Here is a 56,450-nt window from a genome sequence, read left to right on the forward strand (position 1 = left end):
GCATGGCCTGGATCATCGTCGATATCGGCGAGCGTGACTGGTCGAAGCTCGCCTACCAGTTCGGCCACGAGCTCGGCCATGTACTCTGCAACAGCTGGCAGGCGGACGCCAAGCCGGCGGCGCCCTGCCAGTGGCTCGAGGAAGCAATGGTGGAGGCCCACTCGCTGCGCGGGCTCGGGCGTCTGGCGAAAAGCTGGAAGGAGGCCCCGCCCTTCGCCGGCGACAACGCCTTCGGCGATGCCATTGCCAAGTATCGCGAAAACATCATCCGAAGCTATACCGCGCTTGCCGACAGCCAGGGGCTCACCAGCGACGCCGGGGCGTGGTTCGCCGACCATCGCAGCGAGATCGAAATACCCGGCCTCAATCCATTCGCTCAGGCGATGTCCGTGACCATTCTCGCCGAATACGACCGCGCGCCGGATTGCGTCGAGGCACTGGGTGCACTCAACCGCTGGCCCGGCCGCACCGGTCTACCGATCGCCGAGTATCTCGGGCGTTGGGAGGCAAGCTGTGCCGAATTGGGCGCTTCGTCCAGCTTGCCGATCCGCCTGCGTGATCTGCTGCACGTTCCGCAATGGGCCAAGTAGAGACCCAGGAGGTCTTGTCTCGCCGATTGCGTCATCCAGCTGCGCCGCTGCGACGGCGCACTCCTAGCAAGCCTCGACCAGCGCCAGGCATGCCTGCCAGGGATGGTCCATGAACCATCGGCATCCACGCCGGATGAAGATTGCCAAGCTTTGGTAGAGTGATTATACCAGTTGATAACATGACGATTGGTTGATCCATCGTTGGACATCGGGAGTAGTGATACATGACGACGATTGCACTGTTCGGTGCCGGCGGGAAAATGGGTTACCGCCTGTCGACCAATTTTCGCGGCTCGCCTTTCACGATACGCCATGTCGAGGTCAGCGAGGCCGGCCGCGAGCGGCTGAAGTCGGGGCTGGGTTTCGATGCCGTCAGTGCCGATGACGCGCTCAAAGGCGCCGATGTGGTGATCCTGGCCGTTCCCGATACACATATCGGCAAGGTCGCGGCGAGCATCGAGAGCAAGCTCGTGCCAGGCACGATGGTGGTGGTGCTCGACGCCGCGGCACCTTTCGCCGGCCATCTGCCCAAGCGGCCGGACCTGACCTATTTCGTCACCCATCCCTGTCATCCGCCAATCTTCAACGACGAAACCGACATGGCGGCCAAGAAGGACTATTTCGGCGGCGTCAAAGCCAAGCAGCACATGGTTAGTGCGCTGATGCAGGGCCCGGAAGAGGACTATGCCAAGGGTGAGGCGATCGCCAAGATCATCTGGGCGCCGGTGATGCGCTCGCACCGCGTCACTGTCGATCAGATGGCGCTGCTCGAACCGGGTCTTTCGGAGACCGTCTGCGCCTCGCTGCTCGTCGTCATGAAGGAAGCCGTCGATGAAGTCGTTGCGCGCGGCGTCGACAAACAGGCGGCTCTCGATTTCCTGCTCGGCCATATGAACGTGCTTGGCGCTGTCATCTTCGGCGAAACCAAGGGCGTCTTCTCCGACGCCTGCAACAAGGCAATAGAGTTTGGAAAGCCGGTGCTGATGCGCGACGACTGGAAGCGGGTCTTCGAGCCGGAGGAGATTGCCGCCAGCATTCAGCGCATCACCTGAAGCGAAGTTCAGGCGGAACGGCCGGAAGGGCCGAGACCCTTAGATGAAAACCGCGCTTGCGAGAGTTTGGGCCGTCGACGCCCTCATGAAAACGCGCTCATCAGGTACATATCATCTGAATTTGTGATTGACTCATCATACCAGTTGGCTTAGCTATTTCTTAAGCTCAGGCCAAGGCTTCGCAGGGAATTCGTGGCCTGGACGAGCGGAGGACTGCCGGGGGGCACGACGGCCCGGGTGATGCCGGCAAATTGTTTTTCAAACGGGAGGACTTCATGAAACTGACACGCAGAATGACACTGGCGGCTTTTGCCGRCATGCTGGCGCTTGGCACGGCCGCGCCAGCCTATGCTGCCGATCTGATTGCCATCATCACGCCCTCGCACGACAACCCGTTCTTCAAGGCGGAAGCTGTCGGCGCGGAGGCCAAGGCCAAGGAACTCGGCTATGAAGCGCTGGTGCTCGTCCATGATGACGACGCCAACAAGCAGTCCGAGCTGATCGACACGGCGATCGGCCGCGGTGCCAAGGCGATCATCCTCGACAATGCCGGCGCCGACGCCACCGTTGCCGCCGTGCAGAAGGCCAAGGACGCGGGCGTGCCTTCGTTCCTGATAGATCGCGAGATCAATGCCACCGGCGTTGCCGTCGCGCAGATCGTTTCCAACAATTACCAGGGCGCCCAGCTCGGCGCGCAGGAATTCGTCAAGCTGATGGGAGAGAAGGGCAATTTCGTCGAACTCGTCGGCAAGGAATCCGACACCAATGCCGGCATTCGCTCCAAGGGTTATCACGACGTCATCGACGACTATCCAGATCTGAAGATGGTTGCCCAGCAGTCGGCCAACTGGAGCCAGACCGAAGCCTACGCCAAGATGGAATCGATCCTGCAGGCCAATCCGGACATCAAGGGCGTCATCTCCGGCAACGACACGATGGCGATGGGCGCCTATGCCGCGCTGGTCGCGGCAAACCGCAAGGACGTCATTGTCGTCGGCTTCGACGGGTCGAACGACGTGCGCGATTCGATCACCGCGGGCGGCATCAAGGCCACAGTCCTGCAGCCGGCCTTTGCGCAGGCGCAGATGGCGGTCGAGCAGGCCAACGACTTCATCAAGAACAAGAAGTCGCCGGCCAAGGAAAAGCAGCTGATGGACTGCCTCCTGGTCAATGGCGACAACGCCCCCAAGCTGGAAACCTTCGCGCTGACCAACTGAGCCGGCGTGACATGAATAGCGAGGGGCGAATCTCGGTTCGTCCCTCGCCGCCATTTTCTGCGGATGCCGACCATCATGCCGAGGCCGCCATGCTGAACAACAAACCGCCATGCTGAACAAGCCGACCTGGTCGATCCTTGCCGTGACGCTCGGCATCAGCCTTGCCAGCTGCAAGGTTCTGCCGACCCCCTCGGGTGATAGCGGCGGCGCTGCCGCCTTCAATCCCGACAAGATGGTCGAGGCGTTGTGGGCGGCGAAGGTGGTGCCCTATCTCAAGCAGAAAGCCGGACCGTTTCCCGAGGTTCATGCCCTGGCGAAAGCCGACCCGGCGGCTGCCGGCGCCAAATACGGCAATCCGAACAAGCAGGCGAATTCGCCGTGGACCTTCGCGGTTCGTGTTGACGGCAAGATCGTTGCCGCAAACACGGGCTCGCGCGCGGCGACGATGGACATCGATGTCGACGGCGACGGCAAGGCGGATGCACGCGTGCAGATCGGTCCCGCCATGCGCGGTACGGCGCTGCGCGACAGCCTCGACTTCGTCCAGTTCAACGACTTCACCAACCAGATCGACTTCGCCCAGTTCGGCAAGGCGTTCAACGCGTATGCCGACAAGACCGTGCTTTCGAAGCTGCCGCGTGAAGCGCTGGAAGGCCGCACCGCCAAGGTTCTCGGCGCCTATACGCTCGAAGGCAGCCAAGACCTGCCGCTGGTGACGCCGGCGGAGGCAGAAATCGGGCCGCGGCCATGAGCGATCACGATGTCATTCTGAAGCTGGAAGACGTCTCCAAGGTCTATTCCGGCACGGTTGCGGTCAAGCGAGCGAATTTCGAGGTGCGCAAAGGCGCGGTCAATGTGCTGGTCGGCGAAAACGGCGCAGGCAAATCGACGCTGATGAAGATCATCGCCGGTGTAGAACGACCTACTGCCGGCCGGATCCTCCTGGAAGGGGAAGAAGTTTCCTTCTCGTCGTCCGCCGACGCCGTGAACCGCGGCATCGGCATGGTGTTCCAGGAGTTGAACCTGTTCGGCAATTTGACCGTCGCCGAAAACATTTTCGCCACCCGCGAGATCACCAACCGGTTCCGCAAGATCGACCGCAAGCAACAGGAGCGCCGCGCCGCGCAATTTCTCGAACGCCTGCAGGCCGGGATCCGGCCCGACATGCTGGTCGAGGACCTGCGCATCGGCCAGCAGCAGTTGGTCGAGATCGCCAAGGCGGTTTCGCTCGATGCGCGCATCCTGATCATGGACGAACCGACTTCCGCACTGAGTTCCGCGGAAGTCGAGATCCTGTTCAAGGTGATTGCCGACCTCAAGGCGCGCGGTGTGGCCATCGTCTACATCTCGCACCGGCTCGAGGAGCTGATCCGCATCGGCGACTACATCACCGTGCTGCGCGACGGGCACATCACCGGCCAGGAGGAAATGAGAAACGTCGAGACCCGGTGGATCGTACGGCAGATGATTGGGTCCGACGCCAAGGATTTCGCCAAGGCCGATGGCCATGTTCCAGGCGAAGAAATATTCCGCACCCATGACATCTGCCTGCCGCGTGCGACCGGCGGTCTTGCTGTCGACCACGTCTCGCTGTCGCTGCGCGCCGGCGAGATCCTCGGCATCTACGGCCTGATGGGCGCGGGACGCAGCGAGCTGTTCGACTGCATCATGGGCCGCCATGGCCAGGCCACAGGAACGATCTTCATTTCCGGCAAACAGGTCAAGGAACGCGACACGACGCGGCGCATCCGGCGCGGGCTGGCGCTGATCCCCGAAGACCGCCAGCGCGAAGGGCTGGTGTCGATCCTCTCCGTTGCCAGCAATCTGACGCTGGCCAGCCTGTCGCGGTTTGTCCGCCTGTTTCATATCCGCGGCGGCCCCGAAAGGCAGGCGGTGGTGCAGATGGTGCGGGAACTGGCGATCAAGGTTGCCGATCCGGCACAGGAGGTCTCGTCGCTGTCCGGCGGCAACCAGCAGAAGGTGGTGATCGGCAAGGCACTGCTCACCGGCCCGAAGGTGCTGCTGATGGACGAGCCCAGCCGTGGCATCGATGTCGGCGCCAAGGCCGACGTCTTCCGCACCATGCGCAAACTGTCGCGCGACGGATTGGGCATCCTGTTCGCCACCTCGGACCTCGACGAGGTGATGGCGCTGTCCGACCGGATCGCGGTGATGAGCAATGGAAAACTGACCGGCATGTTCGATCGCGCCGAGGCGACGGAGGCCGCCCTTGTCGCCGCCTCGGCGCTTGGCCACGGCCCGGTCCCGCACACGGAGTACACCGCCCATGACTGACATCCCGGCCAAGGCGGCTATTCCCTCCGCATCGAGCGGCTCGCTGCTGCTGACACTGATGAAGGCGAGGACCTTCATCGCACTGATCGCCGTGCTGGTCTTCTTCTCGATCGCGGCACCGAATTTCCTGTCGACCGCCAACCTGATCCTGATGTCGAAGCACGTGGCGCTGAATGCGTTCCTGGCCATGGGCATGACCTTCGTGATCATCACAGGCGGCATCGACCTGTCGGTTGGCTCGATCGTCGGCCTGTGCGGCATGGTGGCCGGCTATCTCGTGCTCAACGGCATCGACCTGCAGATCGGCTACACCATCTATTTCAACGTCGTCGAGATCGCGCTGATCACGCTGGCGGTCGGCATCCTGATCGGCGCCGTCAACGGATTGCTGATCACGAGACTGAACGTCGCGCCGTTCATCGCCACGCTCGGCGTGCTCTATGTCGCGCGCGGCCTGGCGCTGCTGTCGTCGGACGGCCGCACCTTCCCCAACCTTGTCGGCAAGCCGGAACTGGGCACCACCGGGTTCGGCTTCCTCGGCGCCGGCCGGCTGCTCGGCCTGCCGGTGGCGATCTGGATCCTGATCGTCGTTGCGCTGGCGGCGGCCTATCTCGCCAAATACACGCCGCTCGGCCGCCATATCTTCGCGGTTGGCGGCAACGAACGGGCGTCGCGAATTTCGGGCGTCCGTGTCAACACGGTGAAGATGTTCGTCTATATGTTCTCCGGTTTCTGCGCGGCAATCGTCGGCCTGATCATCTCGTCCGAGCTGATGGCCTCGCATCCGGCGACGGGCGAAAGTTTCGAGCTCAATGCCATCGCGGCGGCGGTGCTCGGCGGCACCTCGATGTCTGGCGGTCGCGGCACGATCGGCGGCACCATAGTCGGTGCCTTCGTCATCGGCATTCTTTCGGACGGGTTGGTGATGATGGGGGTGAGTTCTTTCTGGCAAATGGTGATCAAGGGCCTGGTCATCATCGTCGCCGTCGTCGTCGACCAGGCGCAGCGCCGGCTGCAGAGTCGCGTGACATTGATGCAGATGGCAAAGGCAGGCTGAGCATGGTGGAATTGCGCGGAGCGCTGATCGGCTGCGGTTTCTTCGCCGTCAACCAGATGCATGCCTGGCGCGACATCGCTGGCGCCACGATCGTCGCCGTTTGCGACCGCGATCCCGACCGGCTGCGGATCGTCGGCGACCAGTTCGGCATTACCAGGCGCTACATCGACGCGATGGCCCTGTTTGACGGCGAGAACCTGGATTTCGTCGATATCGCCACCACGGCGCCAAGCCATCGTGCGCTGGTCGAGATGGCGGCGCAACACCGCGTGCCGGCGATCTGTCAAAAACCGTTCGCGCCAACGCTTGCCGATGCCAAGGCGATGGTGAAGGCATGCACCGATGCCGGCCTGCCGCTGATGGTGCATGAGAATTTTCGCTGGCAGTCACCAATCCAGGCGGTGCGCGCCGTACTCGACAGCAACGAGATCGGCACGCCGTTCTTCGGGCGGATCTCGTTCCGCTCCGCCTATGACGTGTTTTCCGGCCAGCCCTATCTGGCAACGGGAAAGCGCTTCATCATCGAGGATCTCGGCATCCACATCCTCGACATAGCCCGCTTCCTACTGGGCGACGTCTCGACGATCACGACGCGAACGGCGCGCATCAACCCTGCTATCGCCGGCGAGGACGTGGCGACCATGCTGATGGACCATGCCAATGGCGCCACTTCGGTGGTCGACTGCAGCTACGCGACTAAGCTTGCCGTAGAACCGTTTCCCGAAACGCTGATCGAGATCGACGGAAGCGACGGCACGATCCGACTGGCACAGGGGTATCGGCTCACCGTCACCGGCAAAAGCGGCACGGCGGTCAGCGACGTCTCGCCGCCGCTGCTGCCCTGGGCATCGCGTCCCTGGCACAACATCCAGGAAAGCGTCGTTGCCATCCAGCAGCACTGGGTCGACTGCCTGGCGAAGGGAACGGAGCCCGCGACCTCGGGCGCCGACAACCTTAAGACCTTCGCACTGGTCGAGGCCGCCTACGCCGGTGCTGCAAGCCGCGAGCCGGTGCAACTCGACACTTTGCTCAGATGACCGCCGACACCTTTCACCTCTACGGCACGGATGCGACCGAGGTCGAGCCGGTCAGGCTGAGCGCCGGTGCGCTCAGCGCCGACTTCGTCAACGGCAATCTGCGCACCGTCCGCCATGGCGGTACCGAAGTGCTGCGGGCCATCGCCTACATCGTCAGGGATCGCGACTGGGGCACTTACGAGCCCGAACTGACCGACCTTGTCATTGACCAGGGCAATGACACTTTCTCGATCCGCTATTCGGCAAGCTGCACCGGGCCGGACGCAAGCCGGCTCGGCTTCCGCGCCACCATCAAGGGCTCCTCCGATGGCCAACTGGTCTTCGACGTCAGCGCCCTTCCCGAAAGCGATTTCGAAACCAATCGCTGCGGCTTCTGCGTCCTGCATCCGATCGCCGGCCTCGCCGGCAGCCCGGTGACGGTCAAGCACACCGACGGCAGCACGGTCGCGACCAAGCTTCCGCTGCTGATCGACCCGTGGCAGCCCTTCAGGGATTTGCGTGCGATCACGCATGACGTGCGGCCAGGCCTCAGTGCCGAATGCCGGATGGAAGGCGACGTGTTCGAAATGGAGGACCAGCGCAACTGGTCGGATGCCTCCTACAAGACCTATGTGCGGCCACTCGCTTTGCCGTGGCCCTATGTGCTGCCGGCCGGCCAGCCCCTGCGCCAGACAATCAGCCTGCTGATCACTGGTGAGGGCAGAGCACCGGCTGCCTCCGTGGCCAACGAACCGGTCCGCGTTAAGCTCGGCGAGGCCGGACCGAGGAAGCTGCCCGATGTCGGCGTGATTATCTATCCCGAGGATGTCGAGACGGCACCGGCGACCCTCTTGACGCTGTCGACACTCGGCCCGCAACAGCTGCTGTTTCACTACGATCCAACGCGCGGCCATGGGCTCGACGCCTTGCGATCCTTTGCCCGGGTCGCGGCAGCCTACCCGGCCCGGACGACGCTCGAATGCGTTGTTGCCGGCGTGGGCGATCTCGAGGCTGAATTTTCAGCTGTCGCCAGCTTGGTGCACGAGGCAGGGCTAGAACTTTCGGCCATCGCCGTCTCGCCTTCGGTCGACCGGCAGTCGACGCCGCCGGGGAGCGCATGGCCGGAGTGTCCGCCGCTGGAAACCGTCTATGCCGCCGCCCGCCGCGCCTTCCCCGACATCCGTCTCGGCGGCGGCATGTTCAGCTATTTCACCGAACTCAACCGCAAACGCGTGCCGGCGGACCTGCTCGACTTCATCACTCATTGCACCTGCCCGATCGTGCATGCGGCCGACGATCTCAGCGTCATGCAATCGCTGGAGGCGCTGCCCTTCATCACCCAATCGGTTCGGGCGATCTTCGGAGAAACACCCTACCGGATCGGCCCGTCGACGATTGCCATGCGCCAGAACCCCTATGGCGGCGCGACCAAGTCCAATCCCCGGGGACAGCGCATTGCCATGGCCGACCGCGATCCGCGCCATGCCGGCCTGTTCGGGGCCGCATGGACGATCGGCTATGCGGCACGCGTCGCACCGGCGGGGCTGGAGATGCTGACGCTCTCCGGCTTGACAGGGCCGTTCGGCGTGCTGGCGGGACCGGGCGAGCCAGCCGCGGAAGGATCACCCCGGCCGATCTTCAGGGCCATCAAGGGGCTTTGCGAACTGGCCGGCCTCGCACATGTTGCGGCAACGACGAGCGATGAGACCAAGGTGCTGGCGCTGGCCGGGCGCTCCGCTTCCGGTCAGACCATCGTGTGGCTGGCGAACCTGACAGCGAACGACGTGCCGGTCGACATTTCAGCGCTGGGCAGAGGCCACCCGGTCATGACGCCCTACGCGATCACCCGGTTCGGCTGAACCTGCGGATTCACTTTTCGGAGTTCATCACATAGAGCGCACGCGAGCGCTCGAGGTGCTTGATCATCGCCTTCTCGGCGCCGTCGGCATCCTTCTTCTCGATGCGGCCGATGATCTCTTCATGCTCGGTCAGCGTGAACTTTTCCTTGCCGGTCCAGATCAGCATTTCGGTGTGATATTCCTTCAGCCAGCCCAGCATCGCCTCGCTGACGGCGACGTAGATCGGGTTGCCCGAAATCGCCGCGATCTGGGTATGAAACTTCATGTCGGCGGATATGAAGGCTTCGGAATCACCGCGAAAGCTGCGCTGCTCGGCGACGGTTGCGCGCAACCGCTGCACATCCTCGGCGGTGGCTTTCTCGGCTGCTTCCCTGACCATGCCTCGCTCGAAGAAGATGCGGGCGTTCTTGAGGTGCTCCAACGTGTCTTTCGACGACGACAGGATGATCTTGGCTGCGCCGTCGACCTGCCTGATGATCGACTTGGCGGTCAGCTGCAGCACCTTGGCGCGCTCACCATGCGAGATCGCCACCAACCCCATATTGCTCAGCGCCTGCATCGCCTCGCGGATCGCCGGACGGCCAACCTCGAAGCGTTCCATCAGTTCGCGCTCCGAAGGCATGTCATCGCCCGGCATCAGTTCGCCGCTGGTGATCAGGCGCTTCAGCCGCAAGAAGACCTCGTCGGAAAGCTTGCGCCGGACAATCGGTTCGGAACGGTTCATCGTCACGAATCACTCCCTTGATCCGGCCTATCTAACACTGCCGCCACAATTCCCGGAAATTGCGGTCGGGTCGACCAGACCAAACTTCCACTCGGATATCTCTTGCAATACTTATGTACTCATTATACCAGATTTCGAGCATCGGTGAACCTTTTTCGAACGCCCGGGCTTGAGACGGCGGACCATGATCACCCTCACCTATCGCATCGAAACATCAGACAGCATCGAGGTGCTGGCGGCCAAGATCGCCAGCGACCAATCGACCGGCACCTTCGTTGCGCTGCCCGGCGAGACCGAGGAGCTGAAGGCCAGGGTGGCTGCGCGCGTCCTGGCGATCCGGCATCTGCCCGACGCCATGCAGCCCTCCATTCCGGAAGCCGGCGATGGGCCGTTCAAGCGCGCCGATGTCGACATCGCATTTCCGCTCGACGCGATCGGCACAGACCTTGCGGCGCTGATGACCATCGCCATCGGCGGTACCTATTCGATCAAAGGGCTGTCCGGCATTCGCATCGTCGACATGAAGCTGCCGGAGCAATTCCGCGGCGCGCACCCAGGCCCGCAGTTCGGCGTCGCCGGCAGCCGCCGGTTGACTGGTGTCGAGGAGCGCCCGATCATCGGCACCATCGTCAAGCCGGCGCTGGGGCTGCGGCCGCACGAGACGGCGGCGATGGTGGGCGAGCTGATCGAAGCTGACGTCGATTTCATCAAGGACGACGAGAAGCTGATGAGCCCGGCCTATTCGCCACTGGCCGAGCGGGTGAAGGCGATCATGCCGCTGATCCTCGACCACGAGCAGAAGTCCGGCAAGAAGGTGATGTATGCCTTCGGCATTTCGCATGCCGACCCGGACGAGATGATGCGCAACCACGATCTGGTGGCGATGGCCGGCGGCAATTGCGCGGTGGTCAACATCAATTCGATCGGCTTCGGCGGCATGGCGTTCCTGAGAAAACGCTCCAGCCTGGTGCTGCACGCCCACCGCAATGGCTGGGACATCCTCACCCGCCAYCCCGGCCTCGGGATGGACTTCAAGGTCTGGCAGCAATTCTGGCGGCTGCTCGGCGTCGACCAGTTCCAGATCAACGGCATCGCCTCGAAATACTGGGAGCCGGATGCATCCTTCGTCGAATCCTTCAAGGCGGTGACCACGCCGATCTTCTCGCCCGATGATTGCGCTCTGCCCGTGGCGGGCTCGGGCCAATGGGGTGGGCAGGCGCCGGAGACCTACCAGCGAACCGGCCGCACGGTCGATCTGCTCTATCTCTGCGGCGGCGGCATCGTCAGCCATCCGGACGGGCCGGGCGCCGGCGTCCGCGCAGTGCAGCAAGCCTGGCAAGCGGCGGTAGACGGCATTCCGCTGGCAGACTTCGCCCTGACTCATCCCGAATTGGCACGGTCGATCGAAAAATTCGGCGATGGCAGGGCGGCCTGACGCCATGCAGAACCTGCTGCTCAGCTACTATGGCGACGATCTCACCGGCTCGACCGACGTCATGGAAGCGCTCGAGCTCGGCGGCGTGCAGACGGTGCTGTTCATGCGCCAGCCCGACAAGGCCCAACTTTCGCGTTTCTCACATTGCCAGGCCATCGGATTGGCCGGCACCAGCCGCAGCGAGACGCCGCACTGGATGGACACGCATCTCAAGGACGCTTTCACCTGGCTGAAGACGCTGAACGCCGCGATCTGTCACTACAAGGTCTGCTCGACCTTCGATTCCAGCCCGACGACCGGCAGCATCGGCCGGGCGATCGAGATCGGCCGCTCGGTGTTCAGTCAGGACAGCGTGCCGCTGCTGGTCGGCGCGCCGCAGCTCAAGCGCTACACCGCCTTTGGACATCTGTTCGCCGCCTATCGAGACCAATATTTCCGCGTCGACCGCCATCCGGTGATGAGCCGCCACCCAACGACGCCAATGGATGAATCCGACCTGCTGATCCACCTGTCGCGGCAGACCGGGCTTGCCTCGGGATTACTGGATCTGGCGACCCTGCAATCTGCGTCACGGTCGCAGGCATTCGATCGCCTCGTGGCGAATGGCGCGGCTATCGTGCTTGTCGACGTCGATAGCCACGGGACCCAGGCACTGGCCGGCAAAGAGATCTGGCGCATCCGCAAGCCAGGCGGCTCCTTTGTCGTTGGCTCGTCCGGCATCGAATACGCGTTGCTGGCCGAATGGGCTTCGAATGACATCGTCAGCACTGGACCAGGCTTCACACCGCCGGGTGCTGCCGACCGGATCGCCGTCGTATCGGGCAGTTGCTCGCCGACCACCGAACGACAGATCCGGTATGCCCTGAGCGACGGTTTCGACGGCATCGAGGTCGATCCTGTCGAACTGGTTTCGGAGGCTTCCGAGCAGGTGATCGCGCGTGCGGCGGCAAGCGGCCGCGCCAGCTTGCAAGCCGGGCGCAGCGTCATCCTCTACACCGCGCTTGGCCCCGCCGCCGACAGGGGCGGCGAAATCGACCGGCAGGAAGGCGCCCGCCACAAGCTCGGCCGCGGTCTGGGCGAACTGCTTCGCGCGCTGACGATCGAACAGAAACTGCGGCGCGTGGTCATCGCCGGCGGCGATACCTCGAGCCATGCGCTCGGCCAGATGGGCATCGACGCGCTGACGGTGCGGATGCCGCTGCCTGCCTCGCCAGGCTCCCCGCTATGCGTCGCCCATTCGCGCTTTGCGGTGATCGACGGACTGGAGGTTGCGCTTAAGGGCGGACAGGTCGGAACCGACCGCTATTTCAGCGCGATCCGCGACGGCCTCGGTGGTTGACGGGACAGTCGCCGCGCCCACAACACATCTGTGCGGGTAAGCCTCAGGATCCTGGACTGTTCACGCCCGAAAGCGCGGCAATCACAGCGGCCGTTACTTCGGCGGTGTTGGCTGCGCCACCAAGATCCGGGCTAAGATATTCTCCTCTACCGGTAACGGTTTCGATCGCAACCATGAGACGTCGCGATGCAGCCTGCTCACCCAGATGGTCCAGCATCAAGCTCGCCGTCCAGAACGATCCAAGCGGATTGGCAACACCCTTCCCGGTAATGTCGAAGGCCGAACCATGGATGGGTTCGAACATGGACGGACGATTGCGCGCCGGATCGATGTTCGATGTCGAGCCGATGCCGAGCGACCCGCCAAGTGCCGCAGCCAGGTCGGAAAGGATGTCCGCGTGGAGGTTGGTCGCCAGAACCGTGTCGATGCTGCCAGGCTTGTTGACCATGCGCTGCGTCATCGCGTCGACCAGCATCCAGTCGACAGTCAGACCAGGGTGGTCGCGAACCACTTCGCGCACGACTTCGTCCCAGAGCACCATGCCATGGCGCTGTGCATTCGACTTTGTCACCACTGTCAGCAGCTTGCGGGGGCGCGACATGGCAAGGTCGCAGGCAAAGCGGGCGATCCGTTCGATGCCGGTGCGGGTAAAGACGGCGACATCCATGCCGACCTCGATCGGCAGGCCGCGATGTGCGCGACCGCCGACGCCGGCATATTCGCCCTCGCTGTTTTCGCGGACGATAACCCAGTCTATCTGCTTGCCGAGTTCGGGGCGCAGCGGACCGGTCAGACCGGGCAGCAGACGCGTCGGCCGCACATTGGCGTATTGGTCGAACCCCTGGCAGATCGCCAGGCGCAGACCCCAGAGCGTGATGTCGTCGGGAAGGTTCGGATCGCCGACCGAACCGAAATAGATGGCATCGAAGCCCTCGATCTGAGCCAGACCATCTTGCGGCAYCATGCGGCCGTTGCGGCGATAATAGTCCGAGCCCCAGTCAAAGCGCTTGAAATCGAAGGCAAGGCCTGGCTCGACGTCGGCTAGCGTTTCCAGCACCTTGACGCCGGCCTCAACCACCTCCGGGCCGATACCATCGCCGCCGATGACAGCGATCTTATGCAAGGACATTTTCAGATTCCTTCTCGATGGCAGCGACGATGGCGCTGGTCATTCCTTCGGTGTTGGTGGTTCCGCGTATGTCGCCCGTGCGCGTTTCGGGCCGCGAGAGCGCGGCAATGGTGGCTTGCGCGATGATCGACGCCGCGGCGAGCGCCTCTGCAATCTCGCGGTTGTGGCCAAGCCACTCCAGCAGCATGCGGGTGGATTCGACCATCGCATAGGGATTGACGATGCCCTTTCCGGCAATATCGGGAGCAGACCCGTGCGCCGCCTGCGCCATGGCTATGTTGCCTTCGCCGATACACAGGCCGGGCGCCATGCCGAGCCCGCCGACGAGGCCTGCTGCCTCGTCGCTCAGTATGTCGCCGAACATGTTTGTGGTGACGACGACATCGAATGTCTGGGGATCGCGAAGCAACCGCATGGCAAAGGTGTCGACGATCACCTCGTCGACAGCGACGTCAGGGAACTGCTCGGCGGCCCGGTAGCACTCCTCCACGAACATACCGCAGCCGAGCTTGAACACGGTGTCCTTGTGAACGATCGTCAGCTTCCTGCGCCGGGTTCTGGCAAGTTCGAGTGCGGCCTTGGCCACGCGATAGCTGCCAGCACGGGTGATGACGCGGACCGAAATGGTCGTATCGTGCGTTGGACGAAATTCTCCCGAACCGGCAACCACATTGCGATCCGGCTGGAAGCCCTCATTGTTTTCCCGAACGATGACGAGATCGACATCGTCGAACAGCGCGCCAAGTCCGGGAAACGAGCGCGTCGGACGGACGTTGGCGAAAAGGCCGAAGTGCTTGCGCAAGATGGGATGCGGGTTGATCGCGCCAATCACCTTTGGATAGGCGCGATGTCCGATCGGACCGAGTATGAAGCCATCGAGTGTCGAAAGCGTCTCGAGCGTGCCTTCGGGCATCGTCGAGCCGTGTGTGTCGAGCGCCGAGCGGCCAATCGGCATCGGTCGCCAGTCGATGTCGAGACCCGTTCGCGCCGCGGCGGCCCGGGCGATGCGCACGGCAGCAGGCACGATTTCGTGTCCGATATCATCGCCATTGAGGATGCCGATCGTGAGATGGGCCATCGAACCAACCTTTCTGAATGCCGGCTGCGGCGTAACGCCACGAAGACCGTCAGCCGGCCTTGGCGACCAGGGCCATCAAGCGTTCGAGCGAGGGCTGTTCGTCGAGGTCACGTACCAGCGCGACGACCTCGTCGGCCGCCGAACGGGCAAGGCGGGCATGAGCCGCGTTGTCCCGGAACTTGTCGGCAACCTCTTCATAACTCATCGGATTGGCGGGGCTGCCTTTGCCGAAATCGGCTTCGCCATGGATGACGCGGCCATCATTGAGCGTGACGTCGATGATCGTCGTCATCTTGTGATAGCCTGCCTTCTCGGCCTTTTCGTCGATGACGAAATCCACCTTGTCGATCATGGCCTTGACGTCGTCGCGTTGCGTTGCCGCGTCCGTAAACTCGCCAAGCCCGGCCTTGCCGTCGAGCAGCAGGATGGCCATGCAGAATTCCATGGAGAACTTGGCCTGCAACTCATCATGCGGATGGTGATGGATCAGGGCGTTCGGCATGTTGGAATTGGTGCCGATGCGCACGTGCTTCACATCCCCGGCCTTGATGTCATTCTCACGGATGAGGCGCGCCATCTCAGTCATGCCGGGATGGGTCAACGACCCCGAGGGATGCGGCTTGATCGAGATGCCTGGGTTGGCGAACGTCCAGGGAGCGCCAAGGCGTCCGCGAATTGCGTTCTCATCGTAACCGCCGCCGGCCGCCTGGAAGAACCCGCGCGGGGCCTCCAGTATCTTGTCGGTGGCAGTCCATCCATGGGCGGCGAACTGTGCGGCGGCGACACCGCTTTCCGATGCACGCCCGGCATGGAACGGCTTGGTCATCGTGCCGAAATTCTCACGCAAACCAGCCGACTGGCTGCCTGCGATCGAAAGCGCACGAGCCGTGGTTTTGGCGTCGAAACGCAAAAGCCACGCCGCAGCCGCGGCCGCGGCAAACGTTCCGCAAGTGGCCGTGGCGTGAAATCCCGTCTGATAGTGGCGGGGCGCGATGGCTTCGGCGATCTTGCACTCGACCTCGACGCCGAGATGATACGCCAGCATCACCTGCTTGCCCGAGGCGCCCACCTGTTCGCCAATAGCCAGAGCCGCGGGCAATGCAGGCGCCGTGGGATGTGTCAGCAAGCCGTAGACGCGATCCGTGGCGACGGCCAATTGGGTGTCGTCATAATCATCTGCATGGATGCCGACACCATTCGCGAATGCCGCAAAGCGCGGTGCAACCTTGCGGCCCGCTCCGATTACGGTCGCGGCGCCCGGCATCAGTCCAAGCTCATCGAGATGGCGGCGGACGAGGTCGCCGCTTTGCGCGACCGAGCCTGAAAGAGCCAGCCCAATGCCGTCCAGTATCGACTTCTTGCCAAGGGCCGCGACGTCGTCCGGCAGATCTTCCGGAGCGGCCGACGCGACGAATTCCGCCACATAATTCGTGAGACCTGCAGGTGCGGTGTCGTGCATTGATAGTCCTCTCCATCGAAATTGTAGCGGGCCAACCAGGCATCGAGTTCAAGCTCGACTCCATGTCATGGCCGCCTGATGCAGAAGAGTAGGAAGGCAGTTTTGGTAAACTGTCAACAATTTTTTGTCGACAGAGCAACCAAGTTTTCAGTTCGTCGGACAGCTGCTACCGCAGGCATGCAAATGCTGCCGCGGTATCTGTCCTCGGACCTCGACTACGGGAATGGGTGAGCGTCAGTCGGAGCCGTGGCGCAAAGCGACGTTGGCCCTGCGCGTTCGCGAGGTGCCATTGACGATATGCTCCCGCCCGGCCGTGAAAGCCCGTTGCGGGTCGCGGGCGGCAACAGCCTCAACTATTGCCCTGTGCTCGCGGTTGGATATGTCGAGCACGTCGCCACTCGCCAATGCTCGATAGCGCTGGATATGAAGCTCGCGAGCGAGGCCGAGATAGATCTGCGCCAGGCGTGCGTTGCCACACATCCTGGCCAGTTCGGAATGGAATTCCAGATTGACCGGGTAGTACTGGCTCACCTCACCGGTCTTGGCCAGCGCGTCCATGCGGTCGACGAGCGCGCGCAGCCTGGCGACCTCGGGGTCGGTGATCCTCTCGGCAACGCTCATGGTCATGCAGGCGAAGATGTAGGCACGGGCCTCCGAGACATCACGGGCTTCGTCTTCGCTGAGTTCGCGCACGAAAAACCCGCGATTGGGAATCACCTGGATCAGCCCAAGAGCGGCCAGCGCGCTGCACGCCTCGCGGATCGGTCCCCGGCTGACCTTGAGTTGCTGGGCCAGGGCGTTTTCGTTGATCCTCTCGTTGGGTGTGAATTCCCCCTCGACAATCATTCGCTCGATTTCGTGCTGCACGACATTGGCAAGCGAGCGCGTGCGCAAAAAGTCGATTGGCGAAAATCCCTGCATGTTCTCGGTTTCGTTAGCCATGGGCCTGAATTCCATTCAATGCGTCACGGAAGATACCGCCTGCGTGGTCAGGCCCCGATGGGCGCCAACGCGTAGCCTGCGCATCATCCATGGTTTGGTCTCCCTCATCGAATTGATGCCGACGCGTCCAATCGGGCCCATGACTGAGACGATACTTCCTCTTGTCAAGCGAAACGCCGATAATTGCTGTGGAACCAAGCTGTATCCTATCAACTGCCACTCCTTGGCGCCGCGCCGCCGAGAACCGGAACCTTGTTGGCTATGAAGACGACGGTGAACGAGACCACCAGCAGCAGAATACCAAGCACCGAAATCGCGCCGTAGTCGCCGCTTTCGTTGAGGTCGTAGATGATGACCGAGACCAGCTTGGTCTGCGCCGTCGTCAGCAGGACCGTCGCCGACAGTTCCCGGATGGTGCCGATGAAGACGAAACACCACGCCGCAATCAGGCTGGTACGCAACAATGGCGCGGTGATCTGCCAAAGGGTCTTCAGGCGGGTGGCGCCGAGAATCCGACTGGCTTCCTCTAGTTCCGGATGCACGCCATGGAAGGCCGATGACAGTTGCTGGTAACCAGCCGGAAGCTCAATCGTCAGGAATGCGATCAGCAGGATCCACAGCGTGCCGTAGAGGCCGAAAGTCGGATTGGCGTAGGCCAGGAAAAGACCAACGCCCAGCACAATGCCCGGAATCGCAATCGGCGCGGTCGCCAGCATGCCGAGCAGCGAGGCGCCCGGCACCGCGCGGCGCGCAACCAGATAGGACACGACAAGGGCTATGCCGGTCGCGATCGTTGCAGTAGCCAGACCGAGGATCAGGGTGTTCCAGATGGCGAGCCGCGTGCTGGAGAATTCGAACAGCACGAAATTGAAGTTATGGAGCGTCAAGGAACTCCAGCTGAGCGGTTCGGAAATGTTGTGGGTCAGCGCCACCTTGAGCAAGGCCAGGTAGGGGAACAGGATCGTCACGCACAGGATGAACAGCACGTATGCGCCCGCCAGCCATTTCCAGTTGCCCAGCTTCACACGCCGGGGGGTGCCGCTCTTGCCGCCGAGCACGGTGTAGCCACGGCGCCCAAGCAGCCATCTCTGCCCCCACAGCAAGAGCATTGTGACCACAAGCAAAGGCACCGCGCTTGCTGCCGCGAGATCAAGCCGTGGAGGAAACTGGAAGAAGCTCCAGATCTTGGTGGTGAGAACGTGGAACCCGGCAGGCAGCGCCAGGATAGCCGGCGAACCGAACATGGTGAAGGCCTGGACGATGGCGACCAGAGACCCGGCGAGCATCGCCGGCAGCACCATCGGCAGGGTCACCCGCCGCAATGTGGTGCCTGGCTTGCCGCCGAGGATCGCCGACGCTTCCTCGAGATCCGATGGCACCTTGTCGAAGGCGTTGGCAACGAGCGTGAAGACGAAGGGGAACGAGTAGCAGGTGACCGCGAACACCAGTCCCGTGAAGGTGTAGATGTTGAACAGCGCCTGCGATTGATCGAGGCCAAATGCCCAGCGGTAGATGTTGTTGAGGATGCCGCTGTTGGGCGCGGCCAGCATCGCCCAGGCAATGGCACCCAGGAATGGCGGCGTCACGAAGGATGCAGTCACCAGGCTGCGGACCAGGCGCTGCCCCGGCATGTCGGTGCGCGCGACGAGCCAGGCGAGTGGTGTGGCCACAAGGCAAGAGAACACGCCCACGCAACCAGCCATGCCCAGCGAAATAAGGAAGGCCCGGCGAATTGTGGCATCGGTAAAGAGACGGGCCAGGTTCGCCAGGGTCGGTGAACCGGCCTTGTTGGTGAGGGCGTAGTATCCCAGCCAGAACAAAGGCAGCAGGACCAGCACACACAGAACCACTGCAAGCAGCACGAAGAGCGGCGTCGACAAATCGAACCTGCCGAGGTGTCGCCTGTTGGCGGTATCGGGGGACAATGCAGCGATGGTCACCTAGTCACCTCTGAGTTTGATCCGACGTCGGCGGGTCAACCGCCGATCTGCCCAGGGACGTGGCGATGTCGCCGGTGACGACATCGCAAGATCCTCATTCTGGCACCGATCCGTGGCCGGTGCCGAGCCATTGCTTACGTGCCGAAATACTCTTCGTACTTCTGCTTGATCTCTTCGACGGCATCCCGAACGTTCGACGGATCGGAGTCGAGAAGCTTGATCTGGGAGAGCGGCGTGCGGTTGGATTTCTCCTTCACGTCCGGGCGAACCGAGCGCAAACCGCCGAAATCGTCATTCAACTGCTGCGCTTCCTGCGAGAACATGAAGGAATAGAACAGCTTGGCCGCGTTCGGATGGGGAGCATAAGCCAGGATTGCGGCGTTGCCGTAGGCGATCGAGGTTCCCTCCGCCGGATAGACCGCCTTGATCGGCACGCCTTTGTCCTGGAGGATGAAGACGTTGTATTCATTACCGTCCGCCTGGATCGGGCGTTCGCCCTGGGCGAGGACCTTCGGCGGCTCCGTCGAGGACTGAACCTGCATCACACCCTGCTTGCCCAATTTCTCGAAATAGTCCCATCCGAGAAGCTGGCTGAGTGCGTAGGTGGCGGTCATCACGTTGCCACTGTAGCCGGGATGCGACTTCACCAGCTTGCCTTTGTATTTGGGATCGAGCAGGTCGGTCCAGGTTTTCGGCGCGTCGCCTTCCTTGACCAGGTCTGTTCTGTAGGCAATCACCGTCAGCGTGGCGCGGAAAGCCGCGTAGAAGCCATCGGGATCACGATCCTTTTCCGGCCACATCTTGGCGACATCCTCCGGAACGGCCGGCGTCAGCCAGTTCTGCTCCTTGAACGTCAGGAAATGGGATGCGTCGGAGGTTTCGATGATGTCGGCGTTGTGGATGCCGCTCGAATATTCCTGACCTATGCGCTGAAAGACGCGCTCCGAACCGGCCCTTTCCACCTGGACCTTGATGCCTGGATAGTGCGCCTCGAATGCGGCGCCCAGTTTCTCGGCGACCTGGACATCGGTTGAGGTGTAGTAGACGACCGATGCTTCCTTGGTTGCCGCGGCAACCAGGTCGTCCGTAACTTTGTAGGGTTCGGGCGGACCGGCCCAGGCCAATTGACCCCATGCCAAGGCTGCTAAAAGCGCGCCTGCTGCGACTTTCTTATTGGACATTCTCTCTCTCCCTAGTGTGCGAGCGCCCGGCAACGATCAGGTGGGCAATGAAGCCAAATTTGCTGGTTTTCCGGGACCGCGACATCGACAGGCGCGATCGCCCGCACGGTTTCGCCACCTGATAGATTGACAAGATAATCGCGATGCGACCCGAGATAGACTTGGCGCACGACCTTTCCGGTGGCCCAGTTGCTCGGATCGCCCTTCGGTTTCTCGTTGGTGAGATGCAGATCGTGATGCCGCACGGATACGGCGGTCTGGCCGTTGGCGGCATAGTCGCCGCTGCCACAGCGCAGCAGCAGACCGTTGCCGCAATCGACGGTGTCCGTTCCGACCCGCTTGCCCTTGAAGATGTTGGTGCCGCCGATGAACTGTGCAACGAACTCCGAACGCGGCCGCTCGTAAATGTCTTCGGGCGAGCCGGCCTGCTCGACATTGCCCTGGTTCATCACCACGATGACATCGGCAGCGGTCATGGCCTCCGTCTGATCGTGCGTGACATAGACGGTCGTGTAGCGGAACTCGTCGTGGAGGCGGCGGATCTCAAACCGCATCTCCTCGCGAAGATTGGCATCGAGATTGGAAAGCGGCTCGTCGAGCAGCAACGTCTCCGGCTCGATGACAAGGGCTCTCGCCAGGGAAACACGCTGCTGCTGACCGCCTGACAACTCGCCCGGATAGCGCTCGGCCAGACTTTCGAGCTTGGTGGCCTGGAGGATGCGGCCTGTCTTTGCCTGAATATCGGCCTTGCCCATGCGACGAAGCCGCAAGCCGTAAGCGATGTTCTCGAACACCGTCATATGCGGCCAGAGCGCATAACTCTGGAAGATCATCGACATGTTGCGCGCTTCCGGCGGTTCGCTGGCGTGGGGCGACGACACAACACGGCCGCCGACGCGGATCTGACCGTCCGACGGTTGAACGAAGCCGGCAACCAGGCGCAGGGTCGTGGTCTTGCCGCAGCCCGAAGGTCCGAGCAGGCACACCAGTTTTCCCTTCTCGATAGCGAGATCGACCGCGTTGACCACCGTCAGCTTGCCGTAGCGCTTGGTCAGCTTATCGAGTTCCACAAAGGCCATCGGTCCTCCCGAAACATTTCCTCACAAACGCGATGCGCTTGTGCCTGCTACTAAAGGTCGGTCTAATTTTGTCAATTGTCAACAATTAACTGACGACTATCTGCACGAATTGCGAAGCGCTGCCATCTGCGTTGAATCGAAATGGCTTTGCGGCGCGCTATCCGGCGGCCCACAACAGCCCGCAAAAGACCAACGATCCTGCGGCCATCAGCGTCAGTGGACCCAAACGAATTGTTCGCGCGGCAACGGCGACCACGATTGCCACGCACCAGGCAATCCATCCCCCTTTCGCGTTGCTCAAGAGAGTGAACACGCTTGACAGCACCAGCCCGGCGGCGAGCGGGGCCAGGCCATAAACCAAAGCCCCTTGCCATGCCGCATTGGGGCGGCTGTGCCAGAAATGCGCGATCACGATCACCAGCAACGACGACGGCGCAAAAATCGCAATCGTCGCAACGATCGCGCCCGCCCATCCGGCAAGATGCCAACCCATCAGCGTGACGATCAGGGTTCCCGGTCCGGGCGCAACGCGGGAGATGGCAAACATGTCGAGGAAGGTCTTGTTGGTCAACCAATGCTGGTTGTCGACAACGCTGTGCTGCAGTTCGCCCAGAATGGAGGCCCCCCCGCCGATGGCCATCAAGGACAGAGGCGCGAACACCAGAAACAGGCTGACAAGCAGATTATCGTCTTTCATGGCGGCTTCTTGCAAAGCCGACGCCGATGCCGATGGGTGCAAGCACCGCCACAACGACGAGAGCCGAGAAATGAAAGACAGTCGCGCCGATCAGCGTGCACGTGAAGAGGGCAATTGAAACCGCGTCGACACAGGCATAGCGCATGGCAAGGTAGCCGACTGACAGTGACAAGCCGGCTGCCGCAACCGCGAGACCCACGAGCATAGCGCCGATCACGGGATCGGCGCTCAGCTTCAGCACGATATTTCCTATCAGAACTATTGCGACCGCGGGGGGCAGCACCACCGCCGCCAGTGCCACCACGGCTCCGACGACACCGCGACATTGAAACCCGAGCCAGAGCGCCAGGTTTGCAACATTGACACCAGGAAGGGACTGGCTAAGCGCCAGCCCTGACAGAAACTGCTTGTCGCTGAACCAACGCCGATTCACTACGAATTCCGTGTGCATCATGCCGTTCACACCACCGCCAATGCTGGTAATGCCGAGCTTGGTGAACGCCAGGAAGAGATCAAGGAGGCTCGGTGGGGGCGACGTGTCAGGCGCCAGCGGGACATCCATTTGATCCATGAAACCTCCGATTTCTTCCTGCTTTCAAACCAGGGATGCGCTCGATCGCTGCGTCGGTGGCACTGTATTCTGTTGACAGTTTGCAGTAAATAGTCGATCACTACCCCATGAGGGCCGAGCTTGAATTTCTCCAGAACCACTCCCTGACGAGCGTCCTTCGACGTGAGTTGGAAACCCTCATCCTGTCGGGAGAATTTGCCCCTGGTGAGCGATTGAACGAGAATTCGCTGGCAATCCGCTTCTCGGTGAGCCGGGGTCCGATCCGCGAAGTCTGCCGCGCGCTCGCCGAAAAAGGCTTGCTCGAGCTCGTGCCCAATCGAGGCGTGTTCATGCGCAGGATTGGCGAGGAACAGGCGGCCGAACTCTACGACGTGCGAGCAGGCCTGTTTGCATCGGCGGCGCGGCTGCTGGCGACCAAGGTCACGCCGGAGCAGATTTCGGAACTCCAGAGTTTACTCGATCGCATGGAAGAAGCGGTTCTCGCGAATTCGCTCGACAACTACTATCCGCTCAATCTGGAATTCCACGATTCCATCCTGCGCTTTGCCGGGAACAGCCGGCTGCACAAAGCCTATTCCGAGCTCGTCAAGGAACTGCACCTGTTTCGCGAGCGCGCGCTGCTGCAAGGCGGCGGCCTGACCGTATCCAATATCGAGCATCGCCGCATCGTGGCAGCGCTGGGAGCGGGCGACGCCACAGCAGCCATGGATGCAGCGTTTGCGCATGTGCTGAGCGGCAAGAGCCGCATGACCCTGCCGGCTGCAGCCGACACGGAGCATTCGACCGGCGGTGCCGCCAAAACCACGGACATCGCATGAACGGCGCGCGGGAACTTGAGGGGCGCGTCGCCATCGTGACCGGTGCAGGACGCAACATCGGGCGCGTGATGGCGCTGGAACTGGCTCGAGCCGGAGCCGCGGTGGTCGTGAACGCACGCACATCTCGTGCCGAAGCCGAAGCTGTCGTCAACGAGATCACCGCCGCCGGAGGCAGGGCTACGGCCGTCCTGGCCGACGTCGTCGACCCGAATGCCGTCGACGCGCTGGTCGGCGCGGCTGTCCGGCAGTTCGGCGGCATAGACATTCTCGTCAACAGCGCCGCCGTGCGACGCGAAACCGCGTTCGAGGATCTGAGTTTCACCGAATGGCGCGAAGTGCTTTCGATCATCCTCGATGGTGCGTTCCTCACCGCCCATGCGGCGCTCCCGCATCTCAAGAAATCAGGACAAGGTGTGGTAATCAACATTGGCGGTCTGTCGGCTCATACCGGCGCCAGCGGTCGCGCCCATGTCATCGCGGCCAAGGCGGGCCTGGCCGGATTCACCCGGGCGCTCGCCCATGACCTTGCCGGTGAAGGCATCACGGTCAATTGCGTTTCACCCGGCATGATCGACACTCAACGTGCCGGCGGAGAACCCTCTCATCATGCCGGGAAACTGCCGCCTGTCGGGCGGCGTGGAACACCCGAGGAAGTTGCACTGCTCGTGCGCTATCTCTGCGGACCGGCGGCTCGCTACATCACCGGCCAGACCGTCCACGTCAATGGCGGTGCCTTCATGGCGTGATGCACGCCAATCAGCAAGCACGCCGATGCACCGGGCGGTGCCCGACGGCGATCCAGGGAGATCAAATGATGGACGTTACAGCCATTCTGGCGCGCTATGTCGTGTCGGCATCCGCGGACAGCGTCCCGGCAAACGTCCGGCGCGAAGCGGTGCGCTCCTTCCTCAACTGGACCGGCTGCGCGGTGGGCGGCTCGCAACATCCAAGCGTCGACATTGCCTTGTCGGCGGTGTCACCGTTCGCCGGCAACGATCAGGCTGCGATCCTCGGCCGCAGCGAACGGCTGGACGCCCTGAACGCCGCGCTCATCAACGGCATCGCCAGCCATGTCTTCGATTTCGACGACACACATCTGAGGACCATCATCCATCCGGCCGGACCGGTCGCCTCCGCGATCCTCAGCCTGGCTCAGATGCAGACGGTGAGCGGGCGTGATCTCCTGCACGCCTTCATCCTCGGCGTCGAGGTCGAATGCCGCATCGGCAACGCCGTCTATCCCGCGCACTACGACATCGGCTGGCACATCACCGGAACCGCCGGCGTTTTCGGAGCCGCCGCCGCGGCAGGCCGCCTGCTCGGTCTCAACGAACAGCAGATGATCTGGGCGCTCGGCATCGCCGGCACACAGTCTTCGGGTTTTCGTGAGATGTTCGGAACCATGTGCAAAAGCTTCCATCCCGGCCGCGCCGCGCAAAATGGACTGCTCTCCGCCGTGCTGGCGCAACGCGATTTCACCTCGTCAAACCGCGTGCTTGAGGCGCCGCGCGGTTTTGCCCATGTCATGTCCACCGAGCGGAATTTCGATGAGATCACAAAAGGCCTGGGCGAGAGTTTCGAGATCGCTCTCAACACCTACAAGCCGTTCGCTTGCGGCATCGTCATCCACCCGATCATCGACGGCTGTGTGCAATTGCGCAATGAATTCGGGCTGAAGCCCGATGAGATCGAAAGCATTGCGCTGGAAGTCGACCCGTTGGTGTTGGAATTGACCGGCAAGAAGACCCCGCAGGTCGGCCTCGAAGGCAAATTCAGCGTCTACCATTCGGCAGCGGTCGCCATTATCGAAGGCCGCGCCGGCGAGGCAGAATACAGCGATGCAAACGTGCGCGATAAGCAGGTCATTGCGCTGCGCGATCGCGTCAGCGCGGTGGCGTCGCAAAGCGTCGCTGAAGACGAATGTCACGTCACGATCAAGCTCAGGGACGGTCGCGTGCTCAAGAGGCATGTCGAGCATGCGATCGGCAGCCTGGCGAGGCCGATGACCGACGACGACCTCAACGCAAAGTTCGGCGGACTGGCCGAACCGGTTCTGGGTGCAAAGGCAACGGCGCGTCTGCGCGGCCTGTGCTGGGATATCGAGAGCCTCGAAGACACCGCTGCGATCGCCCACGCCGCAACCCCGGTTACCTAGAAGGCGGGTTTCGCCGACGTCAGCGGCCAGCCTGGCCAATGCAGGCGACCTGTCGTCCTCGGCCTTGAGAGAATTGATCTGGAAGTCAGAGCGCGGCGACGATCGCCTTGCCGCACTCGACGGTGTTTGCAGCGCCGCCGAGATCGCGCGTGCGCAGCGAAGGCTCGGCCAAAACGGTCTCGATGGCCGATACGATCCCGGCAGCCGCTTCAGCATGTCCGAGGTGGTCAAGCATCATCGCCGCCGACCAGATCTGCCCCACCGGATTTGCGATCCCCTGCCCGGCAATATCCGGTGCCGAGCCATGGACCGGTTCGAACAGAGATGGAAAATTGCGGTCCGGATTGATGTTGGCGCTCGGCGCGATGCCGATCGTTCCCGTGCAGGCCGGACCGAGATCGGAAAGAATGTCGCCGAAAAGGTTCGATGCGACGACCACATCGAACCAATCGGGGTGAAGCACGAACTGAGCCGTCAGGATGTCGATGTGATATTTGTCCCAGCGCACGTCGGGGAAGGCCTTCGCCATTTCCTCAACGCGCTCGTCCCAATAGGGCATGCTGATCGAAATGCCGTTCGACTTGGTCGCCGAGGTGAGGTGTTTGCGCTTGCCCTTGGCGGCAAGCTCGAATGCGAATTTCAGCACGCGATCGACGCCGATGCGCGTCATGACCGTTTCCTGCATAACCACTTCGCGCTCGGTGCCCGGGAAGATACGGCCGCCGATCGATGAATACTCGCCTTCGGTGTTCTCGCGCACGACCCAGAAGTCGATATCGCCGGGACCACGGCCGACGAGCGGGCTCGGCACACCAGGCATCAGGCGCACCGGCCGCAGATTGACGTACTGATCGAACTCGCGCCTGAACTGGAGAAGCGACCCCCACAGCGACACGTGATCGGGCACGCCGGCCGGCCAACCAACGGCGCCAAAGAAGATCGCGTCATGCGATCCGATCTTGTCCTTCCAGTCTTCCGGCAGCATCCGGCCGTGACGGGCATAGTAGTCGTAAGAGGCGAAATCGAACCAGTCGAACGACAGCCCGATGCCGAAGCGCGACGCGACTTTTTCCAGAACGCGCACACCTTCGGGTACGACCTCCTTGCCGATCCCGTCGCCTGGGATGACCGCAATGCGGAAACTGTTGGATTGTGTCATTTTGCTTTCCAGGCTGATCGACGGGAATTGCTCAGGCCGCGGCCTCTTCGCGCTGCGTGTCCTTGCGGCGCGCAAGCTGGGCCGCGAGGCGGACTGCGTTTTCCAGTGCACCTGTCGATGCACTTCCCTTGCCAACGATGTCGAAGGCGGTTCCGTGCGCCGGCGTGGTGAACACGGTCTCCAGGCCGGCCGTGACGGTCACGCCGCGGTTGAAGCCGCGCAGCTTGGTCGCGATCTGCCCTTGGTCGTGGTACATGGCGACGACGCTGTCATACTCCCCCGCGAAGGCCTTGATGTAGATGGTGTCGGCGGGGAAAGGTCCCTTGCAGTCGATGCCGGTTGCCGCCGCGGCCTTGACCGCCGGTCCGATCAGGTCGATTTCCTCACGGCCAAACAGCCCGTTCTCGCCGGCATGAGGGTTGAGGGCCGCAACGGCGATGCGCGGTTTGTCCATACCAGCGCGCTGCATGGTGCGGTTGACCAGTTCGATCGCCTCGATGATGCTGTCATGGGTGATCTGATCGAGAGCCGTGCGCAGCGACACATGCGAGGTGACGCGCGACATCCATTGGCCGTCGAGCACGTTCATCTCGGAGAAATAACCTTTGTGTCCCAACAGATGAGCAAACATCTTGTGCTCGTCGGGAAATTTCCAGCCGCCGGCATGAAGCGCTGCCTTGTTCAGCGGCGCGAAGGTGATGCCATCGACGTCGCCTTTCATCGCCAGCCGCACCGCCTCGGCCAAGGTGTCCCCTGTCAGCTTGCCCGACTCCGGTGAAACCACGCCGCGCGGCAAGGCCGCGGGGTCGATGTTGCCGAGGTCGATAAGAGGTATTTCGGCTGCACCCCAGTCGATGGATGCAACATCCGGGACGGTCTTGAGCGAAAGCGCTACGCCGGCGTCGCGCGCGCCCATCTCCAGGACACGCCGGTCACCAAGAACGACAATGCGCGCAACGTCGGAGAGCCTGCCGTCCGACAGCACGCGAGCAACGAGCTCCGGGCCGATACCGGTCATATCACCAAGCAGCAAGGCCAGGCGAGGCAGGGGTGAAGCGGTTTTGCGCGAAGATTTATCTGGATTTTCCATGGACATGCCCCCTTCGGCTCGACGGTGGTGAGGCCACCCGATATCGGCCGCGCAAGGCTGGCTTCGTGACCGCTTTGAAGCCATGTTGCGCCGCATCCAAGAAAAGTCAACTGAAAATTGTTGACAGTATTCAATTTGAAGGCGAGGCTAAGGATGACCTTATCTGGAGAGCACCATGGACAGCCAACACGCCTCGGAAGTCGCCGCCGCATCCTCTATGCCGCCCTTGGAAAGCAAGCATAGAAGCCTGATGGAGGGATTCTCCTACAGGAGGATCAAGACCAGGGGCGCCGAGATCAATGTCGCCGTCGCGGGATCAGGCCCACCGTTGCTGCTTGTTCACGGCAACCCGTTGACGCATGTCAGCTGGCATCGCATCGCGCCTTCCCTGGCAAAATCCTTCACGGTGGTCGCCATCGACCTGCGCGGCTATGGCGACAGCTCGAAACCCGACGGCGGTGCGGACCATGCCGCCTACAGCTTCCGCGCCATGGGCGAAGACGCCTTCGATGTGATGAGCGCGCTTGGTTTTGAAAAGTTCGCGCTTGCTGGCCATGACCGTGGTGCCCGCGTCGGGTTTCGGATGGTGCTCGATCAGCCCGCCAGGATCACCCGTTTCTGCGCGCTGGATATCATCCCGACCTACCATCTCCTGACCAACGTCACCCTTGGATGGGGGCTGGAGAGCTATCATTGGTTCTTCATGGCGCAGAAGGCGCCCTTCCCCGAGAAGCTGATCTGTGCCGACCTCGACTACTACATCAACTACAAGCTCAACAAGAAAGGCGTGGGCCTGGAGATATTCACGCCGGAAGCCTTCAAGGAGTATGCCCGCTGCACCACGCCTGAGCAGATCCACGCMGTGTGCGAGGACTACCGCGCGACCGTGACGCTCGACCTCGCCATGGACACTTCCGATTTCGGCAAGAAGACGATCCAGTGCCCGGTCATGGTGATCTGGGGCAGCAACAGCCATGTTGGCCGTCACCTGACGCCGATTGAAGCTTGGACGCCCTGGGCGCCGGACCTCAGGGGCTGGGCCATTCCGACAGGTCACTATCCAGCCGAGCACCGGCCTGATCTGGTCTATGAGAGTTTCTGGACCTTCTTCAACGGCGCTGAGCCGACCCCATATCGCCCCTGATACGGCACCTTGGCCTTCTTGCGTCAGAGCTTCTGCTCTGACGCCCTTCTGAAGGCCGTTTCTCCTCCACGCGGTTCCACGTCCCAATCTTCGCCAGTCCGGCTTGTGATCCAGAGCATCGAGAAAATCCATCCCCATGTCGCCAGGCGGCGTGCCGTGTGAGACTTTGCTCTCGATCAATGAATGCCCAATCTGGTTTGAGTACGCTCTCAGGACGTCAATTGAGCGGTTCGCTTCAACAAGGTTGTTCGAACGTTCGGGGCGAGAGTGACCATCGGTTCGGCCAAGCATGGTGGGGAGTGGTTTGCGCTTCTAGTTCTTCCGACGAATTGACAGTGTGACGATTGAAAGCGGAAAAGCGGACGCAATGATAGCTTAGCCCTGTCTTGCAGTTGACCTGATCCAGGGCCTGAAAGGGAGGTTTGGGAGGATAAGCATGAGCGAGGATCTATCCGGTCATCATGCCGACCGCATTCAGGCCGCGATCGCTTCGGACGCCGCGGCGAAGTCCGCTCTGGTTGCCTCCTGGCAACGRTCTTCCAATTTGCATCGGCTCGATCCGACCGATTGCAGTCCCCCACGCTATCTTACAGAGGCGGAATTCGGAGAGGCCCGGCAACGCAGCGAGCCGCTCATCCGTGCTGCCCAATCGAGTCTGGACCGGCTCTATCTTGCCGTGGGTGGCGTCGGGTGCTGTGTGCTTCTCGCCGATCGTGACGGCGTGCCGGTCGAACGGCGCGGCGCCCCGGTGGATGACGAGACGTTTCATTCCTGGGGCTTGTGGACCGGCTCCGTCTGGAACGAACAGTGCCAGGGCACCAATGGGATCGGCACCTGCCTGGTCGAACAGCGCGCACTGACAATCCATCGCGACCAGCATTTTCATACGCGCAACACGGGGCTCAGTTGTACCACCGCTCCCATCTACGATCACCAGGGGGATCTTGTGGCCGCGCTTGACGTGTCTTCCTGCCGGGCCGATCTGACTGAAGCCTTCGCCAATCTTATCTCGGTGGCCGTCGTCGACGCGGTGCGTCGGATCGAGGCGGAGAACTTCAGGATGGCATTCCCGAAGGCGCGAATTCTGCTGGCGCCGGTGACCGACAGAGGTTCGGGCGCGCTGATCGCGGTTGATGCGGACGACCTTGTGGTCGGCGCGAACCGATCGGCCCGCCTGGCGCTCGGGATTACGCAACAGTGTCTCGACAGGCCGATGCCCGCCGCAGATCTGCTTGGTTGGGGCGAGAGCGGCCCAGGAGTCCTCGCCGAGGCTGAGCGCGGCGTGCTACAGCGGGCGCTGGCGCGAGCAGACGGAAATATTACGGCTGCGGCCCAGGCGCTGGGTATCAGCCGGGCAACGCTGCACCGCAAGCTCAACCGCCTGGATGTGCACAGGCCTCACTGACCTTCCGAAATCCTCGCATGACTGTCGCAATTCTGCGACACATGCCGCCCGCCCGCTGTCCTCGGCACGGTGACAATAGCGGCGGAAATCGCAAGTCTCCCTTCCCAAGCGTCGCATTCCGCGGCGTCAGCTCTGGGAGGAAGACACATGAACAAGGTAGAATTCTCACGTTCGGTCAAGGCGCCCTTCGACAAGCGTTACGGCAATTTCATCGGCGGCAAATGGGCCGAGCCGCGTTCCGGCCGCTACTTCGAAAACCACTCACCGGTGAACGGTCAGCTGCTGTGCGAGGTGGCGCGTTCGGATGCGCAGGACATCGAGGCAGCGCTGGACGCCGCGCACGCCGCCAAGGACGCCTGGGGGCGCACCAGCGTCGCCGAGCGCTCGCTTATCCTCAACCGCATCGCCGATCGCATGGAGGAAAACCTCGATCTCCTCGCATGCGCCGAAACCTGGGACAACGGCAAGCCGATCCGTGAAACGACCGCCGCCGACCTGCCGCTCGCCATCGACCATTTCCGCTATTTCGCCGGCGCCGTGCGCGGCCAGGAAGGCAGCCTTTCCCAGATCGACGACGATACCGTCGCCTATCATTTCCACGAGCCGCTCGGCGTGGTCGGCCAGATCATCCCGTGGAACTTCCCGCTGCTGATGGCGTGCTGGAAACTTGCCCCCGCGCTTGCAGCTGGAAACTGCGTCGTGCTGAAGCCTGCCGAGCAGACACCGGCGGCCATCCTGCTCTGGGCCGATCTTGTCGGCGATCTGCTGCCGCCAGGCGTGCTCAACATCGTCAACGGTTTCGGCCTCGAGGCCGGCAAGCCGCTCGCATCCTCGCCGCGCATTGCCAAGATAGCCTTTACCGGCGAGACCACGACGGGCCGGCTGATCATGCAATATGCCAGCCAGAACCTGATCCCCGTCACGCTGGAACTGGGCGGCAAGTCGCCCAACATCTTCTTCAAGGATGTTGTCGCCGAGGACGATGACTTCTTCGACAAGGCGATCGAAGGCTTCGTCATGTTCGCGCTGAACCAGGGCGAAGTCTGCACCTGCCCAAGCCGTGCGCTCATCCATGAATCGATCTACGACACCTTCATGGAACGGGCCCTCAAGCGCGTCGAGGCGATCGTGCAGGGCGATCCGCTTGACCCGGCGACGATGATCGGTGCCCAGGCCTCGTCCGAGCAGCTGGAAAAAATCCTGTCCTATATCGACATAGGCCGCCAGGAAGGCGCCGAGGTGCTGACCGGCGGGTCACGTAACGTCCTGCCCGGCGATCTGGCGGGTGGCTATTACGTCAAACCGACGGTGTTCAAGGGCCACAACAAGATGCGCATCTTCCAGGAGGAGATTTTCGGACCGGTGGTTTCGGTCACGACCTTCAAGGACGACGATGAAGCGCTGGCGATAGCCAACGATACGCTCTATGGCCTCGGCGCCGGCGTCTGGACGCGTGACGGCAACCGCGCCTATCGCTTCGGCCGTGCGATCCAGGCCGGCCGCGTCTGGACCAACTGCTACCACGCCTATCCCGCGCATGCCGCCTTCGGCGGCTACAAGCAGTCCGGCATCGGCCGCGAGACCCATAAGATGATGCTCGACCACTACCAGCAGACCAAGAACATGCTGGTCAGCTATAGCCCGAAGAAGCTCGGCTTCTTCTGATCCCTTGTTTGGCTCACAGCGCGGCTCCGCGAGGGGCCGCGCCCCCATTCTGAATGCGGAAAACACCATGCATGCGAAGGTCACGGCGACGCCGGCAGCCCTTGAACTGATCGCGGAGATCGTTGCCGAGCATGGACCGGTGCTGTTCCACCAATCCGGCGGCTGCTGCGACGGTTCTTCGCCTATGTGTTATCCGCGTGCCGGTTTCATCGTCGGCGACCATGATGTGCTGCTCGGCCACATCGAAGACGCGCCCTTCTACATCGGGGCTTCGCAATTCGAGGCCTGGAAGCATACCGATCTCATTATCGACGTAGTGCCTGGTCGCGGCGGCATGTTCTCGCTGGACAACGGACGGGAGAAGCGGTTCCTGACGCGGTCGACGATCTGCGCCGTTCATAGGTGATGAGGGTGCATCGGGCTGCTTCCTCTTTGTCCCAGCGCAACGAGCATCCCGGAAATCAGATGCAGCATGTCCGCTTCCAAGCGTGGGCAAGCGGCATGAAACACAAATTCAGCGACGATGCGACGATGGACGAAATCATGCACCTGTCGCCGGCGGCCATCCGGGTGGTGCTCCAGCACGGCATGCTTTGCGTCGGCTGCCCGATTGCTTCGTTCCATACCGTTTCCGACGCGGCACGCGAGCACGATCTGAACGAGGAACAACTCGGCTCCGATTTGCGGGCCGCGATCGAAAGCACCAACCCTGACTAACTTTTCTCGGCGCGGCCTTCCGCGATCAGAAGGAGCCGGTGAGGTTCGACTACGGTCACCCTCTGGCGTCCACTTTTGACCAATCCCTGGTCTTCCCAGGCCGAGAGCAACCGGCTCACCGTATGGAGCGTTGTTCCCGTCATCTCGGCAATGTCCTGACGAGAGATCGGGAAGTCGATCAGAATTCCTTCCTCTGTCTTCCTGCCAGCCTGCTTGACCAGCTTGAGCATCGCATGGGCGACGCGCTGTTCCACCTGTTCTGTGGCCATCTCGATGACGCGCGTATGAGCGTCCTGCAGCCTGGTGCCCACGGCCTTGTAGGTGTTGGCACTGAAGCTCGGGAAATTTGCTGCGAAGGTCGGCCATAGATGGCTTGCCCAGGCAAGAACCACGCAATCGACGGCAGCGATCGCATTTGCCGGATAGGTGGTGCGGCCAAGCGCGTGGGCGATTCCCATCAACTCGCCTGGACTTATGTACCGCACAGTCACCTCGTGACCGTCCGGGGTTGATTTCACGACGCGCACATGTCCGTCGAGCAGCAGGAAAAAGGAATGTGCTTCCTGCTCCTGCTCGAACACCGGCTGGTCCTTGGCGATCCGGAGCGACCTGGCCTGGCCGACGATGCGGTCGAGATCCGTGGCGGCGACGCCCTCAAAGACAGAAAGCCCTGCAATCAGCGAGCGATCGAGGCTAGCCAACTCTTTCCCTCCCGAATTTGACCGCGGCCAATGCATCCAAGCCGGTCTGCCAAAGAGTGTTCTCACGGCGACTGATGCGGGGCAAGGGGCGCATGCTTAGGCTCTCGTCCATGCGCCACGCCACACGAGGGCGCCAACGATGTTTTTGCTCACGAGTTTGCGCCAGCGCAAATCGCCAAGCCGCCTGATGGCCTAGAAGAAGGCAACGGTTGAAGGCCGTGATGAACTCAAGAAAAGGATTTCCAAATGAAACTGCCACTGATCGCCGCGGCCATCGCCCTGCTCTCCATCGCCGGTGCCGCGAATGCCGAAGAACACGTCGTGCAGATGCTGAACAAGGGCGAGAAAGGTTCGATGGTCTTCCAGCCCGCCTTTGTCCGGGCAGTGCCCGGAGACACGATCAAATTTGTGCCGACCGACAAATCCCACAATGCCGAGAGCATCAAAGGAATGATCCCGGACGGTGCTGAAGCTTTCAAAGGGAAGCCCAGCGAAGAAGTAATCGTGACCCTCACCAAGGAGGGCGTCTACGGCGTCAAGTGTGCCCCACATTACGGCATGGGCATGGTTGCGCTGATCGTGGTCGGCAAGCCCGCCAACCTGGAAGCGGCGCAGGCCGTCAAGCAGGTCGGCAAAGCCAAAACCGTGTTTGCCGAACTATTTGCCGAAGCGACCAAGACTGCTTCCAACTGAGCCTTTTCCAGGATGCCCTCCGGTTGGCGATCTTCCGGAGGCAGAGGCCGGACAGACCGAGGGGAGCGGTCTGGTCCGGCCTATTTCATATGGGTCTCGATAGACAGCCCGAGACACGATCTTCTCGTCCCCAGCGGTTGCCTTATCCAAGGTTGCTGATCTGGAGCTGGCAGTCAGTGAACCTCGGCCGGCCGGGCTCGGCTACTCGCCCCGTCAATCGAGCAACGCAACAAATGAAATCGGATTTGCGCCAGCGCAAAGACGTGGCCCGCGAGCAGACTATTCTTGGCGCATCAGATCGGTGAACAAAGGAGATGGAAATGCTTACGAGACGAGAAGCTTTGTTAGGTTCTGTCCTTACCGCGGCCGCAGCCGCGGCCGTTGTTGCAATGCCGGTTGTGGCAAGTGCAGCCGAAGTTGCAAGTTTACCGCGCGAAAAGGTCACCCTCGTCGCGCCGCCGTTCGTCCACGCTCATGACCAAGTGGCCAAGGGCGGTCCAAAGGTCGTCGAATTCACCATGACGATCGAGGAGAAGCCGATGATCATCGATGCCGACGGCACGCAGCTCAATGCGATGACCTACAACGGCTCGATTCCGGGCCCTCTGATGGTCGTGCATCAAGACGACTATATCGAACTCACGCTGATCAATCCCGAGACCAATACGCTTGCCCACAACATCGATTTCCACGCCGCCACCGGCGCGCTTGGCGGCGGCGGCCTGACCCTGGTCAATCCCGGCGAGCAGGTCACGCTGCGCTTCAAGGCGACGCGTACGGGGACGTTCGTCTACCACTGTGCGCCTGGCGGCGCGATGATCCCGTGGCATGTCGTGTCGGGGATGAGCGGAGCAGTGATGATACTGCCGCGCGACGGCCTCAAGGACGACAAGGGCAAGTCCGTTCGCTATGACCGCATTTTCTACATCGGCGAGAACGATTTCTACGTCCCCCGCGACGAGCAGGGGAAATTCAAGAAATACGAAACAGCCGGCGACAATTACGATGATACGGTCAAGGTCATGCGCGGGTTGATCCCCACCCATGTCGTGTTCAACGGCAAGGCGGGATCGCTGACTGGCGACAACGCGATGAAGGCGAAGGTCGGCGAAACGATATTGATCGTTCATTCGCAGGCCAATCGTGACACACGCCCGCACCTGATCGGCGGCCATGGCGACTTTGTCTGGGAACAGGGCAAGTTCGCCAACCCTCCGGCCAAGGACCTGGAAACCTGGTTCATCCGCGGCGGGTCGGCTGGGTCGGCGCTCTACACGTTCCGGCAGCCAGGCATCTACGCGTATGTGAACCACAATTTGATCGAGGCCGTGGAACTTGGTGCAACCGCGCACTTTGTCGTCGACGGAACCTGGGACGACGATCTGATGATGCAGGTCGAAGCACCCAAGCCGATCGCCTCGTAAACGGGAGATCCGATCTTCAGTGCAACCTTGCGGCGGAGCCAAAAGGTTGCACGTGCGGCCGGACTTGGTGCCATGCCCTTCGATCCTGTCTTCGCATTCGGAACAACTGCGGCTGCCGCACTGATCGGCATGGGCATAACCCATGCGCTCGACAGGGCTCCTTTGGATTTGCCGACACCGGTCGCCGTGAGCGAACTTGTGGTCCTGGGACCCGGCTCGTTCGATCACCCACAGCCCGGGGAATTCCTCAAGCAGAACCATTCCGTCGCAGCCCCCGTCGTGCGGGAAACCATCGATGCGCCGCTGGAAATCATGAAATACCAGGTAAGCGTTTCGGACTATGGACGCTGCGTGGCGGACGGTGCCTGCAAGCCCGCCGACTCGCGCGAGATCGGCAACGTGCCGGTCACCGGCGTCAGCCACATCGATGCCGAAGCCTATGCGACCTGGCTGTCAGCCCGCACAGGTGAGGCATGGCGGCTGCCCACGGATGTGGAGTGGGCTTACGCCGCCGGCGAGCGATTCAAAGGTGACATCGAGGGCGGGGAAAGCGACCCGAACAACCCGGCGCGACGGTGGCTGACACAGTATCGCCAGGAGGCTGCGCTCGGACGCAAACCTGATCCCGAGCCGAGAGCTCAAGGCGCCTTCGGCACCAATTCAAAGGGCCTGTCGGACATCGCAGGCAATGTCTGGGAATGGACCTCGACATGCTATTCGCACGCCACGATAGGCAGCGACGGAAATCGCCCCGCGAGTTTGATCGACAATTGTGGAGTGCACGCCGTGGAGGGCTTCCACCGCACCTATATGTCGAACTTCATTCGGGACGGTAAGAGCGGCGGCTGCGCCGTCGGAGCGCCGCCCGACAATCTGGGTTTCCGGCTTGTACGCGACCGGACAGGTTTCTTTCAAACTACCATTCGCAGCTTGGGATTGACCTGACTGCAGCAGAATCAAGAGTGCACGAATGACTTCAAAATCCGCTCCGGTTGACCGGGCACGTCCTGTCGCGGAACAGGCTCTGAACCATAACGGCGTTGATCGAGCTTCGATCGGAAAACTGGTCCGCGAATTCTATGCAAAGGTCAGACAGGACCAGCGTCTCGGTCCGATTTTCGCGCGCGAAATCACCGGGGATTGGGAGCCTCATCTCGAGAAAATGACGGACTTCTGGTGTTCTGTCATCCTCAAGAGCGGCGACTATCACGGACGCCCGGTGCCGGCGCACATCAAACTCAAGGATGTCACCGAGGCCGATTTCGATATCTGGCAGGCCCTCTTGGGCCAGACGGCGGCCGAACTCTTCGCCCCGGAGACGGCGGCGGTGTTTGTCGACAGAGCCGAGCGGATCGCGGCAAGCCTGAAACTGGTGATGTTCTTTCGCCTTGGTCCCGCCGCGCCAGGCGAAGGCCAATAGGCGAACTTGGCGAAACCCGACCGATTGCTTCAAGGCTCGAAAGGCCTGCGCCAGGTTTGATTTTACGCAAGGAAAGCGTCCCTCGCGGCTTCTAGTTTCCTCGAATGGCTCTCAACCTCTTCGTCGGCACGATCGTCATAAGCCTGACGGTCGTCATTCACACCTTCGGCCTCATTGCCGTCACCCGTGCGATGGGACATCTGGTGGCGCGATTTCGCATGCATGGTCGTCGAAGCCGGGTCGTTGCAATGATCAGCGTGGTGATGGGCCTTTTTGCCGTCATGACGGCAGAGGTCTGGTTGTGGGCAGGCGTGTACCGCCTGCTCGGCGTTCTGCCCGACTTCGAGACCGCTCTCTACTTTTCCACCATCACCTTTTCGACCGTCGGCTATGGCGACGTGGTGCCGGCCCATGACTGGCGGGTGCTGGCGGCGCTGGAAGGCGTGAACGGCTTTCTTCTGCTCGGCTGGTCGACCGCCTATCTGATCGCGGCCGGAACGCGCATCGGCCCGTTCAGGGCTGGCGAGCACTTTTGACTCGGACGGACGCTCAGACCGCTACCGAATGCCTGGCCTTGCCGGCTTCAAGATATTTGTCGAACTTCGCCGCGATGCTTCTGACAAAGGGGCGACTTTCCGCCGGCACGACGAAGCTGTCGCCATCGAGTTCAAGCAACCGCGCAGGACCATCAAGAGCAGTGGAACTTGCCTTGAGCAGAAGCCTTTGGCCAGCATCGCCAAAGCGCTCCACCAGTTCGATCGCCGAGAAGGCGAAATCGCACATCAGCCTCTCGATGATCCAGCCGCGAACGCGGTCGTCGTCGGAAAGTGCGATACCGCGGACAGCCGCCAGCCCACCGTCGGAGACCATGCGCCCATACTCGGCGGTCGACGGCATGTTCTGAGCATAGCCTTGGCGAAATTGACTGATGGATGATGGGCCAAGGCCGATCAGTGTTTCGCAGCGATCCTCCGTGTAGCCTTGGAAATTGCGGCGCAAGCAGCCGGTTCTGGCCGCTACGGCCAACGCATCGTTGGGCTTGGCGAAGTGGTCGAAGCCGACGGCTTCATATCCCGCGTTCAGCATAAGACAAGCGGCCAGTTGTGATTGAGCAAACCGCTCTGCCGGACCCGGCAACCATGCCTCGTCGATCATGGTCTGATGCTTCTTGAACCAGGGCACATGCGCGTAGCCAAACAATGCCATCCGGTCCGGTTCCAGGGTCAACGCCTGCGCGACGGTGGAGGACACGCTCTCCCTGGTCTGGTGCGGCAGGCCATAGAGCAGGTCCAGATTGACCGATTCGACACCACGTGTGCGAACGCCGTCGACGACCGTTTTGGTCTGCAAAAAGCTCTGCTCGCGGTTAATTGCCTTTTGCACCTTCGGGTCGAAATCCTGGACGCCGAGGCTCGCCCGGGTCGTGCCGATCTCGGCAAGCGCATCGAGGCGGGCGTCATCCATATCATTGGGATCGATTTCGACGCTGATCTTGGCGTCCGGAAGAAAATCGAAGCTGGCCCGCAATGCTTTCCCCAGCTCCACCATGTCCTCGGGCTTCAGCATCGTCGGAGAGCCGCCACCGAAGTGGACGGCGCGCACGCCGGCCTTGCCACCGACAATGCGGGCGATAGTGGCGATCTCGGCATGCAAAGAGCGGAGATAGGCGGTTACGGGGTCATAGTGACGTGTCTGCTTGGTGTGGCAGGCGCAGAACCAGCAGAGCCTGTCGCAGTAGGGAATATGCAGATAGAGCGAAATCTCATCGCCATTCCCGAGCGCCTCCAGCCAGCCTCGACAGACAGTGGCATCGACCCCCGGATGGAAATGCGGCGCGGTCGGATAGCTCGTGTAGCGCGGCACGTTCTCGCCAAGCCTGGCAGCTAGATCCGGTCGCATGTCGCCATCCCTTGTGTTTGCATGGCCAGGAAGGTGGCCGCGACGGGGCGCCAATGCCTTGATTTCGGTCAAAGCCCTTGCACCGGACAAACTGCCACAAGGCGTTTTCAATGGGCCGATGCTATTTTGCCGATACTCTGGATCCTCGGACGATCGTGATGACAGTGCGTGAGGATATTCATAGCGTCGGCATTCCTGTGCTTTGCCAATCATGCGAGGCAAGGCATCGCGGCGTTTGCGGTGCCCTCGACCCCGACCAATTGGTTGGGCTCGCCAAGACCTCGTCAAGGCACAGTGTCGAGCCGGGCAGCGAACTGATCGGCGACGCCGAAACCGTCGACAGCTACTCGAACGTGCTTTCCGGGGTGGTGAAGCTGACGAAGAGCCTTTCGGACGGACGCCAGCAGATCGTCGGCCTCCAGTTCGCGCCGGACTTTCTGGGACGACCTTTCAAGGTGGAAAGCGAGATCAACGCGGAAGCGGCGACCGCTGTCTCCCTTTGCTCGTTTCCGAAGACGGCGATCGAACGGATGATGAAGCAATCGCCGGAGCTCGAGCATCGCCTGCTCAAGCAAACGCTGAACGAACTCGACGAGGCGCGCGACTGGATGGTGACGCTGGGGCGCAAGACCGCTGCGGAAAAAGTGGCGAGCTTTCTGCTGATGATTGCCAGAAACATCGATCCCACGCTCGATCCAGCCACCAACGCGACGAGCTTCGACCTGCCGCTCACGCGCGCAGACATCGCCGACTTCCTCGGCCTGACGATCGAAACGGTGAGCCGCCAATTGACCCGGCTGCGGACAGACGGCGTGATCCGGATCGACAACAACCGCCATGTGACGGTGGACAGCCTCACCCGGTTGGCGAGCCGCTCTGGCGCCTAGAGCCGGATGATTTCAGGTCGAATCGACCTGAAATCATCCGGCCCTAAATGAAAGCGATAGAGGATTTCGACCGAAAACCGCCTCACACTTTTCGGCATCACGCTCTAGTCCCGGTCGACGATCCCGATCATCGGCAGGACGTGCTCACGTTCAAACGCGATGTGCCGGCGCAAGTTCTCGAACAGGCCGCGCAACATGAAGCCGATGGTTTCGGGATTCTCGACTGTCTCACCATGACCGATGGCCAATAATATTTCGGTCACCTCACTGGCAAAGCATTCGTCTTCCACATGTTCGGCCCGCAATCGCCGGGTTGAGGCAAGGTTCGCACCGCTGCCGGTCAAAGCGGCATCGTAGGCGGGAAAGATGACCGTCTCTTCGTATTGATGAATGTTGCGCAGCAGCGGAACGATCGCGTTGGCCGTGCCGAGACATTTCAGACGATCGACGCTGGGCAAGGCGTCTGCAATTCTCTCCAGGGCATCGCAGAGCTGCAGCTTTTCCCTGTGCGCGCGCTTCATCACCGCGGCCGGGACCGCTTCTCTGCAGGATCGATCGGCTGGTGCGGGATTTTCATCGCCTGCTCCGAACAGCGACATTCCCGATCCTTTCGTCTGGCTCAACGGCAGCCCCCGGTTGGTTTGCAAGACCACGCTGCCCAATCCGAAAGCGCTGAGCTTTGACATGGATCAAGGCGGTGACACTACGGCTGAGGAATTGGTGTCCAGGCGGATTGGCGTCCGCGCATCGGAATCCGAGGTCGGGGACATGTCATGAAATTCGGCACACAAATCTTCGCTTTGGCCCTTTTTACATTTGCGGCTCTGGTGGCCGCTGGCTTCGGTGTGGACGAGCCCTTCCGGCAGCACATGTGGGTGCTGTTTTTTGTGCTGCTCGGTTTTGTCGCCGTCCTTATCCGCAACACGAGCTTTGAAGCTGCCGCTCCGATCGACGCATCCGCTTACATGGATGGGCCGGTCCGTTACGGCGCCATCGCCACCATGTTCTGGGGCGTCGTCGGCATGCTGGTCGGCGTGGTCATCGCGCTGCAGCTCGCCTACCCCGATCTCAACATCCAGCCCTGGTTCAATTTCGGTCGTTTGCGGCCGCTGCATACGTCGGGCGTGGTCTTCGCTTTCGGCGGCAACGCGCTGCTTTGCACGTCTCTGTATGTCGTGCAGCGCACCTGCCGCGCGCGGCTGTTCGGCGGCGATCTCGCCTGGTTCGTGTTCTGGGGCTACCAGCTCTTCATCGTCATGGCGGCGACCGGCTATCTGCTCGGCATCACCGAGAGCCGCGAATACGCCGAACCCGAATGGTATGTGGACATCTGGCTGACCATCGTCTGGGTCGCCTATCTCGTCCTGTTCCTCGGCACGATCCTGAAGCGCAAGGAACCGCATATCTACGTCGCCAACTGGTTTTACCTGTCCTTCATCGTGACCATCGCGATGCTGCATGTGGTCAACAACCTGTCGATGCCGGCCTCCTTCCTGGGCTCCAAGAGCTATTCCGCCTTTTCCGGGGTGCAGGACGCGCTGACGCAGTGGTGGTACGGCCACAACGCCGTCGGCTTCTTCCTGACCGCCGGGTTCCTCGGCATGATGTATTACTTCGTGCCAAAGCAGGCGAACCGGCCGGTCTACTCCTACCGGCTGTCGATCATCCATTTCTGGGCGATCATCTTCCTCTACATCTGGGCCGGTCCGCATCATCTGCACTACACCGCCCTGCCCGACTGGGCGCAGACGCTCGGCATGGTGTTCTCGATCATGCTGTGGATGCCGTCATGGGGCGGCATGATCAACGGCCTGATGACGCTGTCGGGCGCCTGGGACAAGCTCCGTACCGATCCGATCATCCGCATGATGGTGATGGCCATCGCCTTCTACGGCATGTCGACCTTCGAGGGGCCGATGATGTCGATCAAGACGGTCAACTCGCTGTCGCACTATACCGACTGGACCATCGGCCACGTCCATTCCGGCGCGCTCGGCTGGGTCGGCATGATCTCATTCGGCGCGATCTACTACATGGTGCCGAAGCTCTGGAACCGTGAACGCCTCTACTCGCTGCGGCTGGTCACCTGGCACTTCTGGCTGGCGACGCTCGGCATCGTCGTCTACGCGGCGGTGATGTGGGTGTCCGGCATCATGCAGGGCCTGATGTGGCGCGAATACGACGAGCAAGGCTTCCTGGTCTACTCCTTTGCCGAAACCGTCGCCGCCATGCACCCCTATTATGTGATGCGCGCCATCGGCGGGGCCATGTACCTCTCCGGTGCCCTGATCATGGCCTGGAACATCACCATGACCATCCTCGGRTACCAGCGCGCGGAAGAGCCGATGCCGGGCTCCGCACCCTCCCTGCAGCCTGCCGAATAAGGAGCCAGAGAATGAGCCTGATGGACAGACATGCACTCATCGAGAAGAACGCCACGCTTCTACTCGTTGGCTCTCTTCTTGTGGTTACCGTAGGCGGCATCGTCGAGATCGCGCCGCTCTTCTATCTCGACAACACGATCGAGAAGGTCGAGGGCATGCGGCCTTACTCGCCGCTCGAACTTGTGGGACGCAATATCTATGTGCGCGAGGGCTGCTACCTCTGCCATAGCCAGATGATCAGACCTTTCCGTGACGAGGTCGAGCGCTACGGCCATTACAGCCTGGCAGCAGAGTCGATGTACGATCATCCTTTCCAATGGGGATCGAAGCGCACCGGACCGGACCTCGCCCGGGTTGGCGACCGCTACTCGAATTTATGGCACGTCGAGCACCTTTCGGATCCACGTTCGGTCGTCCCGGAATCGATCATGCCGAGCTATGCGTTCCTCAAAGACGCGCCGATCGACGTGAAGGACTTCTCGACGCATCTGGTCGCCAACAGGCAGGTCGGCGTCCCCTACAGCGATGACATGATCGCCCACGCCAATGCCGATCTGATGGCGCAGGCCGATCCCAACGCCGACACATCCGGCCTCGAAGCCCGCTATCCCAAAGCCAAGATCGGCGACTTCGACGGCAACCCGCAACAGGTGACCGAAATGGATGCCCTGGTTGCCTATCTGCAGATGCTCGGCACGCTGGTCGATTTCAAGAACTACGACGAAGCCGCCGGCTACCGCTGAGGAGTCTTATCCATGGATTACAATTTGATGCGAGAGTTTGCCGACAGCTGGGGTCTGGTCGCCATGGCGCTGTTCTTTGTCGGCGCAATCGCCTTCGCGCTCCGCCCCGGCAGCAGCAAGCTGGCCGACGAAGCCGCCCGGATTCCCCTTGAGGACGAGTGATCATGAGCGACGAGCACATCGACGAAATCTCTGGCGTCTCGACCACCGGCCACGAATGGGATGGCATCCGGGAGCTGAACAACCCGCTTCCGCGCTGGTGGGTCGTCACGTTTTACGTCACCATCGTCTGGGCGATCGGCTACACCATCGCCTATCCGGCATGGCCTCTGCTGCACTCGGCAACCAAGGGCGTGCTCGGCTATTCCAGCCGCAACGAGGTCAAGAACGAACTGACCGCCGCTGAAGCCGCCAAGGGCAAGTATGTCGCCGCGGTGGAGTCCAAGAGCGTTTCTGAGATTGCCGCGGACGACACCTTGCGCGAGTTCGCGGTCGCTGCCGGTGGCGCCGCTTTCAAGGTCAATTGCGTGCAATGCCATGGCTCCGGCGCCCAGGGCTCCAGGGGCTTTCCCAATCTCAACGACGACGATTGGCTCTGGGGCGGCAAGGCCGAGCAGATCCAGCAGACGATCACGCACGGCATCCGCTTCGCGTCCGATCCGGATACGCGCCTGTCGGAAATGCCTGCCTTTCGCGACATCATAACCGCTGACCAGATCGCTCAGGTGAGCGCCTACGTGGCCAGCCTTTCCGGCAAGGTCCAGGACGCAAGCCTGATCGCGCCCGGCGCCAAGGTCTTTGCCGAAAACTGCGTCTCCTGTCACGGCGACAACGCAAAAGGCAACAAGGAACTCGGGGCTCCAGATCTGACCGACGCAATATGGCTCTATGGCTCCGGCGAAACAGCCATCGCCGCTCAGGTTCGCGCGCCGAAGCAGGGGGTAATGCCAGCCTGGGGCGCACGCCTGGGCGAAACCAAGGTCAAGGAACTGGCGGTCTACGTTCATTCGCTTGGCGGCGGAGAATAGGAAGCGGGGGCCTATTCTCATCCCTTCACCGCCCGAGCGACGAGGCCCGGCATGTCCGGGCCTCGGTTTGTTTCGGCAACCCGGTTTGACTTGCATCAACGCGCGTGGCGCTGCCCTGCGGCAAGACTTCCCGACGCTGGCGGCCCAGGCATGGGCAGATTGCCGCCCGCGCGAGTGGAGGTGCATGTGCTGGACAATACGCAGGTAGAACGGCTCGAAGCCGAGGCGGTCAACTCCGCCAAAGTGCGCCAGCCGATGTATGCCGCGCGCAAGAAGATCTTCCCCAAGCGAGCCTCGGGCAGCTTTCGCCAGTTCAAATGGCTGGTGATGGCGATCACGCTCGGCATCTACTATTTGACACCGTGGTTGCGATGGGGTCGTGGTCCGTTTGCTCCGGACCAGGCCGTGCTGCTCGATCTTGCCAACCGCCGCTTCTACTTCTTCTTCATCGAGATCTGGCCGCAGGAATTCTACTATGTGGCCGGCCTTTTGGTCATGGCCGGCGTCGGTCTTTTCCTGGTCACATCCACGGTTGGCCGTGCCTGGTGCGGATATACATGCCCGCAGACCGTATGGGTCGATCTGTTTCTGGTCGTCGAGCGGGCCATCGAGGGCGACCGCAACGCGCGCATGAAGCTCGATGCCGGACCGTGGACCGCCCGCAAGCTCGTGCTGCGGGTATCGAAGCACGCCATCTGGCTGGTCATCGGTGCGGCGACCGGCGGCGCCTGGATCTTCTATTTCGCCGATGCGCCGACGCTGGTCGGCGAGCTTTTCACCGGCACTGCGGCACCCGTCGCCTACATCACCGTCGCCGTGCTGACGGCGACGACCTATACGTTCGGCGGGCTGATGCGCGAGCAGGTCTGCACCTATATGTGCCCATGGCCGCGCATCCAGGCAGCCATGCTGGACGAAAGTTCGCTCACCGTCACCTACAATGACTGGCGCGGCGAACCGCGCTCGCGTCACGCCAAGAAGGTGCAAGCAGCAGGGCAGCCCGTTGGCGACTGCGTCGACTGCAATGCGTGCGTCGCGGTCTGCCCGATGGGGATCGACATTCGCGACGGCCAGCAGCTCGAATGCATCACCTGCGCGCTTTGCATCGACGCCTGCGACGGCGTCATGGACAAGCTCGGCAAGGAGCGCGGGCTGATCTCTTACGCAACGCTCTCCGACTACAACGCCAACATGATGCTGGCGACCGCGGGCGGCTCCGGTTCAGTCAATCCGTCGCTGGTCRGGACCGCTGATGGCCTGTTCTCCGACAAGGTGGCCCATTTCCATATTCGCAAGATCTTTCGCCCACGCACCTATGTCTACATGGGTTTGTGGTCGCTGATCGGCCTGGGCCTGCTCTATTCGCTGCTGACGCGCGACAGGCTCGAAGTCAACGTGCTGCATGACCGCAATCCGCAATTCGTCACGCTGTCCGACGGTTCGATCCGCAACGGCTACACGGTCAAGCTGCTCAACATGATCCCCGAGCCAAGGACGATCGTCGTCACCATGCAAGGCTTGCAAGGGGCTGAAATGAGCGTGGTCGGCGACGACATCCCGGCAGGCCGTTCCTTCACCATTCCGGTCGAGCCCGACCGCCTGAAGATGCTGAAGGTCTTCGTGCGCCAGCCGGCGGATCAGATCCGCGGCATAGCGCAGACCTTCAAGTTCCGTGTCGAGGATAAGGCGAGTTTCGAGGCGGACGAATACACCGCCACTTTCAATGCGCCGGAGACCGCCAGATGAGCGCGAATAAGCAGAAATCCCGCGAATTCACCGGCAGGCACATGTTGGCCATCATCCTCGCCTTTTTCGGGGTGGTGATCGCGGTCAATCTGACCATGGCGACGCTCGCCAACACGAGCTGGACCGGCCTTGTCGTCGAAAACACCTATGTGGCGAGCCAGCAATTCAACAAGCAGGCCGAGGAGGGTCGCGCGCAGGCAGCGCTCGGCTGGACCGGCAAGCTGACCATCGCATGGGGCGAAGTTCGATACGGGCTCACCGACGCCGCCGGCAAGCCTGTTCCCTTGCATGGCGTCAAGGTGCTGTTTCGCCATCCCGCCTACGAGAAAGAGGACAAGGCCGTCACGCTCGCGCTCGCCTCCGGCCAGGAGTTTGCCGCGCAGCACATGCCGAAGGACGGCGTCTGGATCGTCGAGATCGACGCCGATGCCGGTCTGGCGAAACCCTATCGCGACGTCCGCAGGATCATGATTTCCCATGGAGCGCTGCAATGAGCTGTTGTGCGCCGGGCGCTGAAATGGCGCTGGGTGTCTCGAGCACCACATCGGTCCTGCCATCTAGCGAGGAGATCAGGCTGGCGAGCCGATCGCTTGGCGATGACCTTCGCCAGACCGATCTTTCCGTGCCGACGGTTCATTGCGCAGCCTGCATCCAGACGATCGAGACGGCGTTGGGAAAACTCGAGCGCGTCGAGGGCGCTCGTGTCAACCTGTCGACGAAACGGGTCTCGGTCCGGTGGCGTGGGGACGAGGTGCCACCGTTCGTCGCCGCGATTGGGCGGCTCGGCTACCAGGCGCATCTCTTCGCTCCCGAGGCCGACGCGAAGGACAGGACGCTTTCGGAGTTGATCCGCGCCGTCGCGGTTGCCGGGTTTGCGGCGGGCAACATCATGCTGCTTTCGGTCTCTGTCTGGTCTGGTGCCGAAGGCGCGACCCGCGACCTGTTCCACTGGGTCTCGGCGCTTATCGCCATCCCTGCCCTCGCCTTCGCCGGCGGCATCTTCTTCCGCTCGGCCTGGAATGCGTTGCGCCACGGCCGCATGAACATGGACGTACCCATCGCGGTCGGGGTGTCGCTCGCCTACGCCATGAGCCTCTATGAGACGATCAACCATGGCGATCACGCCTATTTCGATGCGTCGGTATCGCTGCTGTTCTTCCTGTTGATCGGCCGCACGCTGGATCATGTCATGCGGGAACGTGCTCGGACCGCCGTGAAAGGCCTCTCGCAGCTGGCGGCGCGTGGCGCCATGGTCCTGCGCACCGATGGAGCACGCGATTACCTGCCGGTTGGCGAGATCGAACCAGGCATGTTGCTGCTGATCGCAGCCGGCGAAAGGATACCCGTCGACGGCAAGATCGTTCAGGGGGCGTCGGATCTCGACTGCTCGCTGGTTTCCGGCGAGAGCACGCCGAAAACCGTGGCGTCGGGGGAACGGGTTCAGGCCGGTACGCTCAATCTCACCGGCTCGCTGACGATCGAGGCGACAGCGGCCGCGAAGGATTCGTTCCTGGCGGAAATGGTTCGGCTGATGGAGGCCGCCGAGGGCGGCCGGGCGCATTATCGCCGGATCGCCGATCGCGTTTCGGCGCTCTATGCCCCTGTGGTTCACCTGACCGCCTTCGTGACGTTCCTTGGCTGGATGGCGGCAACCGGCGACTGGCATAGGGCGATCACCATCGCCATTGCTGTTCTCATCATCACATGCCCGTGCGCGCTCGGCCTCGCCGTGCCGATCGTTCAGGTGGTCGCCGCGCGGCGCCTGTTCGAGAACGGCATCATGGTCAAGGACGGTTCGGCCATGGAGCGCCTGGCGACGATCGATACAGCGGTGTTCGACAAGACCGGAACGCTCACGCTTGGACAGCCTCGGCTCGTCAATGCGTCGTCGATCGACCCAGCCATGCTGGCAATCGCCGCAGACATGGCCGCGCATTCGCGTCATCCGTTTTCGAAGGCCATCGCCGGATTTGCCTCTCCTGGCAGGCAACAAAAGTTCTATGCCGTCACCGAGCATCCCGGGTTTGGGATCGAAGCTGCCGACGCGGGAGCTATCTGGCGGTTGGGCCGACGCGGATGGGCCGGATGGAAGGCCCGGACTGGCGGCGAAGGCAAGCATGGCAATGGCGGAACGGTCCTGACGAAAGACGGCATCATCGTCGCCACCTTCGATTTCGAGGATGCGCTGCGTGCCGACGCCAGGGCGGCAGTCGAGCGATTGAACGATGCCGGGGTGTCGGTGCAAATGCTGTCTGGCGATACCGCAGGCGCCTGCGCCGAAGTCTCGAAAACACTGGGTGTCGGTGACTTCGTTGCGTGCCTGCTGCCGTCCGGCAAGGTCGAATGCATCGAAACACTTGCGAAAGACGGACACAAGGTCCTGATGGTTGGCGACGGCCTCAACGACACGCCTGCGCTGAGCGCGGCGCATGTCTCGATCGCACCGGCGACCGCAGCCGACATTGGCCGCAACGCGGCGGACTTCGTATTCCTGCGCGAAAGCCTTCTGGCCGTGCCTCTCGCACTGAACATCTCGCGGAAAGCCGGGCGGCTGATACGCCAGAACATCGCGATCGCGATCGTCTACAATGCCGTCGCCGTGCCGATCGCAATCCTGGGACAGGTCACGCCATTGATTGCGGCGATCGCCATGTCCGCCTCCTCGCTGCTGGTTATTGGAAACGCGCTACGGCTGCAGGGCTTTGGGGCGCACACTCCAGCAAAAAGCACCGCGGCCGACAGGCGCGCCGGCTTTGGTGCACTGGCACGATCCTCATGACGACGCTCGTCTACCTCATACCTGTGGCGCTGTTCCTCGGCGCGCTCGGGCTGGCCGGCTTCCTGTGGGCCTTGAGGAGCGGTCAATACGAGGACCTCGACGGGGCGGCGGAACGGATACTCATCGACAGGGACGACAAGTCAAATTGACGTCCGTCGACGCCGGAGATGACGCAGATCAAGGCATGCCTCACACAAGGCCCCGATAATGATCCGATAGATGTTGGAGGAGGCAGACATGCAAGCCGCAGCCATAATGACCGCTCCGGTCATCGGAATAGAACCAACAGCATCGATCTCCGATGCGGCAGGGTTGATGCTCTCCAAGAAGTTCAGTGGCCTTCCCGTCATTCGCAGCGATGGCACGCTGGTGGGCATTGTCAGCGAGGGCGATTTCCTCCGCCGGGGAGAACTGGGCACCAACCGCAAACGCTCACGCTGGCTGGAGTTTCTTGTGAGCCCCGGAAGAGCCGCTGACGAATATGTTCAAGCCAACGGACGCCGTATCGAGGAGGTGATGACGACGGATGTCGTAACGGCATCGCCGGGCGTATCGCTGCCCGAGATCGTCGAGCTCATGACGTGCCATCGCGTGAAACGCATTCCGGTTGTCGACGACGGGAAAGTCGTTGGCATCATCACCCGTTCCGACATCCTGCGTGCGCTGCTCACCGTCCTGTCGGCCCCTTCGGCAGCCAGGGACGACGAACGGATCCGCCAGGACATCATCGCCGAGCTTGCGAGGCAGAAATGGGCCGGCAAGGATATGATCGACGTGACCGTGGACAAAGGGGTGGTGGAGCTGAGCGGCGCCATCTTCGACGAACGCGAGCGCCAGGCGGCCATTGTCGCCGCCGAAAACGTCGCCGGCGTAAAGGCAGTGAAGGATAGGCTTTTCTGCCCGGGGCCCCTGTCGGTGGTGCTCGTCTCTTAGTTAGCACCAAAGAATTCGCGGACTCCGCATTGCGCGACCCGACATCCGAATTGGCAAAATGTCCGCGTTGAACCTAGATCAAGGCTACCGCTATCAACGGTCGAAGCAGCAACAGGGCGAATAGAACAAGCGCAGCGCCCGCGACTCTGTCTGCCGCTTTTTTGCCTCCGTTCAGCCGACTGCCGAGCAATATCCACATCGACCCGGTGGCAGCCGTGGTCACTAGGAGCACGATCCAGAAGAGGCCCAGTTCGTACGGCCCCGCGTCTACCGGCACGATTGCCAGACAATAGATAAAGGCTTTCGGGTTGAGTGCAGTGGTTGCCAGAACCGAAAGGCTATCGCCGCCGTCGGACGCGTTGACCCGGTCGGTGCCTATCAGACGCAGGCCAAGAATTACGAGCCATACAGCTGCGGCCAGCTTGAGCACCTGGATGGCGCCGGACGGCAGCAAGGGTCGCAGCAAAAGCCAGCAGGCCGCTGCGATCCCGTAGCCGCAGGCCTGTGCGACCAGGAGTGCAATTGCCTTCTCTCGCTTGACCGCCCCCGCCATCAGAAGAGCGTTGGTTGGCCCGGGCGCGATAAAGAGCAGAAATGCTTCCAGGAAAAATAGAGTGTCCAAAACTGCCTGGTCCCGTGGATGCAAATGTATCACAGAAGAACTCGGTTTGATGCGTTGACTCTCGTCAGCCCCAAACGTCGAACGGCATTCGCAGACCTCTTTGCTGCAAGCAAGCTATAGGACACTAAATACGCACCAGCCCGTGTCTGGCGCTGAAAGCACTATCGGCGGCCGGCCGCATGCTGCAGCCGTGCGATCAGGTCGCGGTTACGGCAGTAATCCGGCGGATCATCCGCTTGCCGGTGTTCGTCGAGCCAGTTCGAGCATTCATCCTGGTGTCCGCAGGAGCGGCAGCGGTCCACCGCCCGATTTGTAACGGCTGCGTGGTCCGCGATGATCTTCAATTGTCTGTCGACGCCGAGCTTCCGCATCATACGGCCCATCAGGGCTGTCCTTGCGTCCACTGAAATCAGGTAGTCGAGAAAGGTCACGTCGGTCACTCCTATTTCTCAGCCATCTTTCCCAGCCATCATCGCCATGTTGGCGACCACTACATTGATCTCGGTCAACAGCGCGACGCACGCTCGGCCATCGTTCCAGCTTGTGACTGCGTGTGGCGACTTGAAGAAGCTGACGCGACACGCGTTCAATAGGACATCAAGCGATTGATGCAGTTGTCCTCGATCAGCGAGCGGGTGACGCCGCCGAATGCCCATTCCCGCAAACGGCTATGACCATAGGCGCCGGAGACGATCAGGTCCGCATGGATCGAGCGCGCGAATGCCAGCAGCCGGTCGCCGTCGGCCTCGCCGGCGATCAGTTCGGTCCGTGCCGTGATGCCGTGATGCTCAAGAAAAACCGCCACGTCGGCGAGACTGTCGCGAATGCTTTCGTCGCGGTCGGTATCGATGGTGGCGACGACAACTTCGTTGGCCTTGGCCAGGAAGGGCAATGCATCCACCATCGCCCGTCGCGCTTCCCGGGTGTCCTTCCAGGCAACAAGCACGGTTTTCGCCATGACATGCTCGACATTGCTCGCGGCGACCAGGACCGGCCGTCCAATTCCAAGTGCGAGGCTGCCGACATCCACGGCGCGAAACACATTTTCGCCTTTCCCGCTGCCGGTAACGACAAGATCGGCGGCTCTGGCCGAAGCGCTGAGGAAGCGGGTTGGGCTGCAAACGGCTTGGCCCCATTCGCTAAAGATCGAAGCGGGAACCAGTTCCTCGAATTCGGCACGCAGTTCGGCAAGCCGTTTTTCGATCTCCGTGCGCTGGATCTGCATGATCTCGCCTTCGTAGACCATGCCGTCGCCTGTCGCGACCAGTGGCGGGACATCTGCTGCCGCCAGACCGATAAGACGGGCTCCAAACCGTTCCGCAAGCTCGATCCCCAATTTCACCATGGCCGCCGGAGGTGCATCCACGGCAAGATTCACGATGATTGACTTGTAGGACATGATGGAGGCCTTTCGCTGGACCGGTGAAATACGATGGTGAAATGGCATCCATCGGCGCTCGACGCCTTGATGCGTGTCAAAGAACCCGCCAATTGCATCCGTGCGAAAAAAGTCGGCCTCGATCCGTTTTGCCTGTACGGAGAGAAGTGATAGTTAGCCTCTCTTGCAGGCGTATCGAGCCCAGGGATCTCAGGTGAGCCAATACGAAGCGCCTATTTTGTCGGCCGGCGGCGCGATGCTGAAATCAGTCTTGTCGCAAATGTTCGAGCAGGCTCCGGGCTTCATGGCTCTGATGCGCGAGCCGGACCATGTCTTCGAACTGACCAATGCTGCCTACCAACGGCTGATCGGCCACAGGCGGGTGATCGGAAAGTCGGTGCGCGAGGCCCTTCCAGAGTTGGAAGGTCAAGGCTTCTTCGAACAGCTAGACCAAGTGTACAAGACCGGCGAACCGTACAGAGGCCAGGGCATGAAGATTGCCCTTCGCAACAACAACGACGAACCGGCAGAAGAGCGCATCCTGGATTTCGTCTACCAGCCGATCAAGGCCGACGATGGTCGCATCACGGCCATCTTCGTCGAAGGCACCGATGTCAGCGAACTGTCCTTTGCGAATGCCGCACTTCGGTTGCGTGAGGATCATCTGCGCTCGATCCTGGCAACGGTGCCAGACGCAATGGTCGTCATCGACGAACAAGGCCACATCCAATCCTTCAGCACGGCCGCGGAAACGCTGTTCGGTTACAAGTCCAGCGAAGTCATAGGCCAGAATGTCAGCCTGCTGATGCCGGCGCCGTATCGTGGCGAACATGATGCCTACCTGCACCGCTATCTGACGACGGGGGAGCGCCGGATCATCGGGCTTGGTCGCACCGTCACCGGGATGCGCAAGGACGGTTCGACCTTCCCCATGGAGCTTTCCGTCGGCGAGATGCACCCGGGAACGGGACGCTTCTTCACCGGCTTTTGCCGCGACCTGACCGAGCGCCATCGGGCGGAAGCGAGAATACAGGAGCAGCAGCAGGAATTGCTCCACATGGCGCGATTTACCGCGCTCGGCGAAATGGCCTCGACGCTTGCACATGAGATCAATCAGCCACTGACGGCCATCACGAACTACCTCAAGGGCAGCCGCCGGTTGCTCGAGAAGAGTACGGAAGAGAACGCCCCTATGCTGCGCGATGCCGTGGAAAAGGCGGCTGAGCAGGCCCTGCGGGCAGGAAACGTCATTCGTCACCTGAGGGACTTTGTTGCGCGGGGCGAAAGCGAGCGTCGGGTCGAACGACTGCCGGCGCTGATCGAGGAAGCTTCGTCGCTCGCCCTGGTCGGCGCAAGGGAGATCGATGTCCGCGTCAGCTACGAGCTTGATCCCGCCGCCGAGCTGGTGTTGACCGACCGCATCCAGATTCAGCAGGTTTTGCTCAACCTCATGCGCAACGCGGTGGAAGCCATGCAAGGTGTACCGCGCCGCGAGTTACACGTGAGGACCGTCGCACGGGAGGATGGGATGGCCGAGGTAAGCGTGACGGATACAGGCACCGGCCTTGCGCCAGAAGTCTCGGCCCAACTTTTCCAGCCCTTCGTCACAACCAAGAAGCAAGGGATGGGGGTCGGACTCTCCATTTGCCGTACCATCGTCGAGTCGCATGGCGGCCACATCTGGGCCGAGCCAATGCCCACCGGAGGAACAGCATTCCGGTTCACATTGCGCATCGTTGAGAAGGAAGAGGTCGCCAATGGCCGGCAATGATCTTGTGCATGTCGTGGACGACGACGTCGACGTCCGCAAGTCGCTTGGGTTTCTTCTCGCCACAGCCGACTTTGCCGTGCGCCTGCATGAATCCGCGACAGCCTTTCTGGCCGCGACGGCAGACAATATTGATGGCTGTATCGTGACCGATGTGCGCATGCCGGGTATCGACGGCATCGAGTTCCTGCGACAGCTTCGGACTCGCGGACATAGGCTTCCGGTTATCGTCATGACGGGCCATGCCGATGTCGCGCTCGCCGTCCAGGCGATGAAGGAAGGCGCTGCTGATTTCATCGAAAAGCCGTTCGACGACGAGATGCTGATCGACGCGATCCGCTCCGCGTTGGCCAATCGCAATCGGATAGATGCAACGCACCCGCAATCCGCGGAAATCCGCGGGCGTCTGTCTGCGCTATCGGATCGGGAGCGGCAGGTGCTGGATGGACTTGTGTCGGGTCTGCCGAACAAGACAATCGCCTATGATCTGGGGATCAGCCCGCGCACTGTCGAAATCCATCGCGCCAATGTCATGAGCAAGATGGCCGCGAGCAGCCTGTCGCATCTGGTTCGCATGGCACTCATCGTGGATCCCAAGCACTAGGGCGACCGAGAGATAGAGTTGCCGATATCTGCCGGTGTCTTGTCCGGCACCCAGTCGCGCCAATGGGTCGGGTGGATGTCGAGATAGGCGCCGGTCGCGGCGTTCCTCCATCCTTTCCGCGTCTTCATGCAGGGAAATACAAGCGCATGCTCGCCATCCTCGTCGAGGACGGCCAGTTCGAGATCGCTGTCGAACGGAGCGCTTAGGATCGGCTTCCACATCACCCTAGGATGCGCGAGATGGCATGCCTCGCCTTGATTTGAATCAGTTTTCGACACCCGAATGCAGCCTCGAGCTGGCTGCCCTGCGTCTGCCGAACCGCACCTTTTGATCGCGATCAATGTCCATCTTGGCGGTTGGGCTACTTTCCCTGCTCATAAGGAGAAACGCGATGCACGAAATCAAGGTCGATGAAGCGCTGTGGGCGTCCAGCATGCTTCCCGAGGGCATTGTGGTGCGATGGTTCGTTGCCAGCGGCACCACGATCAAGGCTGGCGACAGAATAGCTGAGGTTCGAATTGAAGACGCGCTGCATGAGATCGTGTCGCCGGCAAGCGGTCGCGCGACGATCATCGCCCCCGTGAATGCCGTGATCGAACCCGGATCGGTTCTGGCAACACTTGACGATACGATCCGGGCCGACTGACGGCGCATGCCGGCCAACCGATCGGGCATCGTCGGCAGTGGGTCGGATGCAGGAAATTGATCCGGCGCGATGCTCACGCACTCCCGGGATTGGAAGATCAAGCCAGACTTGAGCGAGCAATTGACATGACCCAAATGTCTCACACATCATTTTCTGGCTTTTCCCACGCCGCGCAGCAGGCTCAGCAGTGGGTCAACGAACTCGCCAGGGACCTCTGCTGGAGCGAGCCGAGCGCGTACCGGCTGCTGAAATCTGTTCTGCATACGCTGCGAGACTGGTTGTCGCCTGCGGAAACTGCCGACCTTGCGGCGCAGCTCCCTGTCTTGGTTCGCGGCATCTATTTCGAGGGTTGGCAACCAACGAAAGCACCTGCTTGCAAGCGAACGAAGCGAGACTTCATCATCGATGTCAGAAGCGGTTTCGGCTACGATGACGAAGTCGATTTCGACACTGCGATCGGTGCAGTTTTCAAGCTCCTCGATCGCCATATATCGCATGGAGAGATCACCCAGGTGAGAAATTCGATGAGGAAGTCACTTCATCAACTCTGGCCGGCGGACTGACGATGTTCCGCGACCGCAAAGAGGCTGGAGAGAAGCTCGGCATCGAACTGGGCAAGCTTCAATTGCGCCAGCCCGTCGTGCTCGCGCTGCCGCGTGGCGGCGTTCCGGTTGCCGCCGAAGTGGCCAAAGCTCTGAAGGCACCGCTTGATCTGATTATCGTGCGCAAGGTAGGCGCGCCGGGAAATCCTGAACTGGCCATTGCCGCAATCGTGGACGGCGATCCTCCGGACATCGTGCTGAACCGGGAGATTGTCGAAGCCTACTCGCTCGATGATGACGCACTTCGCATCTTGATCGCGCAGGAACGACCCGAGCTTGAACGTCGCCGGCTCGCCTATCGGGCAAAGCATCCACCCTTATCGATCGCGGGGAAGACGGCGATCATCGTCGATGACGGCGCGGCAACAGGAACGACGATCAAGGTTGCCATTCGTGCCCTGAGAAAACGAGCCCCCAAGGAGGTCGTCGTAGCAGTTCCTGTTTCACCGCGCGATACGATATCGGAATTGGCTGGCGAAGCCGACCGGGTGATTTGCCTTAGTCAACCAGCGCGGTTCGGTGCACTGGGCTACCACTACTTGTCGTTCCCTCAGCTTTCCGACAGCTCTGTTGTCGCTGCAATGGACGAAGCTGCCCTGCGGCAAGCGACCCGCCAACGCAAGAATCTCAAGAAGCCCGCCGGCCGCCCCACAATCGAGACTGAGCGGCAGCGTGACGGGGCCACCTCGAAAAAGTAGGAGATCGCACCGATGCTGATCCGTAGCCTTTCTGCCTTGGAATGCACGAAATTGCTGACCGCCAACCGGATCGGTCGTTTGGCATGCGCGAAGGACGGCCAGCCTTACGTCGTGCCGATACACTATGCCCATTCAGACAATCACCTTTACGCGTTTTCGATGCCAGGCAAGAAGATCGAGTGGATGCGAGGCAACCCGCTGGTGTGCGTTGAGGTCGATGAACGCGGCAAAGGGCGAGGATGGAGAAGCGTGGTGGTCGACGGCCGCTATGAGGAACTGCCGGATCAGATCGGCCACAAGGTCGAGCGCGACCATGCATGGTCCGTGCTCAGCAAGCACGCGGACTGGTGGGAGCCCGGTGCCCTCAAGCCGGCAATACCTCCCGTTTCAGACAGCGCGTCGCCTGTGTTCTTCCGAATTCTGATTCAGCAGGTGTCGGGCAGGGAAGCGGGCGAGTAAACTGCCTCCCATGGATCCGCTCATCGCCCGGCTCGGACTCGCCTTGGCAATCGGCCTGCTCGTCGGACTGGAGCGTGGCTGGCGGGAGCGGGACGCACCCGATCGCAGCCGTACGGCCGGTATTCGAACCTTCGGCATATCCGGCCTGCTCGGTGGCATTCTGGCCGCCCTGGCCGAAGCCCTTGACGCGGTTTCGGTGCTGGTCGCGGGGTTTATCGCCTTT

58 protein-coding genes and 1 pseudogene (1 of these 59 running past the window's edge) are annotated in these 56,450 nt (G+C 61.7%); 40 read left to right on the forward strand and 19 right to left on the reverse strand.

Annotation, left to right across the window (positions count from 1 at the left end; genetic code table 11):
- From AC1D0I_RS08825 to apnL, 8 genes and pseudogenes are all read left to right on the forward strand, one after another.
- Positions 1-590 (forward strand): annotated as a pseudogene (locus tag AC1D0I_RS08825) (hypothetical protein); the annotation flags it as partial.
- 224 nt (positions 591-814) lie between these two features.
- Positions 815-1,642: a phosphogluconate dehydrogenase C-terminal domain-containing protein gene (locus tag AC1D0I_RS08830; RefSeq protein WP_477394433.1), complete on the forward strand. Its 828-nt coding sequence runs from the start codon at positions 815-817 to the stop codon at positions 1,640-1,642.
- A 275-nt stretch (positions 1,643-1,917) separates the two neighbouring features.
- Positions 1,918-2,859, forward strand: a complete 942-nt coding sequence (locus tag AC1D0I_RS08835) for a substrate-binding domain-containing protein (RefSeq protein WP_477394435.1) — start codon at positions 1,918-1,920, stop codon at positions 2,857-2,859.
- A 109-nt stretch (positions 2,860-2,968) separates the two neighbouring features.
- Positions 2,969-3,610, forward strand: coding sequence for a DUF2291 family protein (locus AC1D0I_RS08840; RefSeq protein ID WP_477394436.1), 642 nt, complete (start codon positions 2,969-2,971; stop codon positions 3,608-3,610).
- A complete protein-coding gene (locus tag AC1D0I_RS08845; protein ID WP_477394438.1) occupies positions 3,607-5,154 on the forward strand; it encodes a sugar ABC transporter ATP-binding protein in 1,548 nt (515 codons plus the stop codon). The genes AC1D0I_RS08840 and AC1D0I_RS08845 overlap by 4 nt, the downstream gene beginning before the upstream one ends.
- A complete protein-coding gene (locus tag AC1D0I_RS08850; protein ID WP_457153137.1) occupies positions 5,147-6,211 on the forward strand; it encodes an ABC transporter permease in 1,065 nt (354 codons plus the stop codon). The genes AC1D0I_RS08845 and AC1D0I_RS08850 overlap by 8 nt, the downstream gene beginning before the upstream one ends.
- Before the next feature lie 2 nt (positions 6,212-6,213).
- Complete coding sequence (locus AC1D0I_RS08855; RefSeq protein ID WP_477394441.1) at positions 6,214-7,248, forward strand: Gfo/Idh/MocA family protein; 1,035 nt, start codon at positions 6,214-6,216, stop codon at positions 7,246-7,248.
- Complete coding sequence (gene apnL / locus AC1D0I_RS08860) at positions 7,245-9,086, forward strand: D-apionate lactonase (RefSeq protein ID WP_477394443.1); 1,842 nt, start codon at positions 7,245-7,247, stop codon at positions 9,084-9,086. Before AC1D0I_RS08855 ends, apnL begins: the two co-directional genes overlap by 4 nt.
- A 10-nt stretch (positions 9,087-9,096) precedes the next feature.
- On the opposite strand, the gene AC1D0I_RS08865 is transcribed toward apnL, so the two are convergent.
- Complete coding sequence (locus AC1D0I_RS08865) at positions 9,097-9,810, reverse strand: transcriptional regulator NanR (RefSeq protein WP_095080521.1); 714 nt, start codon at positions 9,808-9,810, stop codon at positions 9,097-9,099.
- A 184-nt stretch (positions 9,811-9,994) separates the two neighbouring features.
- On the opposite strand from AC1D0I_RS08865, the gene oiaX reads away from it, so the two are divergent.
- Both oiaX and AC1D0I_RS08875 read left to right on the forward strand, forming a co-directional pair.
- Positions 9,995-11,245, forward strand: a complete 1,251-nt coding sequence (gene oiaX / locus AC1D0I_RS08870) for a 3-oxo-isoapionate-4-phosphate decarboxylase OiaX (protein WP_477225730.1) — start codon at positions 9,995-9,997, stop codon at positions 11,243-11,245.
- 4 nt (positions 11,246-11,249) lie between these two features.
- The gene (locus AC1D0I_RS08875) at positions 11,250-12,584 is read left to right on the forward strand and encodes a four-carbon acid sugar kinase family protein (protein ID WP_477226406.1); all 1,335 of its coding nucleotides are present in this window, start codon (positions 11,250-11,252) and stop codon (positions 12,582-12,584) included.
- A gap of 43 nt (positions 12,585-12,627) precedes the next feature.
- Here the strand turns inward: AC1D0I_RS08875 and AC1D0I_RS08880 are convergent, their stop codons facing one another.
- The 9 genes from AC1D0I_RS08880 to AC1D0I_RS08920 form a co-directional block, all read right to left on the reverse strand.
- Positions 12,628-13,713: a tartrate dehydrogenase gene (locus AC1D0I_RS08880; RefSeq protein WP_477394445.1), complete on the reverse strand. Its 1,086-nt coding sequence runs from the start codon at positions 13,711-13,713 to the stop codon at positions 12,628-12,630.
- Complete coding sequence (locus tag AC1D0I_RS08885) at positions 13,700-14,791, reverse strand: isocitrate/isopropylmalate dehydrogenase family protein (protein WP_477225728.1); 1,092 nt, start codon at positions 14,789-14,791, stop codon at positions 13,700-13,702. The genes AC1D0I_RS08880 and AC1D0I_RS08885 overlap by 14 nt, the downstream gene beginning before the upstream one ends.
- A gap of 49 nt (positions 14,792-14,840) precedes the next feature.
- A complete protein-coding gene (locus AC1D0I_RS08890; RefSeq protein WP_477394447.1) occupies positions 14,841-16,250 on the reverse strand; it encodes an MmgE/PrpD family protein in 1,410 nt (469 codons plus the stop codon).
- Between the two features lie 234 nt (positions 16,251-16,484).
- A complete protein-coding gene (locus AC1D0I_RS08895; RefSeq protein WP_477303500.1) occupies positions 16,485-17,192 on the reverse strand; it encodes an FCD domain-containing protein in 708 nt (235 codons plus the stop codon).
- Between the two features lie 209 nt (positions 17,193-17,401).
- Positions 17,402-19,132 (reverse strand): ABC transporter permease, encoded by a 1,731-nt coding sequence (locus AC1D0I_RS08900; RefSeq protein WP_245330953.1) that lies wholly within the window; start codon positions 19,130-19,132, stop codon positions 17,402-17,404.
- Positions 19,133-19,266: 134 nt separating this feature from the next.
- The gene (locus AC1D0I_RS08905; protein WP_477225725.1) at positions 19,267-20,313 is read right to left on the reverse strand and encodes an ABC transporter substrate-binding protein; all 1,047 of its coding nucleotides are present in this window, start codon (positions 20,311-20,313) and stop codon (positions 19,267-19,269) included.
- An 11-nt stretch (positions 20,314-20,324) separates the two neighbouring features.
- Positions 20,325-21,392, reverse strand: coding sequence for an ABC transporter ATP-binding protein (locus AC1D0I_RS08910; RefSeq protein ID WP_095080504.1), 1,068 nt, complete (start codon positions 21,390-21,392; stop codon positions 20,325-20,327).
- A 157-nt stretch (positions 21,393-21,549) separates the two neighbouring features.
- Positions 21,550-22,089 carry a chromate transporter gene (locus AC1D0I_RS08915; protein ID WP_477225723.1) on the reverse strand — a complete coding sequence of 180 codons (540 nt, stop codon included), beginning with the start codon at positions 22,087-22,089 and terminating at the stop codon, positions 21,550-21,552.
- Positions 22,076-22,660 (reverse strand): chromate transporter, encoded by a 585-nt coding sequence (locus AC1D0I_RS08920; RefSeq protein WP_477225722.1) that lies wholly within the window; start codon positions 22,658-22,660, stop codon positions 22,076-22,078. The genes AC1D0I_RS08915 and AC1D0I_RS08920 overlap by 14 nt, the downstream gene beginning before the upstream one ends.
- Before the next feature lie 107 nt (positions 22,661-22,767).
- Here AC1D0I_RS08920 and AC1D0I_RS08925 point away from each other — a divergent pair, with 107 nt between their 5' ends.
- From AC1D0I_RS08925 to AC1D0I_RS08935, 3 genes are all read left to right on the forward strand, one after another.
- Positions 22,768-23,478, forward strand: a complete 711-nt coding sequence (locus tag AC1D0I_RS08925; RefSeq protein ID WP_477225721.1) for an FCD domain-containing protein — start codon at positions 22,768-22,770, stop codon at positions 23,476-23,478.
- On the forward strand, positions 23,475-24,224 hold the full coding sequence (fabG, locus tag AC1D0I_RS08930; protein ID WP_477225720.1) for a 3-oxoacyl-ACP reductase FabG: 750 nt from the start codon (positions 23,475-23,477) through the stop codon (positions 24,222-24,224). The genes AC1D0I_RS08925 and fabG overlap by 4 nt, the downstream gene beginning before the upstream one ends.
- A gap of 65 nt (positions 24,225-24,289) precedes the next feature.
- Positions 24,290-25,633, forward strand: a complete 1,344-nt coding sequence (locus AC1D0I_RS08935) for an MmgE/PrpD family protein (RefSeq protein ID WP_477394449.1) — start codon at positions 24,290-24,292, stop codon at positions 25,631-25,633.
- Positions 25,634-25,718: 85 nt separating this feature from the next.
- Here AC1D0I_RS08935 and AC1D0I_RS08940 read toward each other — a convergent pair whose 3' ends face one another.
- Together AC1D0I_RS08940 and AC1D0I_RS08945 are read right to left on the reverse strand one after the other, a co-directional pair.
- A complete protein-coding gene (locus tag AC1D0I_RS08940; RefSeq protein ID WP_477394451.1) occupies positions 25,719-26,792 on the reverse strand; it encodes a tartrate dehydrogenase in 1,074 nt (357 codons plus the stop codon).
- Positions 26,793-26,823: 31 nt separating this feature from the next.
- A complete protein-coding gene (locus AC1D0I_RS08945) occupies positions 26,824-27,882 on the reverse strand; it encodes a PdxA family dehydrogenase (protein WP_477394453.1) in 1,059 nt (352 codons plus the stop codon).
- A 175-nt stretch (positions 27,883-28,057) separates the two neighbouring features.
- On the opposite strand from AC1D0I_RS08945, the gene AC1D0I_RS08950 reads away from it, so the two are divergent.
- The 5 genes from AC1D0I_RS08950 (at position 28,058) to AC1D0I_RS08970 (ending at position 32,813) form a co-directional block, all read left to right on the forward strand.
- Positions 28,058-29,026 carry an alpha/beta fold hydrolase gene (locus AC1D0I_RS08950; protein ID WP_477394455.1) on the forward strand — a complete coding sequence of 323 codons (969 nt, stop codon included), beginning with the start codon at positions 28,058-28,060 and terminating at the stop codon, positions 29,024-29,026.
- Between the two features lie 436 nt (positions 29,027-29,462).
- Positions 29,463-30,431, forward strand: coding sequence for a helix-turn-helix domain-containing protein (locus AC1D0I_RS08955; protein ID WP_477394457.1), 969 nt, complete (start codon positions 29,463-29,465; stop codon positions 30,429-30,431).
- Positions 30,432-30,578: 147 nt separating this feature from the next.
- Entirely contained in the window at positions 30,579-32,096 is a 1,518-nt protein-coding gene (gene adh, locus AC1D0I_RS08960; protein ID WP_477303483.1) for an aldehyde dehydrogenase, read from the forward strand.
- A 67-nt stretch (positions 32,097-32,163) separates the two neighbouring features.
- Positions 32,164-32,502, forward strand: coding sequence for a DUF779 domain-containing protein (locus AC1D0I_RS08965; RefSeq protein ID WP_477394459.1), 339 nt, complete (start codon positions 32,164-32,166; stop codon positions 32,500-32,502).
- A 59-nt stretch (positions 32,503-32,561) separates the two neighbouring features.
- The gene (locus AC1D0I_RS08970) at positions 32,562-32,813 is read left to right on the forward strand and encodes a DUF1858 domain-containing protein (protein ID WP_457154871.1); all 252 of its coding nucleotides are present in this window, start codon (positions 32,562-32,564) and stop codon (positions 32,811-32,813) included.
- Here AC1D0I_RS08970 and AC1D0I_RS08975 read toward each other — a convergent pair.
- Positions 32,810-33,514 carry a Crp/Fnr family transcriptional regulator gene (locus AC1D0I_RS08975; protein ID WP_477303477.1) on the reverse strand — a complete coding sequence of 235 codons (705 nt, stop codon included), beginning with the start codon at positions 33,512-33,514 and terminating at the stop codon, positions 32,810-32,812. The two genes, AC1D0I_RS08970 and AC1D0I_RS08975, sit on opposite strands and share 4 nt — an antisense overlap.
- A 246-nt stretch (positions 33,515-33,760) precedes the next feature.
- Here AC1D0I_RS08975 and AC1D0I_RS08980 point away from each other — a divergent pair, with 246 nt between their 5' ends.
- The 5 genes from AC1D0I_RS08980 to AC1D0I_RS09000 all read left to right on the forward strand — a co-directional run bounded on the left by AC1D0I_RS08980 (position 33,761) and on the right by AC1D0I_RS09000 (position 37,587).
- Complete coding sequence (locus AC1D0I_RS08980) at positions 33,761-34,207, forward strand: pseudoazurin (RefSeq protein ID WP_477303475.1); 447 nt, start codon at positions 33,761-33,763, stop codon at positions 34,205-34,207.
- 320 nt (positions 34,208-34,527) lie between these two features.
- A complete protein-coding gene (gene nirK, locus AC1D0I_RS08985) occupies positions 34,528-35,631 on the forward strand; it encodes a copper-containing nitrite reductase (protein WP_477394461.1) in 1,104 nt (367 codons plus the stop codon).
- A 168-nt stretch (positions 35,632-35,799) separates the two neighbouring features.
- Positions 35,800-36,576, forward strand: coding sequence for a formylglycine-generating enzyme family protein (locus AC1D0I_RS08990; RefSeq protein WP_477394463.1), 777 nt, complete (start codon positions 35,800-35,802; stop codon positions 36,574-36,576).
- 217 nt (positions 36,577-36,793) lie between these two features.
- Entirely contained in the window at positions 36,794-37,051 is a 258-nt protein-coding gene (locus tag AC1D0I_RS08995) for a group III truncated hemoglobin (protein WP_477394465.1), read from the forward strand.
- A 104-nt stretch (positions 37,052-37,155) separates the two neighbouring features.
- Complete coding sequence (locus AC1D0I_RS09000) at positions 37,156-37,587, forward strand: potassium channel family protein (protein ID WP_477225707.1); 432 nt, start codon at positions 37,156-37,158, stop codon at positions 37,585-37,587.
- A 13-nt stretch (positions 37,588-37,600) separates the two neighbouring features.
- Here the strand turns inward: AC1D0I_RS09000 and hemN are convergent, their stop codons facing one another.
- On the reverse strand, positions 37,601-38,950 hold the full coding sequence (hemN, locus tag AC1D0I_RS09005; protein ID WP_477394467.1) for an oxygen-independent coproporphyrinogen III oxidase: 1,350 nt from the start codon (positions 38,948-38,950) through the stop codon (positions 37,601-37,603).
- A gap of 158 nt (positions 38,951-39,108) precedes the next feature.
- On the opposite strand from hemN, the gene AC1D0I_RS09010 reads away from it, so the two are divergent.
- A complete protein-coding gene (locus AC1D0I_RS09010; RefSeq protein ID WP_477394469.1) occupies positions 39,109-39,837 on the forward strand; it encodes a Crp/Fnr family transcriptional regulator in 729 nt (242 codons plus the stop codon).
- 104 nt (positions 39,838-39,941) lie between these two features.
- Here AC1D0I_RS09010 and AC1D0I_RS09015 read toward each other — a convergent pair whose 3' ends face one another.
- Positions 39,942-40,436, reverse strand: coding sequence for a hemerythrin domain-containing protein (locus AC1D0I_RS09015; protein ID WP_477394470.1), 495 nt, complete (start codon positions 40,434-40,436; stop codon positions 39,942-39,944).
- 174 nt (positions 40,437-40,610) lie between these two features.
- On the opposite strand from AC1D0I_RS09015, the gene ccoN reads away from it, so the two are divergent.
- From ccoN to AC1D0I_RS09060, 9 genes are all read left to right on the forward strand, one after another.
- Positions 40,611-42,221 carry a cytochrome-c oxidase, cbb3-type subunit I gene (gene ccoN, locus AC1D0I_RS09020; RefSeq protein WP_477225703.1) on the forward strand — a complete coding sequence of 537 codons (1,611 nt, stop codon included), beginning with the start codon at positions 40,611-40,613 and terminating at the stop codon, positions 42,219-42,221.
- Positions 42,222-42,232: 11 nt separating this feature from the next.
- On the forward strand, positions 42,233-42,964 hold the full coding sequence (ccoO, locus tag AC1D0I_RS09025; RefSeq protein ID WP_477394472.1) for a cytochrome-c oxidase, cbb3-type subunit II: 732 nt from the start codon (positions 42,233-42,235) through the stop codon (positions 42,962-42,964).
- 12 nt (positions 42,965-42,976) lie between these two features.
- On the forward strand, positions 42,977-43,126 hold the full coding sequence (locus AC1D0I_RS09030) for a cbb3-type cytochrome c oxidase subunit 3 (protein ID WP_477394474.1): 150 nt from the start codon (positions 42,977-42,979) through the stop codon (positions 43,124-43,126).
- Between the two features lie 2 nt (positions 43,127-43,128).
- Positions 43,129-43,992 carry a cytochrome-c oxidase, cbb3-type subunit III gene (gene ccoP / locus AC1D0I_RS09035; RefSeq protein ID WP_477394476.1) on the forward strand — a complete coding sequence of 288 codons (864 nt, stop codon included), beginning with the start codon at positions 43,129-43,131 and terminating at the stop codon, positions 43,990-43,992.
- Between the two features lie 186 nt (positions 43,993-44,178).
- Positions 44,179-45,738, forward strand: coding sequence for a cytochrome c oxidase accessory protein CcoG (ccoG, locus tag AC1D0I_RS09040; protein ID WP_477394478.1), 1,560 nt, complete (start codon positions 44,179-44,181; stop codon positions 45,736-45,738).
- Complete coding sequence (locus AC1D0I_RS09045) at positions 45,735-46,232, forward strand: FixH family protein (RefSeq protein WP_477394480.1); 498 nt, start codon at positions 45,735-45,737, stop codon at positions 46,230-46,232. Before ccoG ends, AC1D0I_RS09045 begins: the two co-directional genes overlap by 4 nt.
- On the forward strand, positions 46,229-48,517 hold the full coding sequence (locus tag AC1D0I_RS09050) for a cation-translocating P-type ATPase (RefSeq protein WP_477394482.1): 2,289 nt from the start codon (positions 46,229-46,231) through the stop codon (positions 48,515-48,517). The genes AC1D0I_RS09045 and AC1D0I_RS09050 overlap by 4 nt, the downstream gene beginning before the upstream one ends.
- Positions 48,514-48,666, forward strand: coding sequence for a cbb3-type cytochrome oxidase assembly protein CcoS (ccoS, locus tag AC1D0I_RS09055; RefSeq protein WP_457153287.1), 153 nt, complete (start codon positions 48,514-48,516; stop codon positions 48,664-48,666). Before AC1D0I_RS09050 ends, ccoS begins: the two co-directional genes overlap by 4 nt.
- Positions 48,667-48,754: 88 nt before the next feature.
- Complete coding sequence (locus AC1D0I_RS09060) at positions 48,755-49,450, forward strand: CBS domain-containing protein (protein ID WP_477225696.1); 696 nt, start codon at positions 48,755-48,757, stop codon at positions 49,448-49,450.
- 73 nt (positions 49,451-49,523) lie between these two features.
- Here the strand turns inward: AC1D0I_RS09060 and AC1D0I_RS09065 are convergent, their stop codons facing one another.
- The 3 genes from AC1D0I_RS09065 to AC1D0I_RS09075 form a co-directional block, all read right to left on the reverse strand.
- The gene (locus AC1D0I_RS09065; protein WP_477394484.1) at positions 49,524-50,072 is read right to left on the reverse strand and encodes a hypothetical protein; all 549 of its coding nucleotides are present in this window, start codon (positions 50,070-50,072) and stop codon (positions 49,524-49,526) included.
- 161 nt (positions 50,073-50,233) lie between these two features.
- The gene (locus AC1D0I_RS09070) at positions 50,234-50,503 is read right to left on the reverse strand and encodes a DUF6455 family protein (protein WP_477394486.1); all 270 of its coding nucleotides are present in this window, start codon (positions 50,501-50,503) and stop codon (positions 50,234-50,236) included.
- Between the two features lie 155 nt (positions 50,504-50,658).
- Positions 50,659-51,471 (reverse strand): universal stress protein, encoded by an 813-nt coding sequence (locus AC1D0I_RS09075; protein ID WP_477394488.1) that lies wholly within the window; start codon positions 51,469-51,471, stop codon positions 50,659-50,661.
- Positions 51,472-51,706: 235 nt separating this feature from the next.
- Here AC1D0I_RS09075 and AC1D0I_RS09080 point away from each other — a divergent pair, with 235 nt between their 5' ends.
- On the forward strand, positions 51,707-53,221 hold the full coding sequence (locus tag AC1D0I_RS09080) for a PAS domain S-box protein (protein WP_477226404.1): 1,515 nt from the start codon (positions 51,707-51,709) through the stop codon (positions 53,219-53,221).
- Entirely contained in the window at positions 53,208-53,822 is a 615-nt protein-coding gene (gene fixJ / locus AC1D0I_RS09085; RefSeq protein WP_477394490.1) for a response regulator FixJ, read from the forward strand. The genes AC1D0I_RS09080 and fixJ overlap by 14 nt, the downstream gene beginning before the upstream one ends.
- Here fixJ and AC1D0I_RS09090 read toward each other — a convergent pair.
- Complete coding sequence (locus AC1D0I_RS09090; RefSeq protein WP_457155418.1) at positions 53,819-54,043, reverse strand: hypothetical protein; 225 nt, start codon at positions 54,041-54,043, stop codon at positions 53,819-53,821. The two genes, fixJ and AC1D0I_RS09090, sit on opposite strands and share 4 nt — an antisense overlap.
- Before the next feature lie 170 nt (positions 54,044-54,213).
- On the opposite strand from AC1D0I_RS09090, the gene AC1D0I_RS09095 reads away from it, so the two are divergent.
- From AC1D0I_RS09095 to AC1D0I_RS09115, 5 genes are all read left to right on the forward strand, one after another.
- Complete coding sequence (locus AC1D0I_RS09095) at positions 54,214-54,468, forward strand: lipoyl domain-containing protein (RefSeq protein ID WP_477394492.1); 255 nt, start codon at positions 54,214-54,216, stop codon at positions 54,466-54,468.
- A 125-nt stretch (positions 54,469-54,593) separates the two neighbouring features.
- Positions 54,594-55,031 (forward strand): DUF2267 domain-containing protein, encoded by a 438-nt coding sequence (locus tag AC1D0I_RS09100; protein ID WP_477394493.1) that lies wholly within the window; start codon positions 54,594-54,596, stop codon positions 55,029-55,031.
- Positions 55,032-55,033: 2 nt separating this feature from the next.
- Complete coding sequence (locus AC1D0I_RS09105) at positions 55,034-55,768, forward strand: phosphoribosyltransferase (RefSeq protein ID WP_477394495.1); 735 nt, start codon at positions 55,034-55,036, stop codon at positions 55,766-55,768.
- A gap of 12 nt (positions 55,769-55,780) precedes the next feature.
- Complete coding sequence (locus AC1D0I_RS09110) at positions 55,781-56,227, forward strand: pyridoxamine 5'-phosphate oxidase family protein (RefSeq protein ID WP_477288364.1); 447 nt, start codon at positions 55,781-55,783, stop codon at positions 56,225-56,227.
- Positions 56,228-56,237: 10 nt separating this feature from the next.
- Positions 56,238-56,450, forward strand: the beginning of a protein-coding gene (locus tag AC1D0I_RS09115; RefSeq protein WP_477394498.1) for an MgtC/SapB family protein. 1,041 nt of this gene lie beyond the right edge of the window; only the first 213 of its 1,254 coding nucleotides appear in the window; the start codon lies at positions 56,238-56,240; the stop codon falls past the right edge of the window.

The sequence above is a fragment of the Mesorhizobium sp. P2_D1 genome (assembly GCF_056404455.1).

Coding starts and splice junctions, on each gene's coding strand:
- AC1D0I_RS09060 (WP_477225696.1), top strand. CDS start 48,755: ATGCAAGCCGCAGCCATAATGACCGCTCCGGTCATCGGAATAGAACCA.
- AC1D0I_RS08875 (WP_477226406.1), top strand. CDS start 11,250: ATGCAGAACCTGCTGCTCAGCTACTATGGCGACGATCTCACCGGCTCG.
- AC1D0I_RS09090 (WP_457155418.1), bottom strand. CDS start 54,043: ATGTGGAAGCCGATCCTAAGCGCTCCGTTCGACAGCGATCTCGAACTG.
- AC1D0I_RS08980 (WP_477303475.1), top strand. CDS start 33,761: ATGAAACTGCCACTGATCGCCGCGGCCATCGCCCTGCTCTCCATCGCC.
- AC1D0I_RS09010 (WP_477394469.1), top strand. CDS start 39,109: ATGACAGTGCGTGAGGATATTCATAGCGTCGGCATTCCTGTGCTTTGC.
- AC1D0I_RS08865 (WP_095080521.1), bottom strand. CDS start 9,810: ATGAACCGTTCCGAACCGATTGTCCGGCGCAAGCTTTCCGACGAGGTC.
- AC1D0I_RS09080 (WP_477226404.1), top strand. CDS start 51,707: ATGCTGAAATCAGTCTTGTCGCAAATGTTCGAGCAGGCTCCGGGCTTC.
- AC1D0I_RS09100 (WP_477394493.1), top strand. CDS start 54,594: ATGACCCAAATGTCTCACACATCATTTTCTGGCTTTTCCCACGCCGCG.
- AC1D0I_RS08895 (WP_477303500.1), bottom strand. CDS start 17,192: ATGGCTAACGAAACCGAGAACATGCAGGGATTTTCGCCAATCGACTTT.
- AC1D0I_RS08855 (WP_477394441.1), top strand. CDS start 6,214: ATGGTGGAATTGCGCGGAGCGCTGATCGGCTGCGGTTTCTTCGCCGTC.
- AC1D0I_RS09015 (WP_477394470.1), bottom strand. CDS start 40,436: ATGTCGCTGTTCGGAGCAGGCGATGAAAATCCCGCACCAGCCGATCGA.
- nirK (WP_477394461.1), top strand. CDS start 34,528: ATGCTTACGAGACGAGAAGCTTTGTTAGGTTCTGTCCTTACCGCGGCC.
- AC1D0I_RS09045 (WP_477394480.1), top strand. CDS start 45,735: ATGAGCGCGAATAAGCAGAAATCCCGCGAATTCACCGGCAGGCACATG.
- AC1D0I_RS08935 (WP_477394449.1), top strand. CDS start 24,290: ATGATGGACGTTACAGCCATTCTGGCGCGCTATGTCGTGTCGGCATCC.
- AC1D0I_RS09095 (WP_477394492.1), top strand. CDS start 54,214: ATGCACGAAATCAAGGTCGATGAAGCGCTGTGGGCGTCCAGCATGCTT.
- AC1D0I_RS08920 (WP_477225722.1), bottom strand. CDS start 22,660: ATGGATCAAATGGATGTCCCGCTGGCGCCTGACACGTCGCCCCCACCG.
- AC1D0I_RS09030 (WP_477394474.1), top strand. CDS start 42,977: ATGGATTACAATTTGATGCGAGAGTTTGCCGACAGCTGGGGTCTGGTC.
- hemN (WP_477394467.1), bottom strand. CDS start 38,950: ATGCGACCGGATCTAGCTGCCAGGCTTGGCGAGAACGTGCCGCGCTAC.
- AC1D0I_RS08840 (WP_477394436.1), top strand. CDS start 2,969: ATGCTGAACAAGCCGACCTGGTCGATCCTTGCCGTGACGCTCGGCATC.
- ccoP (WP_477394476.1), top strand. CDS start 43,129: ATGAGCGACGAGCACATCGACGAAATCTCTGGCGTCTCGACCACCGGC.
- apnL (WP_477394443.1), top strand. CDS start 7,245: ATGACCGCCGACACCTTTCACCTCTACGGCACGGATGCGACCGAGGTC.
- AC1D0I_RS08945 (WP_477394453.1), bottom strand. CDS start 27,882: ATGGAAAATCCAGATAAATCTTCGCGCAAAACCGCTTCACCCCTGCCT.
- AC1D0I_RS08850 (WP_457153137.1), top strand. CDS start 5,147: ATGACTGACATCCCGGCCAAGGCGGCTATTCCCTCCGCATCGAGCGGC.
- fabG (WP_477225720.1), top strand. CDS start 23,475: ATGAACGGCGCGCGGGAACTTGAGGGGCGCGTCGCCATCGTGACCGGT.
- AC1D0I_RS08890 (WP_477394447.1), bottom strand. CDS start 16,250: ATGCACGACACCGCACCTGCAGGTCTCACGAATTATGTGGCGGAATTC.
- fixJ (WP_477394490.1), top strand. CDS start 53,208: ATGGCCGGCAATGATCTTGTGCATGTCGTGGACGACGACGTCGACGTC.
- AC1D0I_RS08915 (WP_477225723.1), bottom strand. CDS start 22,089: ATGAAAGACGATAATCTGCTTGTCAGCCTGTTTCTGGTGTTCGCGCCT.
- AC1D0I_RS09110 (WP_477288364.1), top strand. CDS start 55,781: ATGCTGATCCGTAGCCTTTCTGCCTTGGAATGCACGAAATTGCTGACC.
- AC1D0I_RS08940 (WP_477394451.1), bottom strand. CDS start 26,792: ATGACACAATCCAACAGTTTCCGCATTGCGGTCATCCCAGGCGACGGG.
- AC1D0I_RS08845 (WP_477394438.1), top strand. CDS start 3,607: ATGAGCGATCACGATGTCATTCTGAAGCTGGAAGACGTCTCCAAGGTC.
- AC1D0I_RS09075 (WP_477394488.1), bottom strand. CDS start 51,471: ATGTCCTACAAGTCAATCATCGTGAATCTTGCCGTGGATGCACCTCCG.
- AC1D0I_RS08910 (WP_095080504.1), bottom strand. CDS start 21,392: ATGGCCTTTGTGGAACTCGATAAGCTGACCAAGCGCTACGGCAAGCTG.
- AC1D0I_RS09000 (WP_477225707.1), top strand. CDS start 37,156: ATGGCTCTCAACCTCTTCGTCGGCACGATCGTCATAAGCCTGACGGTC.
- AC1D0I_RS08965 (WP_477394459.1), top strand. CDS start 32,164: ATGCATGCGAAGGTCACGGCGACGCCGGCAGCCCTTGAACTGATCGCG.
- ccoO (WP_477394472.1), top strand. CDS start 42,233: ATGAGCCTGATGGACAGACATGCACTCATCGAGAAGAACGCCACGCTT.
- AC1D0I_RS08995 (WP_477394465.1), top strand. CDS start 36,794: ATGACGGACTTCTGGTGTTCTGTCATCCTCAAGAGCGGCGACTATCAC.
- AC1D0I_RS08970 (WP_457154871.1), top strand. CDS start 32,562: ATGCAGCATGTCCGCTTCCAAGCGTGGGCAAGCGGCATGAAACACAAA.
- AC1D0I_RS08925 (WP_477225721.1), top strand. CDS start 22,768: ATGAGGGCCGAGCTTGAATTTCTCCAGAACCACTCCCTGACGAGCGTC.
- AC1D0I_RS08830 (WP_477394433.1), top strand. CDS start 815: ATGACGACGATTGCACTGTTCGGTGCCGGCGGGAAAATGGGTTACCGC.
- AC1D0I_RS09105 (WP_477394495.1), top strand. CDS start 55,034: ATGTTCCGCGACCGCAAAGAGGCTGGAGAGAAGCTCGGCATCGAACTG.
- ccoS (WP_457153287.1), top strand. CDS start 48,514: ATGACGACGCTCGTCTACCTCATACCTGTGGCGCTGTTCCTCGGCGCG.
- adh (WP_477303483.1), top strand. CDS start 30,579: ATGAACAAGGTAGAATTCTCACGTTCGGTCAAGGCGCCCTTCGACAAG.
- AC1D0I_RS08905 (WP_477225725.1), bottom strand. CDS start 20,313: ATGTCCAATAAGAAAGTCGCAGCAGGCGCGCTTTTAGCAGCCTTGGCA.
- AC1D0I_RS09050 (WP_477394482.1), top strand. CDS start 46,229: ATGAGCTGTTGTGCGCCGGGCGCTGAAATGGCGCTGGGTGTCTCGAGC.
- AC1D0I_RS08885 (WP_477225728.1), bottom strand. CDS start 14,791: ATGGCCCATCTCACGATCGGCATCCTCAATGGCGATGATATCGGACAC.